The following is a 55,807-nucleotide window of genomic DNA, read 5'->3' as shown; positions in this document are numbered from 1 at the left end:
GCGGCTTCATCCAAGTACTGGTGACAGACGAACTAACGGCGGCAGCCATTTTAAAGGAAGCATCCGTGCAATAAAAGGCTTGCAGCGTTCGAATGGTATAACAAGAGCAACATCAAACGAGAAAGGAGCTGTGTATCTTGAAGAAAACCGAAATGGAAGCAAACCTACATTGTACTCGGTGCCAAGAAGAGACCCTCCACAGCATCGTTTATGTGAATGATCAGATGAAAAGCGTTGAGTGTACAGAGTGTCATCAAAAGATCAGTGTGCAAGTCGACATCATGAAGGAATTTTACAAAGAAGTATATGAGAAAATAGCGACAAAGCCAAAGCGGATCACGCAGGAATATAAGTCGAACCTGAATGGATTTATCTCAAGGCTCCCAATCCGCGTGCTTAGTAAGCCATACCGGCTCATGAGATATTTAAACGAATCATACAAAGTGATCAAGCAATATAAAAAATAAAGCAGAGCACTGCTTAGTGCTCTGCTTTATTTTGTGTTTTTTTCATATAATAATAAATAGGCAGTCCAGCCATGCCGATCAGCATGGAGATCAGACAGCTTTTCCAATCGGTGATCATGGTGCTGATTAAGACGAATAATGAACCGATAATCGCAATGATTGGTGTCAGCGGGTAAAGTGGTACACTGTACGCACGCTTCATTCCGCTGTTTTGTTTTCTCAGCTTAAAGACGGCGAAAAAGGCCATGACATAAAAGATGTAAATCATGAAAATCGATACTTCAGACAGCTTCTCGGGATTACTGACGATCATAAACACAATGGCGATCAAAATTTGCACAAATACAGCGATCCAAGGTGTTTTAAATGTTGGGTGAATACGGGAAATCGCGTTGGCGAAAGGAATCTGCTTTCGTTCTGCCATCGCAAAAATCACACGTGGGAATGAAAGAACCTTTCCGTTCAAACAGCCAAAGATACTGATGATGATCCCAATACTAATGATTTTCCCGCCAATTGGTCCAAAGAGCATGGTAGCAGCAGTGCTTGTCGCATTTTCACCTAGCTGGACGATTTGATCAGCTGGCAGCACGTGCAAAAGTGCGACATTAATAAAGAGATAACAAGCCGTCACAATTAAAATTCCGCCTGCCATCGCGCGAGGAAGCAGTTTCTCAGGGTTTTTCATTTCTCCACCAAGCGCAGCAAGTAAAATCCAGCCATCATAAGCAAATAACGTAGCCAAAATCGCTGCACCGAAGTTCATTTGAGCGATACTATCGTTGACAGCCATGAAGATGTTTTCGTTACCCTTCCATATGCCAAACACAATAATAGCGGCAATCGGGACAAGCTTTCCAATAGTGGTCAGCCCCTGAACAAATCCGCCGTATTTTGTTCCCATGATGTTGATGATACATAAAAATAAAACGGTGATAATGCCGATCGTTGTAGACCATAAAGTCGAAAGCGAAAATAAATTGGCTAATAATGAACCAAAATAAAGACCAAGTGCACCAATGATGGCGGGTCCGTAAATAATAATCTGTACCCAGCCGCATAAGTAGCCCCAAAATTCACCATACACTTCTTCAAGATAGGCGTATAAACCGCCGGTTCTCGGGATTTGTGTACCAATTTCAGCGACAGTCAGTCCGCCTGCAAGGGTTAAGATTCCACCTAACAGCCAAGCGAATAATGCGATGTCTGAGCTCCCTGAATAGGAAAGGACGTTGCCTGGCTTCATAAAGACGCCTGACCCGATAATGGTCCCGATGACAAGAGATAGGGCGAAAAATAAGCCGATGTCTTGTTTTAACGCTGGTTGTTCTTTGTTCATTACACACGACCTCCTGCATCACTTTCGTACGTTACTGTGACATGTATTTTGTTCATTGTAATACGATTTTAGGAAAACAAGAATTAAAAAAATTTTCTGATTTTCGTATTTGTGATTGAAAGTGTTCGTTTATTGGAGATATCAGGGTGAATGTTGTGTTAAAAACGAACAATGAAAGATTATTTTCGATTTAATGTTAATTTAATGTCCGGAAACCGAACAACCAGTAAACGTACAGTTAAATGGTTGACTTTTCTTGAAAAATGAACTATTTTATTCATAAGGAAATTATCTCGAATTCGAGATAATTAAAAATAGGAGTGAAAATAATGAAAATCAATGGGATTCACCACGTATCTGCGTTAACAGCCAATGCTCAGAAGAATGTTGATTTCTATCGCCAAATTCTTGGCTTGAAACTTGTAAAGAAAACAGTCAATCAAGATGACCCGTCTATGTATCACTTGTTTTATGGAGATGAGGTTGCTTCACCAGGAACAGAGCTTACATTCTTTGAGATTCCAATGCTTGCCCGCCGTTTGGAAGGGACAAATGCGATCACAAGCACAGGCCTTCTCGTTTCTTCTGAAGAGGCACTCACGTTTTGGGAAAAGCGGTTTGAAGATAAAGGCGTACAGCAAGAAACAGCTTCCTTGAGAGGCGGAAGACCTGCCTTGCGTTTTAAAGATCCAGAAGGGCAGCAGCTGTTTTTAACAGTAGAACCGAACGCACAAGAAGAAGGCTCACCGCCAGTGCATGACGATATCCCTGCAGAGTATGCGATTAGAGGTTTAGGTCCAGTTGAATTAACTGTTGCAGAAGCTGATAAGACGATCCGTGTTTTAACAGACATCCTTGGTTTCACCGAAAGAGCACGTGAACAATCAAATGATGGTGAGATCGTGACCATTTTTGAGTCAGGAAATGGCGGTGCTGGAACAGAAATTCATGTGATTGAAAAAACAGAAGGGCCTTCTGAACGTTCCGGCAGAGGAAGTGTGCATCATGTCGCATTCCGCGTGAAGGATGCAGAAGAGCTTGAAAAATGGTATGAAAAAATATCAAAAGCAGGCTTTACGAACTCTGGTGTTGTAGAACGCTTTTACTTTAAAGCTCTTTACTTTAGAGAGCCAAATGGTATTTTATTTGAAATTTCAACAGATGGTCCTGGGTTTACAGTTGATGAAGGGGTGGATGTACTTGGCGATCAATTAGCCCTTCCGCCATTCCTAGAGCATAAACGAGCAGAAATTGAACAAAGATTAACGCCAATTCAATCGTCATAAAAAAACAGCTCATAACTGAGCTGTTTTTTCATTAGGAACTGACTTGCTTAGATTCAGATTGTGTTAATGTGACCTGTTTCGTTTCTTGTTTTCCGTTTCGAATGAGGGTGATGCTCACGGTGTCTCCTACTTTTGTATTCGTGTATAGCTCGTGACGTAATTCGCTGCCAGTTTTGATTTGTTTTCCATTGATGGCGGTAATGACATCCTCTGACTTTAAGCCTGCTTTGGCGGCAGGTGAGCCAGCGGCGATTTCTTTGACATACACGCCTTGATCGAGCTGACTGCTTTTAAGTCCGAGTGTTTCTTTCTGATACACATCTGGAACTTGTTCGAGATCCAGCATGCTGATGCCGATATATGGACGTTCAATTTTTCCTTTTGCGAGAAGCTGATCAGCGATTGGTTTGACATCATTGATTGGCAGCGCGAATCCAATGCCTTCCACACCTGTTTCAGAGATTTTCATACTCGTGATCCCCACAACCTTTCCGTCTGTCGTTAGAAGCGGGCCGCCGCTGTTACCTGGATTAATGGCTGCATCTGTTTGAATGACATTAATGCTGCTTTCGCCTGCTGATGTGTTCATAGAGACTGTTCGATCGACACCGCTGACAATTCCTTGTGTTACCGTTCTTGAAAGGTCTTCACCAAGCGGGTTTCCGATTGCGATGACAGTTTCTCCAGCACGCAGTGAGGAGGAATTGCCTAATGCCGCCACCTTCGTCACATGACTGCTGCTAATTTCCACAACAGCTAGGTCAGTGAGCGGATCAGCTCCGACCAGTTTTCCTTCAATGGCTTTGCCATCGTGTAAGGATACGGTGAGTTTGTTTGCCCCTTCAATGACGTGGTTGTTTGTTAAGATATAGGCTTTATTGCCTGATTTTTTGAAAATGACTCCTGAGCCTGTACCGGTTTTTTCCTCTTGACTGCTTTTGTTTTGCTGTGATTCATCGAAAGGGGTACTGAAATCGCCAAAACTCGTGTCTGTTTGAGTTTGTGCTTGGTAGTTTGTAATGCCGACAATTGCTGGTGATACATTTTCGACCATGCTGGAAATGCTGTTTGATGAATTTGCTGTTTGGACGGCTGTTGTTTTTGACGAATTCGTGTGATTTGTCGATACTGCTTCTGTTTTCGCTGCCGAATCATTTGCAGTGCTGTCTGATGAATGCTGAGCATACGGTGTAAGAACGTAGACACCTAACGCTAATATACCGCCCACAACACCGCTGACGAATGGTTTAAACCAGCCATTTGGCTTCTTCTGTTTTTGAGGTTGTTCAATAGTTTGTTTGTCATCTTTGTGAGTCATCCGAATCACTCTCTTTCATTGATTTTTTCATGTATGTGTTCAAGGTGTTTTACCGTATGTGGTGGTGACTGATTTTATCGTAAGAAAAAAGTGTGGGATAAAAATGAAAACATTGTGGGAAATTGTTAAAATAAGTAGTGAATCTTAGCAAAATAGAGGAGATTAAACTGTGGAGACAATCGGAATTATTGGATATGGAAGTATGGCTGATATGATGGTGCAAAAGTGGCTGGAAAATGGGGTACTAGATGCTCATCAAATCATGATCCATACAAGAAGTGAAACGGAACGCCTGCATCAGCTTCAAGAAAAGCATCAAGAAATCAGCATTTGTTCATTAGACGAACTTTCTGCGTCATGTGATATATTGTTTGTCTGCGTGCCGCCGCTTGCTGTACTAGATGTTCTAGATCAGCTGCCATCTAAAGCGAAAGCGGTACATATTGTGTCAGTAGCAGCAGCTGTGACATTAGAAAAGTTACAAGCACATACAACACAGCCAGTGTCTAGATACATCCCAACACTCACGTCAGCTGTTGGCACAGGCGTATCCCTTGTTGCGCATGGTGCAGCCGCAGGGCATGAGAACAAGGAACGTTTACACCGTCTGCTTTCAGCTTTTAGCATCGTCAGGGAGGTAGAGGAAGATCGGTTTGATGCGGCAAGCAATTTGACAAGCTCATCTCCTGGTTTTATTGCTGCTCTGTTTGAAGAAATGGCGAAAGCGGCTGTGAGAAATAGTGATCTTTCCTTAGAGGAAGCGAATGAGTTTTTAACGTATGCCCTTTTAGGGACAGGCCAGATCCTTGTAGAACGAGGTCTCACCTTTGCTGAAACTGTCGATAGAGTGGCGACAAAAGGGGGAATTACAGGAGAAGGTGCTGAGGTCATTCAACAGCAGGCACCTCAGATGTTCGATGATTTATTTACACAAACCATGAAGAAATATGAGCAGCTGAAATCACAGATTAATGAAGCGGATAAACACCACTAAAGGCATAGTTAGTGGTGTTTTATTTGTTAAAAAAATCCTTTCTGAATTAGCCTTTTGACCTGTATTATCTGAGTCTAAATTCCTTATTTTCAGACATTGTATTGAAAAATCAATCAAGTTCTCATATAATTTTTTAGAAAATTTAGAAAAATATACACAAATTTTATGTTTAATTAAAGGGGGATGGGAATGAAGCTCTATCTATCTGTCGATATGGAGGGAATTACTGGTCTAGCTGATCATACATTTGTTGATTCACGCCAGCATAACTATGAGCGGGGCAGACGTATTATGACAGGTGAAGTGAATGCCTGTGTAGAGGCGCTTATTCAGCATGGTGCCACCGACATTTTGGTGAATGACAGTCATTCTAAAATGAATAATCTTTTGATCGAAGAACTGCATGAAGAGGCAGTTCTCATATCAGGTGATGTAAAGCCTTATTCAATGGTGCAAGGGTTGGATCAAACCTATGATGCAGCTGTTTTTTTAGGCTATCATGCAAGAGCATCAATGAAAGGTGTGATGTCGCACAGTATGATTTTTGGGGTCAGACATTTTTACATAAATGATCATCCAATTGGTGAAATGGGCTTTAATGCGTATGTTGCAGGCTACTATGGTGTTCCAGTGATTCTTGTTTGCGGGGATGATCAAGCAGCACTAGAGGCAGAAAAGCTGATGCCTGGTGTGAAAACAGTAGCGGTGAAAGAGACCATCTCAAGATCTGCTGTGAAATGCTTACCTCCAGCCAAAGTCAATAAACAAATCTCGCAGCAAGTGGAAGCCGCGATGAAACAGATTGATCAAATGAAGCCGCTGACGCCTCCTGAGCAGCCGCTGCTTAAGATTGAGTTTGCCAACTATGGACAAGCTGAATGGGCGAATTTAATGCCGGGTACTGCCATCATAGAAGGAACAACAATGGTAACGTACCAAGCAGAGAATATATTAGAAGCCTATCAAGCGATGCTTGTCATGACAGAGCTTGCCGCACGTACAACATTTTGTTAAGCGAGGGGGAGACAGCAGATGGCCAGCTTTTTGCTCAAGCGTTTTATTGCGATGATTGCCACGATCTTAACGATTACGACTTTAACGTTTATTTTAATGAAGGTCATCCCAGGATCGCCTTTCAATGAAGAACGAAATACAAACGAAACCGTCCAGCGAAACCTCGAAAGCTACTATCACTTAGACGAACCACTCTATGTTCAATATGTCATCTATTTAAAATCCATTGTTACCTTTGATTTTGGTCCTTCCATTAAAAAGCCTTCTGAAAGTGTCAATGATCTATTGGCGAGAGGCTTCCCAGTCTCATTAGAACTTGGTCTTATCTCAATATTGATTGCTGTCATCTCTGGCATCCTGCTAGGGGTCATGGCTGCCCTCCGGCATAATGGTTTGATTGATTACATCGCTATGACCATTGCTGTTTTCGGTATATCCATTCCAAACTTTATCTTTGCTACCTTATTAATTCAGCAGCTTGCTGTCAATTTGAAGCTCTTTCCTACAGCGATGTGGACAAGTCCAATGCATATGGTGCTGCCTACAATCGCCCTTGCTGTCGGGCCAATGGCCATTATCGCCAGGTTAACGAGATCGAGCATGATTGAAGTGCTGTCGCAAGACTATATCCGTACTGCCAAAGCAAAAGGACTTTCTCCCTTAAAAATTGTATTTAAGCATGCGCTTCGGAATGCACTTTTACCCGTTGTGACCATTCTTGGAACACTTGTCGCAAGTATTTTAACAGGAAGTTTTGTCATTGAAAAAATCTTTGCCATTCCTGGAATGGGAAAATACTTTGTCGAGAGCATTAACAACCGTGATTATCCTGTCATCATGGGAACCACTGTTTTTTACAGCATTATTTTAATCACACTTCTCTTCATTGTCGATGTGGCGTATCGTCTCCTTGATCCAAGGATTCAGCTGCATCAGAAAGGAGGAAAGGCATGAGTATACACCTTCAGCATGATCCACCGAACAGGCATCCTGAAGTCCCGGACGAATGGTTTTCTCCTCGAGAGCAAAAGAAAACGGAAGCCCATGCCATTAAAAGACCCTCTCTTTCCTATTGGGCTGATACATGGAGGCGGCTGAAGCAAAATAAGCTTGCGATGTTTAGTCTATCGGTCCTGATTTTTCTTTTTGTCATGGCAATCTTAGGCCCATTGCTTGCGCCAAATAGTGTGACAGAGCAGCGTCTTTCGATGCAAAATCTGCCGCCCTCGGCTGCTCACTGGTTCGGCACAGATGAGCTTGGGCGAGATGTGTTCACACGTACCTGGTACGGAGCACGCATTTCGTTATTTGTGGGTGTCATGGCAGCCCTGATTGATTTTGCCATCGGTGTGATTTATGGGGGCATAGCCGGCTATAAAGGCGGACGCTATGACCATATCATGATGCGGATTGTCGAGGTGCTCTACGGACTTCCTTATTTACTTGTCGTCATTTTATTGATGGTGCTCATGGGACCAGGGCTTGTCACCATTATTGTAGCGCTCACTGTCACCGGATGGATTGGAATGGCAAGAATTGTGAGAGGTCAGGTTCTTCAGTTGAAAAGCCAGGAATATGTCCTTGCCTCAAAAACCTTTGGTGCCAAAAGCCTGCGGATCATTCGCCGCAACCTTCTGCCGAATACGATGGGGCCGATTATTGTCCAGATGACCCTCACTGTGCCGACCGCGATATTTGCTGAAGCGTTCCTAAGCTTTCTCGGTTTAGGTATTCAAGCGCCGTTTGCAAGCTGGGGCGTGATGGCCAATGATGCTTTGCCGACTGTGCTGTCAGACAATGGACATTGGTGGCGTTTATTTTTCCCGGCATTTTTTATTTCACTCACGATGTTTTGCTTTAACAATTTAGGTGATGGCCTGCAAGATGCGCTTGATCCAAAGATGAAGAGGTGATGGTGCTGTGAAAAAAGTTCTGCAAATTATCGATCTGCACGTCAGCTTTCGGATATACGGCGGTTCAGTTCAAGCAGTACGCGGAGTGAATGTCGATGTTTATGAAAAAGAAACCTTAGCCATTGTAGGAGAATCAGGCTGCGGAAAAAGTGTGACATCACAAAGTATTATGAGGCTTCTGCCTGCATACAGCGCGCATGTTGATCAGGGAGAAATCTGGTTTCAAGACCGCAACTTGCTGTCATTATCTGAAAAAGAAATGCGCGCCATACGAGGTGTCGATATCTCGATGATCTTCCAAGATCCAATGACGGCACTCAACCCAACCTTGACAATAGGGGATCAGCTGATGGAAGCGGCGAAGGAACATCAAAAGCTGACAAAAAAAGAAGTGAAAGAAGCCGCCATACAGATGCTTGATTTGGTTGGTATTCCGCAGCCGAAGGAGAGGTTAAAGCAATACCCGCACCAATTCAGCGGAGGAATGAGGCAGCGGCTCATGATTGCAATGGCACTGATTTGTGAGCCAAAGGTGCTGATCGCAGATGAACCGACGACCGCGCTGGACGTGACCATACAGGCACAAATTTTAGAGTTGTTTAAAGAGATTCAGAGGAAAACAGGTGTCACCATTATTTTAATCACACACGACTTAGGGGTCGTAGCCCAAGTTGCCGACCGGGTAGCGGTCATGTACGGAGGGAAAATGGTTGAAGTCGGAACGAGGCGAGATATTTTTTACAGTCCGCAGCATCCTTATACTAAAGGGCTCCTGCAATCCGTTCCAAGACTTGATATGAAAGATGAACTGATTCCGATTGAAGGAAGCCCGCCTGATTTATTTGCGCCACCAAAGGGCTGTCCGTATACCGATCGCTGCCCGTCTGCCATGAAAGTGTGTGATCATATCATGCCGCACGAAACGCAGCGGTCACCTACTCATACAGTGCATTGCTGGCTCCAGGATGAGCGAGCGAACCAAGCGATGTTATCTTCAACACAAAGGGGGAGTTTTTGATGAGAAAAAAAGGGTGGATCATCAGTGTTTGTTTGTTCATCATCATGCTGCTCGCAGGATGTACAGCCAATGAGCAAGCAGGTAAAGGATCATCAAGTAATAAGGGTGAAAAGAAAATATTAACCTTAAATAACGAAAACGAACCGACGTCATTTGACCCGCCGATTGGTTTTAATAATGTATCGTGGCAAGGGCTGAATAACTTAATGGAAGGATTAACGAGACTGAATGAAAAGCACGAACCATCTCCTGCAATGGCTGAAAAATGGGAGATTTCAGAGGATGGAAAAACGTACACGTTTCATTTAAGAGATGGTATCAAGTGGTCGAATGGTGATCCAGTGAAAGCGAGTGACTTTGAATATGCGTGGAAGCGTCTGCTCGATCCGAAAACAGGCTCCTCTGCATCGTTCTTAGCTTATATGATTGAAGGCGGAGAGGCATTTAACAGCGGAAAGGGAAAGAAAGAGGACGTAAAAGTCAGTGCTGAAAATGATAAAACGCTAAAAGTCACACTGGCATACCCGCAGAAGTCATTCTTAAATATGACCGCAAACCCTGCCTTTTTCCCTGTCAATGAGAACGTAGCTGAGAAGGACCCAAATTGGGCAAAGGATGCCAAAACCTTTGTTGGGAATGGACCGTTTCAGCTGACAGAATGGAAGCATGATGAGAGCTTCACTATGGAAAAAAGTGAGACATATTGGGACAAAAAATCAGTTAAGCTGGACCAGATAAAGTGGCTGATGATCAGTGATCGCAACACGGATTATCAAATGTATCAATCGGGAGATTTAGATACTGCCTTCGTCCCAGCAGAACAAAGTGAAAATTTGTTGAAAAATAAAGATGTGCACATTGAAGATCAGGCAGGACTGTTTTTTTATCGTCTGAATGTGAACATGGAACCTTTTCAAAATACGAACATTCGCAAAGCCTTTCAAATGGCGATCAATCCGCAAGATATCGTGGATTATGTAACAAAGAATAAAGAGAAGCCTGCCCGTGCCTTCGTTTCACCGGGAATTCTAGATTCAAAGGGTGAAGATTTCAGAGAAGCTGGCGGCGATCTTGTCAAACATGATACGAGTGAAGCTGCGAAGCTATTAGAAAAAGGGCTGAAAGAAGAGAACTATTCGAAGCTGCCGCCCGTCACATTAACATATAGCACAAAGCCTGAGAACAAGAAAAAAGCTGAAGCCATCCAGCAGCAATTAAAAGAAGCGCTGGGTGTGGACGTGAAGCTTGCAAACATGGAAGCCAATGTATTTGCAGAAGATCAAAAGGCACTGAAATTCCAATTCTCGCAAAGTTCATTTTTAGCAGACTATGCAGATCCGATCAATTTCCTAGAGAGCTTTCAAACAGGGAATGCGATGAACCGGACGGGATGGTCAAACGACACCTATGATCAGCTGATTAAAAAGGCGAGCCAGGAAGCAGATGAACAAAAGAGAAACAGCATCCTTCATGAGGCAGAGGCACTTCTCATGGAAGAAGCACCGATCATTCCAATTCATTTTTATAACCAAGTCCATTTACAAAAAGAGGCCGTGAAGGGGATTGTTCGCCATCCTGTTGGGTATATCGATTTGAAATGGGCGCAAGTAGATGGAGAGTAATTGAAGGGAATGAGGAGCACGGACGCTTTGAACAAAAGCGTCTCAGCGCGCAGACAAACCCTCGCATTCGTTGTCAGTCCTGCGCTCCGGTGCTCACCAATTTCAAATTCGCTCCGCTCCGATGCTCGTCCTTCCTAGACTGCAAAGGTTTTCAGGTCACGCTGAATAGAAGACAAAGGGCTAAAATAAAGATCATTTTAGCCCTTTGTCAACAATATGGGACGCTTTTAACAAAAGCGTCTGTTCCTTTATTCGTTCATGTTATGGAGAAGATGCCCATAGATTGAAAGAAACAAAGAGAAAGAGGGGATTGGCATGAACCAGCTGCCAGCAGCGCTTCAAACAGGGGATACGGTGGGGATTATTGCACCAGCAAGCCCGCCTGATGAATTGAAATTAGCAAAAGGAATTGCCTTTTTAGAAAGCCTCGGGCTGAAGGTGAAAAAAGGGAAGTATCTCGATTCTCGGTACGGGTATTTAGCGGGGCGTGATCATGAAAGAGTGGAAGATCTTCATGGCATGTTTCAAGATACAGAAGTCAAAGCAGTTATTTGTGCCTGCGGAGGGTACGGAACTGGGAGACTTGCGGAAGCCATTGACTATGATCTCATTCGCCGGAATCCGAAAATCTTTTGGGGTTATAGTGACATTACGTTTTTACATACGGCCATCCAGCAGCAGACCGGCCTTGTGACCTTTCATGGACCAATGCTTTCCTCTGATGTAGGACTTGAAGAGGTTCATCCGTATACGAAGGATACCTTTTTGCAGCTGTTTGCCCCGAAGGCCTTTACGTATACGCATCACTTGTCACCTCTTCATACCTTCTACCCCGGCACTGCTTCAGGTGACATCATAGGAGGGAATCTTGCCCTCATCGTGACAACACTTGGTACACCTTTTGAAATCGATACGAAGGGAAAGCTGTTGTTCATTGAAGATATTGACGAAGAGCCGTATAAAATCGATCGCATGATGCAGCACCTCACCTCTGCTGGAAAACTGGATGATGCGGCAGGATTCATTATTGGAGATTTTCATCAATGTGAACCAAAAAAGAAAGACCAATCCTTAACCTTGGAACAGCTGTGGGAAACCTATATTGTGTCGCAAAAGAAACCTGCACTCGGCGGCTTTCGGATCGGTCATTCATCACCGAACTTTGCCATTCCAATGGGCGTGCAGGCTGCACTAGATGCGGCGGGGAAAAAACTGCACATTTCTCCAGGCGTTGCAGCGAAAGAGGCGATCAAATGAAAATCGTGGATGTTCATACATGCAGAACGAGTGTACCGCTAAAAAAGCCTTTCAAAACCGCTTTAAGAACGGTGTATGACGCAGCATCTCTGATCGTCATCATCACATATGATCAAGGTGACGTCAGCTACGGAGAGGCAGTTCCCACGGCGGTGATTACAGGAGAAACGCTGGAAAGCATCGACTATGCCATCTGTGAAGTGATCAGACCCATTTTGCTCGGGGCTTCCTTGGCAGAGTATGAACAAATCTTTTCTGCTATGAACCGTGTGCTCGCAAGCAACACAAGCGCAAAGGCTGCAATCGATATGGCCATTTATGATGGGTTAGCAAAGCAGGCAGGACTTCCGCTTTATCAATATCTTGGCGGATATCGTCATCAGCTCGAAACCGACTATACGGTCAGTGTAAACCGTCCGCTCGAGATGGCAGAAGATGCGAAACAATACGCAGCCGAAGGCTTTCAGACGTTAAAGGTGAAAGTGGGGAAAGATGACATACACACGGATATTCAGCGGATCAAGCGGATTCGAGAAAAAGTCGGACCGGACATTCAGATCAGGCTCGACGCAAACCAAGGATGGACGTGGAAGGAAGCGATCACAGCCATTCGAAAAATGGAAGCACTGAATATTGAATTAGTAGAACAGCCAGTGCCGAAAGAAGATATCGAAGGTCTGCGCCGTGTGACAGAAGCAACTGATACATTGATTATGGCAGACGAAAGCATTTTTAGTTTTCATGATGCAATCAAAGTGCTTGAAACGAGAAGCTGTGATCTGATCAATTTAAAACTAATGAAATCGGGCGGAATAAAAGAAGCACTAAAAATCAATGCCCTAGCTGAAGCATACGGTGTTCAGTGCATGGTTGGCAGTATGATTGAGTCAAAGCTTGGCATTACAGCAGCGGCACATTTCGCCGCAAGTCAGCCGAATATCACCCGCTGCGATTTTGATGCGCCGCTTATGCTGAAAGAAGACATGATAGACGGAGGAATCGTGTACAAAGGAAAAGACATATTTTTACCGCTCGATCATGGGTTAGGCATTCAAGGGGTGAAAGGAGTCTCGTGATGATATATGAATCAAAGGTTCCAGTCGCTAACGTATGGACAGCGCCGCAGTCTCCGAGAGAAATCGATCGAAATGTACTTCAGGACTCCATCAACATCAAAGAGTGGATTGACCAGCAAACATATGAAGAAAAGTTGGCTTTATGTGAAGAAAATTTGATTCAATCTCAAGTACTGCTCGGCGGGCGAGTGATTGGATTAGAAGAGGCAGATGGCTGGATAAAAGTCGTCATACCGCAGCAGGCCAGCCGGAAACATCCGCAAGGCTATCCAGGCTATATACCTGCTAAGCAATTAATCCAAGTAACAGAGGGAAGTGCGTCAGCAGCATTTCTGATCGTTTGTCAGAAAAAAGCCACGCTCTATCAAAACGGGGAACCCGATATGGAGATTAGTTTTTTAACAGAGCTGGCAGCAGTTAAAGAAACAGATGATCAATTTTATGTTGTCACACCAGTAGGAATAAGAGAAATCAACAAAGCGGATGTACGCCCAGTATCACATGCTTACTCTTTGACCGGCAAAGATGTCGTAGACGCAGGAAAACAATTTATTGGACTTTCATATTTATGGGGAGGCATGAGCAGCTTTGGCTATGATTGTTCAGGCTTTGCTTACAGCATGTACAAAGCGTGCGGATATCTTTTACCGAGAGACGCAAGTGACCAAGCAGTTCAAGGAACGCCGGTGACATCAAGCCATTTAGAACCAGGTGACTTGTTGTTTTTTGCAAATGAAAACGGAAAGGGAGCGGTCCGCCATGTAGGGATCTACGCTGGAGACGGGAAGATGCTTCATTCGCCTAAAACCGGCAGACAAATTGAACTGCTTTCCCTTTCTGGCACTTCATATGAAAAGGAATGGGCAGGTGCAAGGCGGTATTTACCAAGCGAGAGGAGGAGCGGTCATGACAGTTGAACCACTTTTACAAGTAAACAACCTCAAAAAACATTTTCACCTATCAAAAGGGAGAACGTTAAAAGCGCTGGATGGTGTCTCTTTTCAGCTGAAACAAGGTGAAACCTTTGGTCTCGTTGGTGAATCTGGCTGCGGCAAATCCACACTTGGGAAAGTGCTCATGCGTCTTTATGAACCAACAGATGGTGAAGCCTTATATGAAGGGAAAAGTCTTCACCGCCTTTCTAAAAAAGAATCATTTGATTTCAACCGGCAAATGCAAATGGTCTTTCAAGATCCGTATTCCTCCTTAAATCCGAGACTGTCAGTAAAAGATATTATGCTGGAGCCAATGGAGATTCATCAGCTTTATGGCAGTCAAAAGAAAAGGATTGCCCGCGTAAAAGAACTGCTCGAAGCGGTAGGGTTAAGCTATGATTTTGCCACCCGGTATCCGCACGAATTTAGCGGAGGACAGAGGCAGAGAATCGGCATTGCAAGAGCACTTGCCTTAGCGCCAAAGTTTATTGTGGCAGATGAGCCGATTTCTGCATTAGACGTCTCCGTTCAAGCGCAGGTCGTGAATCTGCTGAAGAAACTGCAAAAAGAGGAAGGATTAACTTTTCTTTTTATTGCACATGACTTGTCGATGGTGAAATATATTAGCGACCGAATCGGTGTCATGTATTTAGGCCATCTCGTTGAATTGACGACGAGTGATGCATTATATCAAACACCGCTTCACCCATATACACAAGCCTTGCTGTCTGCCATCCCCATTCCAGATCCTGACGTAGAGGACAAGCGCAAAAGGTTTATTTTAAAAGGAGAAATTCCAAGTCCAGTGAACCCGCCAAGCGGCTGTGTATTTCGAACAAGATGTCCTGCCGCGATGGATGTGTGTGCTGAAAAAAAGCCAGTATTACAAGCAGTGGAAGAAGGACATGAAGTCGCCTGTCATTTATATAATAGAAAATAGGACAAGCCAGATAAAAAGCCAGCAAGTAGACAAGCTGTTCTACACGCTGGCTTTTTTAATAGATGAACGCCGAATAGGTAATGTGCAGCATCTGAACGAGCCGCCAGATTTAATAATTTCAGAAAAGTCCACTTCAATAACGGTGTACCCGTGAGAGATTAATGCAGCATTTGTTTCTTGGTTGCTTGGCAAGCTGATCACTTTTTTCTGCCCAATGGATAAAACATTTGGTCCAAGTGTGAATTGCTCTTGTTCACTGATTTCAACAAAATGATAATACGTTTTGAGCAGCTGGAGATCCTTTTGCTTGAACGCTTCAGGATAAATGATTATCTCGTCATGAGACAGAATATTCATCACACAATCGAGATGCAAAATGTGAGGAGGAAGGTGAATTGGGATGATGTCGTGATCCGGCAGTTCCTTTTTGAGCTGGTAGATAGCGGCTTGACTAGTTCTTTTGCTCGTGCCAACAAACACACGGTTCTGATCCACAAGCACATCGCCGCCTTCAATCGTTCCGTCTGTCAAGGTGACAGCTGATAACCCGTTTGCCTGTGCCCACTCTTTTAGACATTGTTCTTCCCCTTGCCGAACCGGAGCGGCCATCTTTGAAACAAACAGTGTATGTCCAATCGTAAACCCAATATCCCGAGTGAAGACTTGCTCAGGGAAGCGGTCATTCGCTGGGAGCAGGATGGGCCGTACTTGATGATCTTTAAGCGTTTGGATCAATTCTTTATGCTGAGCGACTGCTTTCATTTGAGAAATATTTTCTTTCGCAAAATGTTTCTGTGTTTCGTTGATAATTTGTTTGATTTCCATATAAATAGGACTGCATAAAAGAACTTCTTCTAAATCGTCGTATTCACTCATGCATTGCGGCATTTTGTATAATTGCTCTGCTCTCATCGAATCCATCAAATGGCCTCCTTGTTCGTTCATAGTTCTATTATTCCTTCTTCTTGTCATGGTTGAAACATTTCCGAAAGAAAATCTCTCACATAAGACTAAAGCAAAAAGTTTAGACAAACCTAAAAGAATAGTGTTTAATAAAAGTCGTTCCGCATCTACGAAAACAGCAAGAAGGAGCTATGATGATGAGTGAAGAAAATTTCAAATACTGCAAGGAATCGAAAGTTGTAAAAACCAGCAGGGTATTCCCTCTCGATACGAATAACCACCAAACGTTATTTGGCGGGAAATTAATGAGCTATATAGATGACATTGCCTCTATCTCGGCAGCAAGACACAGCCGCAGTGAAACGGTCACAGCTTCAATGGATTCTGTTGACTTTTTAGAGCCGATTGGACAAAAGGAGTCCGTATGCTTGGAATCCTATGTCACATGGGTCGGCACGTCTTCTATGGAAGTGTTCGTCAAAGTCATTAAAGAAAATTTGATGTCGGGAGAACGCAGGCTCGCAGCGACTTCATTTCTGACATTTGTCTCATTAGATGAAAACGGAAAGCCTAAACGAGTCCCGCAGGTGATGCCGGAAACAGAAGAAGAGATCATGCTTCATCAAACAGCGAAGCAGCGGGCAGAGGAAAGAAAAAGCCGCCGAAAACATAGTAAGGCGCTTGCTGACGCACTTGGGACAGATAAACCTTGGGCGTAAAAATCACCCTTTAAGCGGTGATTTTTTTCTAGTACGGTATCTTGCATGGCAAGATAGTGTATGGTAAGATGAAGCTATCTTGTGATGCAAGATACTGAAACCGGAGGAACAATTATGACAACATCCACACAAATGCTAAAAGGGATTTTAGAAGGCTGTCTGCTGTCGATTATTTCTGAGGGCGAAATTTATGGGTATGAAATGACGAAGAAGCTCGCGCATTATGGATTTGATCAAATAAGTGAAGGCAGTATCTATCCGATTTTGCTGCGAATGCAAAAGGAACAGCTGGTGACCACTGTCACAAAAGCTTCAGCAAGCGGACCGAAAAGGAAATACTATACGCTCACACAAGCGGGTGAACTAGCGCTCACAGAGTTTATTGCCCGCTGGGATGAGCTTTCAAATAATGTAAACCGCTTATTACAAAAAGGGAAGTGAGATTATGGTATCAAAAGAAACACGACACATTTTACTAGAGCTGCAACTTTATCTCATATCAAAGGGAAAAAATCAGGATGAGATTGATGAGCTGATGGACGAACTGACCACACATGCGGTTGAGGCTGAAAAAGACGGCAAAACAGGAGAGGATGTGTTCGGCGGAGATCCGCGGAGCTATGCAGATGAACTCTCAAAAGAGCTGTCAGGAAATCATAAAGACTGGGTGCCGTTTGTCAGTGCTTTTTTGATTGGGTCACTTTTTTACATGATGTTAGCAGATGCAATCAGTCAAAACTTATCATATTCTTGGTTTGCTTTGATTGGATATCCAATCGTTTTAGTGGCCAATGTGATCATGATCATTGTGATGTTTAGAGCGACCGCCTTTCAAACAAGCAGCCGGGTATTTCTCTACTTTTGGATATTAGGAATTTTTCAGCTGACAGCAATGGTGACAATCAAACTTTTGGATCAAAAACTTGGCACGCCATTACTTGTACTTACTTCAGGACAAAGATGGGGCGTCATTCTGCTTATGTTGCTATGTATCGTTGTATTCAATGCAATCTTAAAGGCGAATGTCGTTTCATTGATTCCGCTCATCTTTTTCGGACCGCAGCTCATATTCGAATGGATTGGCTGGACGTCACCAAGTGTGATTTTACTGCAAAGCCTGCTGTCTATTGTGATTTTAATAGGACTTATGCTCATTGTCCTGCGCCGGGCAAATAAGAAAAATGAAAATACGAATGTAAACTGAGCACATCCGATCCGATGTGCTTTTCTTTTTCTAAAAAAATGTAGAAATGGAATTGTGTTTTTCATTACAATGGGGAGAGGACAAAAATGAAAAGGGGTTCTGTTTTTGGATATCGTATGGGGATATGTACTCGTTTTTGTATTGGCTGCTTTGCCTTTTTTTGAAGTGATTGGTGTCGTTCCATTCGCAATCTTAAGTGGACTGCATCCTGTGACAACAGCTGTGATTGGATTCATCGGCAACTTTCTCACAGTCTTGTTTCTCATTGTGTTTGTGGACCGGTTTAAAGCATGGTGGTTAAAGAGAAAAGAAGAGAAAGGTGATGAAAAAGGAGAGAAAAAGCAGCTGCGGGCGAGAAAAATTTGGGAACGATACGGTCTGCCTGGATTAGCGCTCATTGGTCCTTTTATCATCGGAAGTCATTTAGCCGCCTTGATGTGCATGAGCTTTGGAACGAAAAGAAAGCAAGTCGCGGTGTGGATGACCGTGAGCTTAATGATGTGGACAGCGCTGGCTGCTAGTTTAACCGGTGCGGGCTTCCATTACTTTGCCCCAGATTCAAATGGTTTGTTCGGAGATATTTTTAGCAAGTAAAAAAAGGGAGGGTCATCAATGACAGTTCAAACAAGAACAGTATTTGAAACAGAGCGCCTGAAACTGAGAACGATGAATGAACATGATGCGTCATTTTTATATGACGAGCTGTTTCAAGACGAAGAAGTGATGAAGTATTATCCTTCTTTGAAGGATGAACAGCAGACAAAAGAGTGGATTGCATGGAATCAAAAAAATGACCGCACGTACCACACCTCGCTATGGATCATTGAAGATAAAGAAACAAATGAACGACTTGGACAAAGCGGAATTGTCCTGCAAAACATTGAAGGGCAAACCGAGCTTGAGATCGGGTATATGCTAAAGAAAGCGGCGTGGGGGAATGGCTATGCTGCTGAGGCTGCAAAAGGCTGTCTCACCTATGGATTTGAAGAAATGAAGGTCAGACGGATGATCAGCTTAATACGTCCTGAGAATGAAGCGTCGGTGAAGGTTGCTTTAAAAATGGGCATGAAAAAAGAAAAAACCATTTCAAAATGGGACCAAATCATTGATGTATACAGCATCACCCGTAACGGAGAAAACGGCTCGCTCACCGAATAAGCAGAGCCGTTTTCTCTTTTATTCACGCTGTTCTAAATGAAGCAAATATTTCTTCCGTTCAATCCCCCCGCCGTAGCCTCCAAGTTCACCATTTGTTTGAATCACGCGGTGGCAAGGAATGATAATCGCCAATTGATTCGCACCATTTGCATTACCAACGGCACGAACCAAATGTGGATCGCCCAGTATTGTGGCTAGATCACGATAGGATCTCGTTTGCCCTGATGGAATGAGTGAGAGCTGCTCCCACACCTTCATTTGAAAAGGGGTGCCATGTAAGGAAAGGGGTACAGTAAACTTTGTCAGCTTTTTCTCAAAATATAAGGCCAATTCCTTTGCTAATTGCTGATGGACGTTTGTTTCTCCAACTAAAATGCGGGCATGATGCTTCTTTCTTAATGTTTCAATTTCTTTTTCGAGTCCCCGCCTGTCCATAAACTCCAGTAAATACACATGTGTGGCATCTGTCACGCTGATCATCCGCCCGATCGGTGTGGAAATAAAATTAGCATAGAGAATGTGAATCTGCGCTTTTTTAGGGGGATTTCCCATGATTTTCGTAAATGCATCATTGAAGGCGCTTGAAGATTCATAGCCGAAGGTGACCTGCTGATCAATTACTTTTTTTCCGTTCAAAATTTCTTTAAAGGCAAGTCCCATTCGGCGTGATCTTGCATATTGAACAAAGGTCATGCCGTAAATGTCTTTAAACTTTCTTCGAGCTGTGGCAGAGTGAATCCCTAATTGACGGAAGTCCTCTTCCTTCCAGCGTTTCTCAGGATTTTTTTCTACTGCTGAAACGAGTGTTTTGACTTCTTCAGGAATGCTGTTAGGGTATGTTAATGGTGTGCAGCGTTTGCATGGGCGATACCCTGCCAGCAGTGCCTCCTCCGCTGTAAAGAAAAACTCACAGTTTTCATATTTTGGCTTTCTGGCCGTACATGTGGCATGACAGAAGATGCCGGTTGTCTTAATACAGGCAAAGAATGTGCCGTCATATTGCGGATTCTTGTCAACAAGTGCTTGATAAAATTCATGTTTTTGTTCATCGGTCATCATCATATGAATCCACCTCTTGATTTTCTATAAAATGTTTTTCAGCATTCTAAAGTTGATCGTTCATCACATCAATCTTATTTCATTATATCAGCGATGTGATCGTTGCCGTACCCGCGCTTTAAGGAAACTTCTTTCTCGTATGCAAGCATGATAAATATGTCGATCTCCTCCTGTTTTAGTTCATATACTTTAGCTGCTTCTGTTTCATTTCTTCATAAAATGCTTCAACTTCTTGTTCGTAAAGTACGGTCTCCATGTCCTTGTATTTACGCTTGATCGTCAATGTCATAAAAAATAAATTGATTGTCATATACGCTCATTTCCCTTCAGTCCGCAGCGAAACAGCCTGTAAATCTTCTTGATCAGTTAACCTGTTTCTAACACTTAGTATACGGCGGTCCCATAAAAATTCTTTCGAAAAATGAACAAGTATATTTGCCTGAGGAAAGCAAAGTGATAGACCAGTATTTAGGGGTGTGATACAATTTTGACACAGAATCTGCTCTAAGTCAGATCTGCTTATCATGAATTGGTTTTCTAGGGTTCCGTGCGGGTGGCGCAGTCTGGACCGAGAGAAAACACATAGGGTCTAGACAATAGACCATATGACACGGAGGGATAAAAGCCCGGGAGATTTGATCAAACGATCGATTTCCAGGCTTTTTTTTGTTGGTTGGAATCGTTCAGAAAGGAAGGGATCTAATGAAATGGGGAAATGTCTTGATTGCGGCGATCTTTGAAGTCGGCTGGGTGATGGGATTGAAATATGCTGACTCTTTATTGGAATGGGTCGCAACCATCGTTTGTATTGTCGTCAGCTTTTATTTACTACTGAAAGCTACGACTGTACTGCCAGTTGGCACACTTTATGCCGTTTTTACCGGACTTGGGACAGCAGGTACTGTCATAGTAGGTATGGTCATGGGGGAGCCGGTACAGCTAGTGAAATTACTTTTAATCATGGTGCTTTTAAGCGGTGTATTAGGGCTCAAGCTGACCACAGGAGAAAAGAAAGGAGAGACTGAATCATGAGCTGGCTTTTACTCATTGGGGCAGGCATTTTAGAAATGCTTTGTGTCACCATGATGAATCAATTCCAGAAAGACCGGCATGTCAAATGGATTTTATTTATTGCAGCTGGATTTTCGCTGTCCTTTCTCATGCTCTCTCTTGCGATGAATACAATTCCGATGGGAACGGCGTACGCCATTTGGACAGGTATTGGAGCTGCTGGAGGAGCCATTGTCGGCATGCTCTTTTATGGTGAGTCGAAAGACGCAAAACGTATTTTCTTTATCGCACTGATTTTATCTGCGGCGGTCGGGTTAAAGATTATTGAATAAGAAAAGGGCTGGCATCTGTCTGCCAGCCTTTTTTATTACATCGAATGATGATTGGAATCGTTTTCATTTTTGCGGTAAAGCTGACTCACTAGCAGAAAACAGACACCAAATGTGAGCAAAGGAATGAGTCTTTCACCGGTCATAAATAGATAAATACCTGTGATCAGACATATGATGCCGACCCAAAAGCTCACTTTACCAAACAAAGTCATGCTTTTCATCTCCATCACTCCTTTTGTGATAAAAGGTCTCCTCACATTATATCACGCTACGTGCAGAATTGAATGAATATTCAATAAAAAAGGGGCTCTTCATTGCTTTTTCTCTTTCCAGTCCAGTATAATATTTCATTAGAATGAAAACGTAAATGAGGTCATGATACATGAGAACATTGATTACAGAGAAACTTGAATTACACAGACAAAAGCACGAGCAAAAAGGCAGACTGCTTGTCAGCTGCCCGGATCAGCCTGGTATTGTATCAGCTGTTTCTTCCTTTTTATTTGAGCACGGAGCGAACATCATTGAATCCAGCCAATATACAACAGATCATGAAAGCGGCCGGTTCTTTTTAAGAATTGAATTTGATTGGAAAGACATTTCGGCCAACTTAGATCAGTTGAAAAATAGCTTTGAGCCAATTGCCGCATCATTTCAAATGACATGGAGCATGTCACGTGCAAGTGATCTGAAAAAGCTGGCGATCTTTGTATCGAAAGAGCTTCATTGTTTAAATGAACTTCTATGGGAATGGCAAAGCGGAAATTTAATGGCTGAAATCGCAGTTGTGATCAGCAATCATGAAACGGCAAAGGATACGGTCGAAGCACTCGGCATCCCATTCCATTTTGTGAAGGCGAATAAAGACATTCGTCAAGAGGCAGAAAAACAGCAGCTTGCTCTATTAGAAAAGTACGACATTGATGCCGTTGTGCTTGCTCGATACATGCAAATTTTAACGCCTAAATTTATTGAAGAGCATCCGAATAAAATCATTAATATTCATCATTCCTTCCTGCCAGCGTTTATTGGTGCAAACCCATACAAGCGGGCATATGAGCGGGGAGTCAAATTAATTGGTGCGACTTCTCATTATGTGACCAATGATTTAGACGAAGGACCGATCATTGAACAAGATATTGAGCGTGTAGATCACCGGGATGATGCGGAAGCTCTAAAAAATATTGGCCGGACAATTGAGCGCAGTGTGCTTGCACGTGCTGTCAAATGGCACTTGGAAGATCGAATTATTGTTCATGAGAATAAAACGATTGTCTTTAATTGACCGCTTGACTTTTCTTTAGCAATTGGTGATAATATAAAAAAATTAATGAGCGTTGAAAAGGAATAGTAAGCAGGAACTGATGCGTAAAGAGAGCAAATGATATGCTGAAACATTTGCCGCAGACAGCTGCTGAACCTGCCCTTTGAGCCTTAGAGGAAAAATCTAAGCGCGTGCCTGGCGTTACAGGAGTTGAGTGGAATAAGCATGTCGCATGCTTATTCAATGAAGGTGGTACCACGGAAAATCCCTTTTCGTCCTTTACATAAGGAGAAAAAGGGATTTTTTTGTGCCTAAAGGTATAGCGGAGGGAATCAAGGATGAAAAAGCAAAGGATCGTCATAAAAATTGGCAGCAGTTCATTAACAGAGCAAAAAGGAGCGATTGATGAACAAAAGATGCAGGATCATGTAAGAGCCATAGCAAAGCTCAAAGAAGCAGGGCATGAAATCATTTTAATTTCATCAGGAGCCGTTGCGGCAGGATTTGGAAGCCTAGGCTATCCATCAAGACCTGTGACCTTAAAGGGGAAACAGGCAGCCGCTGCCGTTGGTCAGGGCTTGTTAATGCAAAAATATACAGAGCTTTTTTCACAGTTTCAGATGACACCTGCTCAAATGCTTTTAACACGTAATGACTTTTCAGATCGAACAAGATATCGAAATGCTTACGCAACGATGATGGAGCTGCTGGAAAGAAAGATTTTGCCGATCATAAACGAAAATGATTCAGTTTCCATCGAGGAGCTTACCTTTGGGGATAATGACATGCTGTCAGCTCTTGTCAGTGGATTAATCCATGCAGACCAATTGATCATATTAACAGACATCAATGGCATTTATGATGCAAATCCAAATGAGCATCCTGAGGCGAAGCGGTTTGATGTCCTGACTCACATTTCAGAAGAATTGTTTTCATATGCAAAGAGCACTGGTTCAAAGGTTGGAACAGGCGGAATGAAATCGAAGCTGTCTGCTGCACAAACGGCACTTTCACTTGGTGTGAAAGTCTTCATTGGTACAGGCACTGGGGAAAACAAACTGCTTCGCATTCTTGCGGGTCAAGGTGACGGAACGTATATCGGTGAACAGGATTTATCAGCCGTGAACAACCGCCGTCAATGGATTCAATTCCACTCACCGGTCTCTGGAAAGATCATGATTGATGCAGGAGCGGAAGCGGCGATTTTGCATAATGGCAGAAGTCTTCTTCCGGCAGGAGTCATTGATGTCGCTGGTGACTTTTCTAAAGGAGAGGTTGTAGAAGTCGTCGGGCCAAACGGATTAGTTGGTAAGGGACAAACCTTGTACGCATCCGATGAGCTTCTTGGCATTAAAGGAATGCGAAGTGACGAGCTTTCAAAAGAGAAGCCTGAGGTCATACACCGAGATCACTGGGTACAGCATGTACAAAACTGAGGAGGGAATACGATGAATGAAGTTCTTGAAAAAGCAAAAAAAGCAAGTGTAGCTAAAGATCAGCTGCTTCTAAAAACGACGGAACAAAAAAATGCTGCCCTGCACGCCATTGCGAGTGCACTAAAAGCATCTTCAGCTTATTTAATAGAGGAGAACCAAAAGGATGTCCAAGCGGCTGAGGAAAAGCAGTTCACGTCATCTGTCATTGACCGGATCACACTCACGGAAGAGAGAATTGAAGCCATTGCAGACGCGACCTTTCAACTCATTAAGCTAAAAGATCCAATTGGTGAAACGTTAGAAACCATTCAAAAAGAAAACGGTCTATTCATCGAAAAGGTCCGTGTACCGCTTGGAACGGTTGGCATGATTTATGAAGCAAGACCAAATGTGACAGTCGATGCTGCGACCCTTTGCTTGAAAACTGGCAATGCTGTGATTCTGCGCGGAAGCTCATCTGCTATTCATAGTAATAAAGCGATTGTAAAGGTGATTCATGAAGCGCTTCATACGACGGATATTCCAGTAGACAGTGTGCAATTGATTGAAGATACTGGCCGTGAAACGGCGAAAACGCTGTTCACCTTAAATGAATACCTCGATGTCCTCATTCCGCGCGGCGGGAAGAATTTAATTGATCTTGTAGTGAGAGAGTCTACTGTGCCGGTGCTTGAGACAGGTGCAGGAAATTGTCATATCTACATTGATGAAACAGCGAAAAACGAAATGGCTGAGCGGATTGTGCTGAATGCCAAAACCCAAAGACCATCTGTTTGTAATGCGATTGAGAGCATTGTCATTCATGAAACATGGGCAAAAACATACGGTGCTTCGTTATTTAAAGCCCTTCAATCAAATGGGGTAGAAATACGCGGTGATGAAGCCGTTTGCGCGCTTGCTCCTAGTGCTGCATTAGCGACAACTGAGGACTATGCAACGGAGTTTTTAGCACCGATTGTCAGCATTAAAATAGTAAAAAACATAGAAGAAGCGATTCAGCATATTCAAACATATAGCTCTAAGCACTCTGAAGCGATCATTACAGAAAATGATGAACATGCAGCCCTTTTCTTAACAGCTGTCGATGCTGCCGCTGTTTATCATAATGCCTCTACTCGTTTCACAGATGGCTTTGAATTTGGCTATGGAGCGGAAATAGGTATTAGTACACAAAAACTTCATGCAAGAGGGCCAATGGGTCTGCCAGCCTTAACGTCTGAAAAATTTGTCATTCGTGGTCAAGGACAAATAAGAGAATAACGAATTCAAAAGAGAGTCTTGTGACAACAGGCTCTCTTTTTCCTTTCATTTTTGTATTTCTTCGGTCAAGTATGATAAAATATGGTAATGTTTTATATTTTGAGAAGATTGGAGAAGGCAACGTATGGCGAAAATCATTCCCTCTTCGGATATTGGAGTGAAAATCAACAAGTGGTATGAATTAATCCGCAGATTTGATTCAGAACAAGCAGAACAGTTAAAACAGGAAATTCGCACCTCTCTTGATTCAATGGAAGAAGATCAGAATTTGCTTCTCTATTTTTCTTTAATGGAATTTCGGCATGAGGTCATGCTCGATTATTTAAAGCCATTAAAGGAAGGAAAGCTTCGCGCCAACTTTTCCGAGCTTTCGAAAGAAATAGATGAGCATCAAACGCATGTCACAGGCATGCTTGAATACTACTATCATTTTTTCAGAGGCATGTATGAATTCGGACGGAGGGAGTATATTGCTGCCATATCGTCTTATCAAAAGGCAGAGCATAAGCTTTCTTTTGTATCAGATGATATTGAACGTGCGGAATTTCATTTTAAAATGTCAGAAATATATTACCACATGAAACAAACACATATCTCGATGCACCATGCTAAACTAGCGCTGGATGTTTATGTTCAGCATGAACTGTATGCGCTTCGCACCATTCAGTGTCAATTTATTGTGGCCGGTAACTACGATGATATGAGAAGGCATGAAAAAGCATTACCACATCTCGAAAGAGCACTTGCGAGATCAAGAGAGTTTCAGAATGTGCGTTTTATTGCCTCCTCTTTATTTAATATGGGCAACAGTTATTACCGAATGGGAGACTTGGACCGCGCACTCGAATTAATGAAAGAATCCATCTCGTTATTTGATCAAAATCAATCCGATCATCTTCGTCGATCTATAGACCCTCTTTATACAGCCGCTCAGATATTATACAAACAAGGAAAACACGAAGAAGCATTACACTACAGAGAAGAATGTATGAAGCGAGCAGAAGCTCTTCAAGATGACATTCATATTCAGAAAACCATATTTCTAGAAGCTTTGTATTTAAGACAAGATGCGGAGCATATGAAACGAATTTTCCATTTTTTAGAGTCTGCCTATGCATATCCTGATATAGAGGAGCTGGCATTAGATACCGCAAAGTATTATAATGAAATGGGGGATTATGAAAAATCTTCCATGTTCTATGGGGAAGCGGAACATGCTCGAATCTATATTCAGAGAGGGGATTGTTTATATGAATTTTAAAAAATGGGCAGTCGTCTGTACAAGCATCACCATCATGGCATTGTGGCTGGCAGCAGCAAATGCCGATCCAGATAACAGAAACCATACGCTAGAACAACCGAATCCACAGCATGACACGATCTAAAAGCCCTTGTTAAAGGGCTTTTTTTATGTCTAACAATTTTGGGACATGCTCATAAAAAGGGTTAAGCGAGGAAAACTTAAAAAAGAGTATTTATTGATTGACTCCGCAATTTAAATTGTGTACAATTTAATTGTAGAAAATATTATTGGAGAGAAAGAGGGTTATATTCATGTCAGACGTTTTATTTACAGCAACGGTATCAGCTGTCGGAGGAAGAGAAGGAAAGGTTGTTTCAACAGATGGTGTACTAGAGCATGATGTAGCAATGCCTGGAACACCAAGAGCAAAAAAACTTGAAAAAGCAACAAATCCAGAGCAATTATTCGCAGCAGGCTACTCTGCATGTTTTGATTCTGCCCTTCAAATGGTAGCAAGACAAGAGCGTATCCGTTTTGAAAGTGAAGTAACAGCACATGTCAGCTTATTAAAAGACAGTTCAGATGGCGGCTTCAAACTAGGCGTTCAATTAGAAGTAAAGGGAACTGGAATTGAGCAGTCAGCATTAGAAGAACTTGTTCATAAAGCACACGGTGTATGTCCATATTCAAAAGCAACTCAAGGAAATATCGAAGTAGAACTAGTAGCTGTCGCACAATAATTAGACATCAATAAAAGGCTGAGGGGATCGTTCCCTCAGCCTTTTGGTTGTGTTAAATTTTGCAAAAGCTCATGTAAAGAGGCGCGCAGTATTTTTAGCTCTTCTTCTGATCTGCCTGTCCCAGTCAGCATGTGAGACGGAATTGCAGTAGCCTTTTCTTTTAGCTGTTCTCCATATTCCGTTAAACGAATTTGCACAGACCGCTCATCCTCTTTCGAGCGTTCTCGGATAATGAGTCCGTTTTGCTCCATTCGTTTCAGCATGGGTGTGAGTGTACCGGAGTCTAAATAGAGAAGTTCTCCCATCGTTTTCACATTTAATGTTCCATGCTCCCACAATAAAAGCAGTGCCAAATATTGCGGATACGTAATGTTTAATTCTTCTAATAACGGTTTATACTGCTTCGTCATCTCTCGTGAACTTGCATATAACAAGAAACAAAGCTGATTTTCCAGCTTCATATGTTCAAATTCATTTGTCATGTCAGTCACCAACTATTTTTTGTCATACTTATCATTGTATAAGATTTTCTTCCTTTTTAAAATAAATACAGACGAAAAATGAAAAATTGTTCAATGTGCGATAAATGTTTGAGAAATGAATAGAACGTGAAAAGGATCAATAGATAAAGGAGGAGATGAAGATGAAACCATTATTCACAGCAAAAGTAAAGGCGCAGCATGGAAGAGCTGGACATGTTCGTTCAGAAGATGGTGTGCTCGATCATAACATTGTCATGCCTAACGCAAAGAAAGATGGAGAGACTGGTACAAACCCAGAGCAATTATTTGCAGCAGGCTATGCAGCTTGTTTCGGAGGAGCACTTGAACAGGTAGCCAAGAAGCAAGGGATAGAAATTGAATCAGAAGTAGAAGGACATGTCAGTCTTTTAAAAGATGAAAGCGACGGCGGCTTTAAGCTTGGCGTAAAGCTGATTGTCTCTGCGAAAGGTCATGATCATGACAAAGTGAAAGAGCTTGTCCATGCTGCACATGAATTCTGTCCATATTCAAAAGCAACAAGAGGGAACATTGAAGTAGAGCTTGAAGTGGCGGAGTAATAGTAGAAGACACCTGCTTACGAGCAGGTATCTCAGCGTGTAGACAAACCCTCGCATTCTTTGTCAGGTCTGCGCTCCGGTGCTCATGAATGTCGAATTCGCTCCGCTCCGGTGCTCGCCCTTCCTAGACTGCAAAGGTTTTCTATCACGCTGAATAGAAGACAAAGGGCTAAAATAAAAACCATTTTAGCCCTTTGTCAACAATTCGCAACACCTGCTTACGAGCAGGTGTCTTTTTTTAATATTCTTTCTTTTTATCGTATGCTTCCCATGCTTCAAATGGCGCAAGGGTTTTTTGAGGTGTCAGCTTGTAAAATGGTATATTTCTTGATTCGTATTCTTTGTTGATTTCTTCATAAATAAACGAGTCATCAAAACCAGCATCCGCTGCATCCTGATGTCCAGCAGCAAAATACACCGCTTTTGGTCTAGCCCAGTAAATAGCGCCAAGGCACATCGGACAAGGCTCGCAGCTTGTGTATAGAGTGCAATCTTCTAATTGGTATGTATGTAGAGTTTGGCATGCATTTCGAATGGCTGTGACTTCTGCATGTGCGGTAGGGTCATTACTCGTTGTCACATTGTTGCTTCCCTCTGCAATAATCTGACCATCCTTGACAATGACTGCTCCAAAAGGGCCGCCCGTACCACTATTGACTCCTTCTACTGCAAGATCAATTGCGCGTTGTAAAAAATCTTCGTGATTCATTGTCTTCCTCCCTTTGTTCGACTGACTTCTCTAGTATAAACGAATCATGCTAGAAAAGAAATCTTCATAGTAGAAGATCGAACAGGCCAATTTGCACATAAAAAAACCCCTGCCACATCAGCAGGGGAGAGGCATTCAATTATGCGTGCTGCGCCAGCTTTTTACGAGCGACTTCAGCAGCTGTGACCATGTTTTTCAAAGCAGCAATGGTTTCAGGCTCTTGTCTAGTTTTTAGCCCACAATCCGGATTCACCCAGAAACGATCTGTTGGACAAACGTTTAGCGCATCATCAATGATTTCGCTCATTTCTTCAACAGATGGAACGCGCGGGCTATGGATGTCATAAACGCCTAGTCCAAGTCCTTTCAAATACGGGTGCTTTTCTAAGTAATCGAGGAATCCGCCATGACTGCGTGAATGTTCAATTGTAATCACGTCAGCATCCAAGTCTTCGATCGTATCGACAATATCTTCGAAGTTACTGTAGCACATATGTGTATGAATTTGTGTGTCATTTTGAACGGATGATGTGGATAAACGGAATGACTCTGCTGCCCAGTTTAAATATTCTGCCCAATCACTTTCTTTGAGCGGAAGTCCTTCTCTTAGCGCAGGCTCATCCACTTGGATCACTTGAATACCAGCTGCCTCTAAAGCTTCTACCTCTTTACGCAAAGCGAAAGCGATTTGGAAAGCAATGTCTTTTCGAGAGATATCCGTTCTTGGGAAAGACCAGTTTAAGATGGTAACAGGTCCTGTCAGCATTCCTTTGACTTTTTTCTCTGTTAAACTTTGTGCGTAAACTGTCTCTTTCACTGTCATTGGCTCTGTAAACTCTACATCTCCATAAATGATTGGCGGTTTCACGCAGCGTGATCCATAGGATTGTACCCAAGCAAATTTTGTAAAGGCAAATCCTGCTAGCTTTTCACCGAAGTATTCAACCATGTCTGTCCGTTCAAATTCTCCATGTACGAGCACATCCAGGCCAATTTCTTCTTGAATATCAATCCATCGTTTTGTTTCTTTCTTAATAAATTCATCATACTCTGCATCTGTCCACTCATTTTTGCGCCACTTTTGACGAGCACTGCGCACTTCAGCAGACTGCGGGAAGCTTCCAATCGTTGTGGTTGGAAGAAGCGGGAGCTCAAGAGATTCGTTTTGGATACGAAGGCGTTCTTCAAAGGCAACTGGACGTTTAAAATCTTTCGATGAAAGATTGTTACGTTCCGCTGTTAGATCCGCATTTGTTCCTTTTGCGAACTCTTTTAAGGTAAGAAGTGCTTGTGCTGCTTCGTTAATGTCGGCATCAATGGCAGCTGCTCCTTTTGTTAAACCTTCTTTTAATAATGTCAATTCAGCCAGCTTTTCAGTGGCATAAGACAGTCCGTTTAATAGTTTTTCTTCAAGCTGTTCACTTGGGTGCTTGGCAACTGGTACATGCAGTAAGCTGCTTGATGGCTGCAGCCACACTTCTTTCGGCTGTGCTTCAGCAATGACTTCAGAAATAAAGGATAATCTTTCCCCAAGATCTGATCTCCAAATATTTCTTCCATCAATGATGCCAGCTGCTAAAATTTTATCTTTCGGGAAGCCGTGCTTTTTCACTTGATCCAGGTTGCGCCCTTGATCATGGACAAAATCAAGACCGATTGCTTCAACAGGATATGTGACAAGCTCTTCATACGCATCTACTGAATCAAAGTAGGTTTGAAGAAGAATGTTCAAGCCAGGTACGGCTTCTTTGATCGTTTGATAAATTTCTTTTACGGATTTTACGTCTTCACTTGAAGCTGTGACAAGTGCAGGTTCATCAATTTGAACCCATTTGACGCCGGCTTCTTCAAGTTCTTTTAAAAGCTGCGTATAAAGCGGCACTAGACGCTGCTGGATTTCTTTCACTTCATTTGCTTCATAACCTTTAGAAAGTGAGACAAATGTATAAAGACCGAGTACAACCGGTTTTGTTTCAACACCAAATGCCTTTTTCACCTTTTCGTAAGCTTCAAGCGGTTTGTTGTGTGTGAGTTTAAATTCTGTGCTTTTTTCGTATTCTGGAACGATGTAGTGATAGTTTGTATTAAACCATTTTGTCATTTCACTTGAGACGGCATCTTTTGTTCCTCTTGCCATCGCGAAGTATGTATCTAGCGGGTCTTTTAAGCTGCGGAAGCGCTCTGGAATCCAATTGAACATAACAGCAGTATCCAGTACGTGATCATAGAAGGTAAAGTCTCCAGAAGGTACAACATCAATTTGTTGATCGATTTGTGTTTTAATGGCAGTTAAAAATTGTTCATCCAGTGTGCCTAAGAGGGTTTCGCGGTCTGTTTGACCTTTCCAGTAAGACTCAAGTGCTTTTTTCCATTCTCTGTTTAAACCAATTCGCGGAAAGCCTAGATTACTTGTTTTAACAATTGTCAATTCCAATTCCTCCTCTAAATATAAAAAGACATTTACGCTCATGATCAAGATTGATGAGGTAAATGTCTGGTTTAAAAGACAAAATGTGTGTGCGAAATAAGGCGTGAGTATCACTGACGCTTTTCCGACATCTCCTATCAACCGTAGGGGGTTTGATGTGATAGAGCGGCTGGTATCCTGGCTGGTGAATCTGCAAGCTTTTCATCCTTCCCATCTTAATGACAGTGGATTACTGAGAAAAGCTCTCCTCACTCACAGTGGCGGGACCGCGCCGGATTTACACCGGTCTTCCCAATTAAAATTCGACGTGTAATCGAATTACCGACTCTCAAACTATGAATTTATTGTGTTCGATTATATAACGTTCACTTCATTTCGTCAAAGTAAATTTTGAATAATTTTAATTAAAAAAATCCTGAGAAAATTCTTACTTTTCTCAGGACCTCTATTTAAGCTATAGAGATAAAAGATCTGCTTCCAATGTTTTTTCTAAAAGGACATCAGGCGCAGTTAAATATAAAAATCCATTCCCTACAAGGGCTTTCGACTGTTTTAATGGAAGGGTTCTTCTGACAAGCTGAGCATAGATCTCAGGCTCTGTCAGCTTGCGCTGGAACGCTTCTTCTTCGGCATTTTTGATAATGGCTAGTGCACCGCTTACGTGAGGGGCAGCCATTGAAGTCCCTGTGAGCCTGCCATATTTATGATTAGGGAGAGTGGATAAAATGTCTTCTCCTGGAGCGACGAGGTCGATTTCTTTATTGGCATTAGAAAATTCAGAGGATTCTCTAGCAAGGGAAACAGAACCGACGGCAATGACCTCATTGTATGCTGCTGGGTAGGAGAACTCTTCCGTACGCTCGTCCCCGTCCCCTTCATTTCCTGCTGCGCATACAACAAGCACACCGCTTTCTACCGCATTTTGAATGGCTTCCTGCAGGGCTGGCTCATTGCTTGGACCACCGAGAGACATGGAGATAATATCAACTTTCTGCTCTGCAGCATAGTTGATGCCATCAATGATCCATTCATATTTTCCGCTGCCATTTTCACCGCCAAGAACTTTCACGATGAGCAGCTTGGCTTCAGGGGCAACCCCTAAAATTCCGCCATTTTGATTTGTTGCGGCAATCGTTCCTGCTACATGGGTACCATGCCCATTGTAGTCTTTGACATTTTCAGCATCTCCATTGTCATCGTCGGTAAAGTTCTTTCCTCCGATAATCTGATCTTTTAAGTCGGGATGCTCTGTGTCACAGCCTGTATCAAGGACAGCAATGGTTATGCCTTTTCCTTTGAAGCCACTTGACCAAAGTTCGGGTGCTTTAATCTCCTGAATACTTTCCGGCGTCTCTTTCGCTTCCATCACATTGGCTTTTACTTCATACGGAATTAAGCGAATTTCACCTTTCATAAGAAAGCCCTCCTTATTTTGTTTTCAAAGTAGATTCAGGCTGCGTAATGTTATTGTATAAAAGAAACTTTTGATCGGAAAGGGTCAATTGTAATAATTTTTCAAATAATCAATCTATTATCAAAAGTGCAGTTCTCCTCACTTATTGACGAAAGAGCTCACCTTTTGAAGAAAACTCTTGATATCATATGAAAAAGAAGGAAATGCTGCATAGTGAGGTTGCACCTGTACAGATGAAAATGGGTGAATAGAACTAAAATAGGGAGATTGAAAAAGAATCAATAGATGAAAGAAGAGAAGAAAATAGATAAACCATGAGAGCAGATTATTGCTTTTCAATGATAACTTTATAAAGAATAAGAAATGTAAAAAGTATTTGACATTTAAGGGACTAATGCTATGATTATAAATGTAAAGAGTATTTGACATTTTATTTGAAAGGGGACTAAAGATTGGATTACGTAAAGGTTGTCTATTCAGTTATAATATTATTGATCGGATTGTTCATTTTGATCACTTCGATGATTCAAAAGGGTGATGAACGAAAGAGATTTATTTACTCGAAAGCTCAATCTTATGCGTTTATTGTGGTTTTTGGTATGCTTTTATTAGAAGTCGCACAAAATATCTTTCTAACGATTCAAGGGAACTCAAATCAGGGGATTGGGATTTCACCTATCGCGTTCCTGTCTGTGGTTTCAATCATATATGTATTCACATTCCTCATTTACAGAAAAAAATATGGTGATTAAATGCAGAATCATATTAGAGAGCTAAGAAAATCTAATAAATTGTCTCAAGAAGAATTAGCTAAACTTTGTAAGGTGTCGAGACAAACCATTAATGCGATCGAAAATGATAAATATGACCCCACTTTGCAATTAGCTTTTGACATAGCTTTTGTTTTAGGAACTTCAGTAGATCAGCTCTTTGTCAGCAGACCTATAAAAAAGTAATCAACAGGCCTCAAGATGAGGTCTTTTTTTGAGTGGTTAGCCGTTTTATTTTCCTTTCAATTGATGTGCGGTTACTGTGTTAAAAAACAACTTCATTCAATATATTTCTTCTTTTATGAAAAAATAGATGTGAAGATTGTGACTGTTCCAAATGAGAAAGGCAACATATAATAATGGAAAGACAAGCTTGCCTTTCAGATAGGAGAGATAGAGATGAACAAAGGGAAGATACTCGTAGTCGAAGATGAAAAGAAAATCGCAAGGGTGCTGTCACTTGAACTTGAATATGAAGGATATGAGGTGACAGTCAAAGAGACAGGAATGGCCGGCCTTCAGGCTCTTGAAGAAGACAGCTTTGATTTGGTGCTGCTTGACGTTATGCTTCCAGAGTTAAGCGGTCTTGAAGTGCTGAGAAGGGTTCGAAAGACAAATACAGCGACACCCATTATTTTGATTACAGCAAGGGGAAGTGTCCCTGATAAAGTAAGCGGGCTCGATCTTGGGGCGAATGATTATATAACAAAACCTTTTGACATAGAAGAATTATTAGCACGAATTCGCGCGCAGCTAAGACTGAATATACATGCACAAGAAGAAAAGGAGACAGAGCTGAGCATAGCAGATTTAACGGTCAACGAGAAAACAAGAGAAATACAAAGGGCTGGGCAAATGCTTGAACTCACGCCGAGAGAATATGACCTGCTTGTCCACTTACTGAACCATCAGCAGCAAGTGCTCACAAGAGATCAGCTTTTAACAGCGGTTTGGGGTTTTGATTATTTTGGTGATACAAACGTGGTAGATGTCTATATCCGTTATTTAAGGAAAAAAATCGATTACCCATTCGAAAAACAGCTGATTCACACAGTGAGAGGTGTGGGTTATGTGATGAAAGGATAAAGAATGAGATTAAAAAATAAGATTCAGCTTTATACGTCGTTGTCTTTGTTTTTAATGGTGCTCTTGTTTCATACAGCCATTTATTTTATTTTTTCGATGACCTTGACGCAAAAAGATATGTCCCGTTTGTCTGAGGTGGCTGAAAATATTGCCATTGCTTTAAAAAAATCAGAGGAAGAGGGTCTTCCGTCCTCGGAGCTGCTGAAGGCGTACCTGCCTCAAAATGGCATGATCCGTGTCGTGACAGAATCGGGAGAGTCAAAACTGACTGTCACAAAGGAATCAACGTTTAGCTCACTGCCTTTTACATACGAATCTGGCCAGACGGCTGAAATCAAAGAATACAATAAGCATATGGTTGCGTTCGCTGCTATTCCGGTCATTTGGACAAATGGTGAGATTATGTCGCTTCAAGTATATGAAGAAATCGAAAATACGGAAGAGAACTTAGCGTTATTAAAAATGATTTTAATCACAACCGGCGTTTTGTTTATTGTGCTTTCCTATTTTGCAGGCCACGTGTTAACAAAGCAAATTGTCCGGCCGATTAGCAGAATAACGAGTACCATGAAGGCAAGTATGAAAGAGAAGGCGTTTAAACGAATTGAATTAACAGGCGATTCAAAGGATGAACTATATCAAATGGGACAAACCTTTAATGAAATGTCCGAGATTCTCGAGAAGCATTATGAAAAAGAACAGCAATTTTTGCATGATGCCTCTCATGAATTAAAGACTCCGATTACCGTCATTATGAGCTACAGCAATTTACTAAAACGCTGGGGGCAAACACGTCCAGAGGTTGTAGAAGAATCTTCCCAAGCGATTCATGATGAAGCGAAAAAAATGAAAAGACTGACAGATCAATTACTGACATTGGCGAAAAACGGTCAGCCGTTATACTTGGATATGAAGCCGGTTGATCTTGGTCATTTGTGCAAGCAGCTATGTCATACACTTGAGGTGGCCACCAATCGAACGATTCAATTTCATGTGCAGACAGATCAGCCGCTGATCGCAGAAGGAGACGAAGAGAAAATCAAACAGCTTTTGACCATCTTAATTGATAATGCGGTCAAATATAGTAGAGAGCCAGTTGATGTGACCTGCGGATGGGCAGGAGACAAGCCGTTTATTTCAGTGATTGATCAAGGAATCGGTATAAAAGAAGATGATCTGCCGAAAATCTTTGACCGCTTTTTCCGTGTGGATGAAGCGAGAAACAGCGAGACGGGCGGAACCGGTCTTGGTCTTTCAATTGCGAAGCAAATTGCAGAAGAACATGGGGCCGAGCTGAAGGTAGACAGCCGTATCGGCGAAGGGACAGCCATGACCATTCTTTTTCAGAAATAAATGGGTCTTTTCTCATCAATTTCTCATTTCCTCCTTATAAAATAGGAAATAGGAAGGAGGCGCTGCATGTCTAGAAAAACGAAAATGGTGCTTGCGCTCGCAGGATGTCTTGCAATTCTTGCGGCCTTTGCAATGCTCATGATCCAAACCATTGATCATAAAATATTAAGTGAAGCAGAAATGAAAAAAATGATCGCAAAAGACTACAATGGAAACATTACTCATATTGATTTAATCAACCATAAACAGGACTATACATTGACGCTGGAAAATGCAAATGGCATCTACCAAATCATTGCATCTTCTTCAAGCGGTCAAATGAAAGAAATTAGACAGTTAAAAAGCTATCAGAAGCCGAATGAAAAAAATGCTGAGCTCCAGGCAGAAGAGGCGGCTGTAAAAAAGGTGAGCGGAACCGTCATTCAAAAAAAAGAGACGACAGATCGTTTTATTTTTACCATCCAATCAAAAAAAGAATTGTATCAAGTCGAGGTCGACAAACAGTCATTCAAGGTGCTTGAAGCAGAAAAGAAAAAACCAACCTCTAAAGAAAAGAAGCTCACAAAAATCACTGTCGAGGAAGCGATCCAAATTGCCGTCAAAGAAGTTGGCGGAACAGTGGATGATGCCGATCTTGAAACATTCAGCGGTATGCTCGTTTTTGAGGTGGAGCTGGATTTGCCTGACGGCAGAGAGGCAGAGGTACTTGTGAACGCCTATACAGGAGACATTGAGGGCATTACGTACGAAAACTAATCCTTTTCTCATGATATTCTCATGTTTCTTTCCTTCCTTTATCATCTTGTTTTCTTAAGATATAGAAGAAATCAAAAAGAGGAGGAAATGAACATGATGAAAAAAGTACTAGTAGCTACAGCATTAACGGGAACTCTTGTCGCAGGTGGTTTCACACTTCAAGCGCAAAATACAAATCAAACAGCAAACGCCGAGCAAGTCGTGCAAAAGAAATCGTCTTTTGTTTCAAAGAAACAAGCTGAAAAAGCAGCCTTAAAAGTGGTGAAAGGCTATGTAGACGATGTGGATCTTGAGCGTAAAAAAGGAAAATGGGTGTATGAGGTCGAGATTAAAAAAGGCGGCTTTGAATATAAAGTATATGTCGATGCAAAAACTGGAAAAGCGCTGAATGATCCAGTCAAAGAAAAGAAACAGAATGTGAAGATCACGAAAAAACAAGCTGAAAAAATTGCTCTTGCAAAAGTAAAAGGCACAGTCACCGATTCTGATCTAGATAAAGAAAATGGTGTGTACATCTATGAAGTTGAAATCACAACACCAAGCGGCGAGGAAGTTGATTTTGAGATTTCCGCTAAAACGGGCAAAATCCTGAAGCAAGAATGGGATGATTAAGCCATCATCAAACCTTACACTTTCATGTGTAAGGTTTTTTCATTGGGACAAACTACGGGAAAGGAGGCGAGAGAATATGAAGAAAAAAGAAGAAGAGCAGACAATGGATTATGCGGAATACGTTCCGCATCCTGATGGAGAAGGATATGCTTTGTTTTTGCATGATTCCTTTCATCTCCTCTCCCAAGAGGATATGAATCAGCCGGAAGAGGAATAAAAAGACAGGAAAGGGCGATGGCAAGAGCTGTCCATCGCTCTTTTTTTGAAAAGTAAGCGAATACATAAGAATACTTGGCATCTTGCTTATTGACATCATTCCGCTTTTTCTGTAATCTCAGTGTGTTAACAATATGAGACTTCGTTAGGTGAGGCTCCTGTATGGAGATACGCTGCTGCCCAAAAATGTCCAAAGACGCCAATGGGTCAACAGAAATCATCGACATAAGGTGATTTTTAATGCAGCTGGATTTTATCCTATGCCATACAGTGCTAAAGCTCTACGATTGAAGGAGCAAGTGTTTATTTTGTCATGCTTACAAAGCGCCTTCATTCGGTTGAAGGTGCTTTTTTATGAGAAAAGGAGGTGTGGGGATGGATCATCCCGATTCGAGACACATAGAGAGTATGTCAAAAGATCAGATTGACGCATCAGACAGAGGAGATCCTGACCCCCGCACATTCTAAGGGATTCGGGTATCTCCTGACTTTGGGGAGGTAACAGCGATGATACAGAACATTACGTACGATGAACTCATTTTAAGAATCATTATTTTGTTAAGAGATGGCAAACGCAAAGAATTCAAAAACATTATGGAAGAACTTCAGCCATATGATATGGCCTATTTATTTAAAGAACTTCCAGAAAAACACCGCGGCCGCTTCCTTAGCTTTTTAACAGTCGATGATGTGACGGAAATGATGGGTGAGCTTGAGCGCGAGTACCAAGAAATTGTGCTTGAAAAAGTAGGGAAAGACAAAGCCACCTTCGTCACAAACAAAATGGATAACGATGACCTAGCCAACTTGTTTGATGAAATGGATGATGAGCTGAAAGATCAGCTTTTATCAAACATGGAGGCAGAGGAATCAAAGGCCGTCCAGCTTCTCATGAATTATCCTGCTGAGACAGCAGGCCGGATTATGACCAACCGGTACGTATGGATTCCTCAGCACTATACGGTTCAGGACGCAGTTGTGAAGTTGAAAAGCTTTGCTGAAATTGCAGAATCGATCAACTATTTATATGTCATTAACGATCAAAAGCAGCTTGTAGGGGTTCTGTCCTACCGCGATCTCATTTTAGGTGAACCAGATGAAAAAGTGCAGGATCTTATGTTTACAAGAGTCATTGCCGTTGGAGCCTTTCAGGATCAGGAAGAAATCGCCAAGCTGATTGAACGGTATGATTTTCTTGCCATTCCTGTCGTGGAAGAGAACAATGTCCTCGTCGGAATCGTCACAGTCGATGATATCATTGATGTCGTCATCCAAGAGGCAGGAGAAGACTATGAGAAGTTCGCAGCCTCTGGTAAAGATATAACATTCGACACGCCCGCTTTTGTTGCAGCATACCGACGTCTCCCGTGGCTCATTTTGCTCTTATTCATTGGGCTGATTTCAGGCAGTATTTTAAATTACTTTGAAGATACCCTTCAGCAAGTCGTCGCTTTAGCCTTCTTCATGCCAATGATTGCTGGGATGACAGGGAATACAGGGACACAGTCGCTAGCGGTCGTCATTAGAGGACTTTCAAAAGAGGAATTAACTAAAAAAACCATTGTACGCCTGATTTTTAGAGAGCTCCGAACCAGTATTTACATTGGGATTGTCTGTTCCATCATTATTACAGTCGTCGCAATGGTGTGGCAGGGCAATATGATTTTAGGTTTTGTTGTCGGGTCCTCACTACTTGCCACACTGATTATTGGAACGATGGCAGGTACGATCGTGCCTATTATTTTACACAGATTAAACGTCGACCCTGCTATTGCATCTGGGCCGCTTATTACAACATTGAATGATATTTTATCACTGCTCATCTATTTTGGAATTGCGACAGCATTCCTCCATACACTTATGTAGCAAGAAGACTGTAAAACATGATGTTTTACAGTCTCAGCGCGTTGACAAACCCTTGCATTCGGTGTCGGTCCTTGCGTGCCGGTGCTCACGAATGTTCAATTCGCTCCGCTCCGGTACTCGTCCTTCCTAGACTTCAAAGGTTTTCAGATCGTGCTGAAAGGTAGACAAAGGACCATCCTTTGTCCACAATCTAAGCCTGTAAAACATGATGTTTTACAGGCTTTTTTTGTATAAAGATTGCATATAGCGCTTCCATCCTTTACATTTTAAGGAGAAGGTGGGAGAGAAACATGAAGAAGTTTTTATTCATTTTGATGTGTTTGCTTTTGCTGAATGCATGTCAAAGGGAAGACGAGGGGAAAGATCGGAGGCTAGTGGCTGCAGAGCATATGCTTGAAGCCATCACTGAAGGAAATAAAAGAAAAATGGAAGACGTCTACGTCGAAGGTGCGGTCCCGAGCCCAAATGACATTCTGAAATTGAAAAAAGAATGGGGCATAGACACACTTTCTTATGAGGACTTTCAATTGGAAGAAGCCAGCATTCATGTGTTCCATGCGAATTATGAAGATGCAAAAACCGGGAAGAAAAAGGCACTTGCCCTCCGGGTGAAAGAAGATCCAGAAAGAGGCGGTGTGCGAATTGACTTTGTAGGGGTTGTTGAAGGGTCTGAGGCATCCTCTAAATAAAAGTCAAGGTATATTTAAAAGGATAGAAGAGCTGACAAAAATTAGCTCTCCTATCCTCTTTTTTATCACAAATCAGTTATACCCATTAACTCCATAAAGTGTGAGAGGGCACTGGTCATGTAAGAATCGCGGCGCCTTATAAACACAGTGGGTACTATTCTATGTGGCTCCGGTAATGGATGACAGGTAAAGCCGCCTTGCACCCGGGATTCAACCATAGATTTTGGTAATACGGTAACTCCCAGTCCGTTTTCAACGCATTTAAGCACGCCCTCTAAAGTACCATATTCCATTACCTTCATAGGAGGATAACCGCTGCTCTCTAGCCATTGCTGCCAACGGCCTAAATAGATGCAATGAGCGAATGACGAGAGCAATGGTTCGTGTAAAATTGATTCTACCTGGAATTGCTCCGAGGAGTAGCTTGTAATCAGGACCAGGGATTCGTCCAATACAGGATACTCCATAATTTCCGGATGAAGAATGGGCCCATCTACCAATGCGCCGTCTACCTTGTAGTTGAGAATAGCGTTAACTTGATCTACTGTAGGTGCCATATACATACTCAATTCTACTTGTGGAAAATTCTTATGATATTCGGCAAAAATTTTTGGCAATCTTGTAGAAGCGGTTGACTCTATAGATCCAATGTGTAAAGTTCCCCGCGGAGTAGAGGAAAGCTTTACTGCCTCTATCGCTTCTTCGAAATCGTAGAGTAATTTGTTTACATAGGGCAATAGTTCGCGTCCTGCAGGTGTTAAAGATATCTTCTTATGATATCGATAGAGAAGAGGAACTCCTAATTCTTGTTCAAGACGTTGGATTCGTGCAGTAACATTGGACTGCACATAATTCAATTTCTGTGCCGCTTTTGTGATGCTTTGTTCAATTGCAACGGCTTTAAACACTTCCAAAGATTTAATATCCAAAATAACTCTCCTTTTGCATCACAAATTGTGATCAACTATACATTATTTTTTGATTTTACGTGATCCAACGGAATAAGTAAACTTAAAGATATAAGAGGTTGATGCTATTTGTGTCCCTTGGTATCTGATCATGAGGAGGATGGTGAGGTAGGGAATTTTATCTGGGAAAAGAAAAACAGACGTTTCCAATGAATGAGGAGGAAATCTATTGATTTCAAAGACGAATGTCCAAGAGAAATTTTTACAAATAAATGATTATTGGAATCCTAGAATAAGCGGAGAATTGAACGATTCATACATTAAGATGGTAAAAGTTAAAGGTGAATTCATTTGGCATCACCATGATGAAGAGGATGAAATGTTTTTTGTATGTAAAGGGAAGCTGGTCATCCGTTTCAGGGATAAAGAAATAGCTCTTAATGAAGGGGAGTTTATTGTGATTCCTAAAGGAATTGAACATCAGCCAATTGCTGAAGAAGAAGTTCATTTGTTATTAATTGAACCCAAAACGACTCTAAACACGGGGAATGTGGTCAATGAACGAACCGTTTCGATTCCTGAGCGAATCGATGAACACTAACTCGTTGCACTTAACAGGTGCGTTAGTTAAAAAAGAGGCAGCAATCGCTGTCTCTTTTTCATTCAGCAATTGCAACAATCAATACGAACAAAACTTTGATTTTAAAGAATAAGCGATTCTTTTTTTGTTTAACGATTTTTATACCGAAAGTGTGCATTAATCTGGCCTTCAAGCATTTTTTTCTTAAATTGTCCGCTTTTTAGCGCTTGTTCTTTTTTCTTCATGTCTTTTAAAATTTCAGCTGTCTGCACACCGTCTTCCCGTTTATTGGCGATGTCCATTAAACGTTCAACATCTGCAAAAGAATATTTCCGTGTGCCTCTTGTTGAGCGCTGGGGGTAAATGAGTTTACGTTCCTCATAATATCGGATTTGCCTGACGGAAAGCCCTGTTAACTCACTGACAATCCCGATTGAAATGACTTTTTTATCTTTATAAGATACATCTTCCTGCGTCATATACTCACCCCTGCAAGTCTTTTCTTCATATTATATAGAACGAGAAGTAAAAAAACCTATCGTTTGTTAGAAAATATAACACAAAAACGAAAAAAATGAAAAAACTATGGAAGGAAAGATAACAGATAATGTGCAATACATCTTACGCCGGCATATAATCATGGTGAGTTGACATAGGAGGAGGAGCATATAATGGAGCAAGCACAGATCATTCGTATGGCAAAAGAAATCATCGCATTAGATGTGAAGAGGGATGAATTGCTCGAGCAATTCATGCAGGCTGCGGGTCAGAATGCACATGCGCTTCTAAGGGCCATACAAAATGATTTGTATAAGAGGTCTTCATAAGCACCCGATCCAAATCACTTGATAGGAGGGGATAATCGGTGCGGCGTATATTAAAAGAAGCTTTAGCAAAAGAAAGACATTATTATACGAAGCAGCTATGTTCATTAGGGGTTTACAGCCCTGATGCGGCCAAGAACATGACAATTAGTGACTTAAAAAAAGAGTATCATTTCTTTTTCAACAAAACAGAGCGCTGTTTGTAAAAATCCCTTGAAATGTGCGTATGTCACATAAAGGGTTCTTTTTTTGTGTTTAATATTATAGCAATATTGAATTTTGTAGAAATTTGGCGAATGAAGTGCAAGAAACCATAGATTCTTTACAGATTATGTTAAAGTGTGTCGCATCTTGATGGTTTGCTGAAAAAGCTTTTTTTCGAGATGATTGTGAAAAATAAGAAGGATTTTAAAAGTTTATATCGAAAACTTATACATAACACGAATGGAGTCACTTATGTGGTTGAAAGGGTTTTCAAAAACGTACTTCTATTTTTTACGAAAGGCTCCAACTGCACCGCAAGACAGCCTTGAAGTTAAAAAAATATTATAAGAGGTAGATATGTGATGAGACTATCGTTTAATGAAGAAGAAGTAGAACGCTCAATGACGCTTTACAAGGTTTTTGCAAGAGCATTTAAAAGCGTTTCAGAACACAGTATTAGAGACAGCAAAGAGCATGGGTTTAATCCAACTGAATTTGCCGTACTTGAATTACTGTACACGAGAGGTGCTCAAAAGCTTCAGCAAATCGGCTCAAGACTCCTGCTTGTCAGCGGGAATGTGACGTACGTAATTGACAAATTAGAACGAAATGGTTTCATTGAAAGAGAACAGGACCCCAAGGATAAACGTTCGGTTTATGCCCATTTAACGGATAAAGGGCGAAGTTATCTTGACAAGATTTATCCGATCCACTCTCTTCGGATTGCGCGTGCATTCTCTGGTCTGACGCGTGAAGAACAAGAGCAATTGATTAGTCTATTGAAAAAAGCAGGTATTCACAGTCAGCATTTATTATTTAGATAAAACGAAAAGGTGCCATGATTGGCACCTTTTCAATTGTGGACAAAGGGCTAAAGTGATCTTTATTTTAGCCCTTTGTCTTCTTCTCAGCTCAGCGTGACAGAAAACCTTTGAAGTCTAGGAAGGACGAGTACCGGAGCGGAGCGAATTGAGCATTCGTGAGCACCGGCACGCAGGACTGGCACCTTTTTTATGTATCAAGATGAGCCGGATAGGCGATGAATTTTTCGATATCGCTTGCTGGCAGCGGCTTGGCATAATAAAATCCTTGCAGGTCGTCACAGCCCTGGGCAGATAATAGCTGGGCCTGTGCAAATGTTTCAACACCTTCTGCTATCACTTCGAGAGATAATTGGTGTCCCATCGCTATAATAGCCCCAGTAATCTGTTCTGACTTTGAATCACTTAAAATATCCTCAATAAAGGATTTATCAATTTTCAGTCGATGAATAGGTAAATCCTTTAAATAGCTTAATGAGCTGTGACCTGTACCGAAATCATCAATACTAATGCGGACGCCAAGCTGTTTTAGCGACGTTAGCACTTGTTTTGATTGCTTGATATTGTCCATTGTCATACTTTCTGTGACTTCAAGCTCCAAGAGGGACGGTTTTAGGTCGTATTTTTTCAGTGTCAGCTTGATCAAATCAATTAAGTCTTCAGAATTGAATTGTTTCGCAGATAAATTGACAGCCACAGGGATCTTTAGCCCATCATCATACCACCTTTTTGCCTGCTTGCCAGCCGTATCAATGACCCATCTGCCAATATCGATGATCAGCCCTGATTCCTCTGCCAGCTCAATAAAAGCCTCAGGTGACTTTAAGGAACCATCTGGTGCCTTCATTCTTAAAAGGGCTTCAACCCCAGTCATCTTTCTTGTTTTGGCACTGACTTGCGGCTGGTAGTGAAGGACAAATTGTTCTCTTTGAATGGCATCCCTCAGTTCCAGCTCCCGGTTTAACCTGTCCTCACTCAATCTTTCCATGGATTCGGTAAAGAACTCATAACGGCTTTGCTTATGTTTTTTGGATAAATACATGGCCATATCGGCTTTTCTCATCAGCTCCATTCCGTCTTTGCCATTTTGCGGAGAGATAGCGATCCCAATGCTAATGGATGTAATGAGCTGATGGTTCTGGATGAAAAAAGGACGTTCAAATTGATGAATGATATTTTTAGAAAATTGTTCGACTTTATGTGTATCATGATCCATGTGAGGAAAGATCATTAAAAATTCATCGCCGCCAAGTCTTGCGATAAAGCCATTGTCCGGTAAACATTGTGTCAGTCTATTTGCGGCAGCTTTCAGCAGTAAATCTCCGATGTTATGCCCAAGTGCATCATTAATAATTTTAAAGCGATTTAAGTCAAGAAACAGAACCGCTGTTGATGTTTTTGACTTTTCTTGAGCGGAGAGAACATCATTTAAATGATTAATGCCGTGGCGGCGGTTAGGAAGCTCTGTTAATGCATCATAATGTGCCATCACATGAATTTCTTTTTCTGCTATTCGCTGCTGCGTTAAATCTTTTAAAATAAGATAAATGCTGTCGAGTGAATTGTTTACATGGACAGGTATGTAAGTGACATGATAATAATAAAAACGATCTGCTGCTTTCAGTTCTGCTTCGCGTGTAATGGCTTTCTTTGACTGATAAATAAATTCTTCCCACATCTCAGTCGGCATCACATATTGGCTGACATCATCACCGATCCAAGAATTGCACAATTTTAAGATTTGTTTACCAGAGTCATTCGCAGAAAGCACCTTTCGATCGACAGATAACACGATAATACCGTCTATATTATGTTTGATCAGCGATTGAAACCGCTGTTCATTTTCTTTCAGCTGATCTGACTGCGTCATGATCCGGTGATCAATATAAGCACCAAAGATCATCAGCGTTTGGACAATCAGTGTCATCAATCCGATGAAAAGCGACAGGCTGAATGGCGACATTTCAAAAAAACCACCTTCAGCGGCCTGTCCATTTGTATGATAAAACATGGTAGAGGCAGCCATACCAGTATAATGCATACCTGCTATAGCACCGCCCATCAACATTGAACCAAGACCTTTTAAAAGATAATTCTCCCGTTTACTTTTAGTGCGGTCAACACGAAAGAAGAGCTTCAATGAGAAGTAGGAGGTAATGGCAGCAATGAAAAACGAAAGAAAAAAGAGGACTGGATCATAGCTGATTGAGACATTGGCCATTGATTCCATTCCAAGATAATGCATGCTGCAAATAGCTGAACCCATGGTGATTGAACTAATGAGCAGCCGTCTTCTAGAGAGCTGCTTTTGAATGCATATTGAAAAAGCGATCAAGGATCCGATAAATGAGGCCAAAATCGATAAAATCAGTAAGTATGTATCATATGTGATGCCAACACGCATTTGAAATGCCATCATGCCAATAAAATGCATCGACCATATCCCCATTCCCATGATCATTGCACCAATGAGCAGCCATACCTTTTTCTTTGCACCGCTTGATTGTGCTACCCTGCTGGCTATATGAAGAGCTGAGTAGGAGGCAACAGCGGCGACAGCGATTGACAGAAAGACAAGCCATCCATTGTAGCTTCCTGTTAAATGGGTCATGTAAGAAAACCTCCAGTACTTTAAAACAGACATATACTTAATATATCGGATCGAATGGCTTCTGTGTTCACCTTTCCTTCACTTAAATACAATAATCAACGTTTTTTTCACCCTTCTTTTATAGTAAAATCAAATTTAATGTAAAAAAACGACGAAAAGCGAATCGTTTCTTCGGTTTTATTCGTTTAATATATGGTGTGATTCTAAAAGAGATAGAATCAGTCAAATGATTATGTTTGAAAGGGATTGATAAACATCGAAGATTTTATTATTTCTTTAGCTGATGCCTTTAAGAACTTGTCATACTTTGGCATCTTCCTCGCATTATGCATTGAATTTGTACCTGCTGAAGTGGTTTTGCCTCTTGCGGGTTACTGGGTCTCAGAAGGGGACATGGCTTTTATCGGTGTTGTGGCGGCCGGCTCCATTGGCGGCGTGGCTGGTCCTTTGACCTTGTACTGGTTAGGACGTTATGGCGGCAGACCCTTTTTAAATAAATATGGAAAGTACTTTTTTATAAAGCCTGAGTCGCTTGATAAATCTGATGCTTTTTTTGAAAAGCATGGCGGATTCGTCGCATTCAGCGGCCGGTTCATACCAGGAGTCAGAACACTTATCTCCATCCCGTGCGGTATTGCCAAGATGAATGTGTGGGTCTTTTGCCTGTATACGTTTTTGGCCATTACACCAATTACGTTTGTGTATGTGTATCTTGGATTTATGCTCGGAGAGAACTGGAAAGAGGTTGGCGCCATCTTAGATCCATATCTTTTACCAATTGGGATCGGTGTGGTGTTATTGTTTGTTCTCTACTTATTGCTAAAACGAAGAAAAAGAAAAACAGAAACGCCAACTGCCTAATCAATGGATCGAAGTGAAAGTCACCTGTTGACAATACAGTGTCTATTGATTATGATATAAGTAATCTAAATATTCTAAATCCCGCCAAAGGGGAGTAGCGTCCGGTTTTACCGGAAACAAAGTCGTCATTACATGGACTGATGTTCATCGGCTTTGTTGGCATGATTCTACATATCACATGTCTAGCAAGACCTTTGCCATTACAGGCAAAGGTCTTTTTTGCATTCATAAGCCTTTGTCTGTTGTGGGACAATAGATAAAAAACAAGGAGGAATGATGATGGATGCAGCCATTATTTTAGAGTACGGGTGGGTTCTGCTCGTACTGATTGGATTAGAAGGGATTTTAGCAGCTGATAACGCGCTGGTCATGGCCGTGATGGTCAAACACCTTCCTGAAAAACAAAGAAAAAAGGCACTGTTTTACGGACTTGCAGGTGCGTTTGTCATGCGGTTTGGTTCTCTGTTTCTTATTTCGTTTTTAGTGGATGTGTGGCAAGTTCAAGCCATTGGTGCAATTTATCTTCTTTATATTTCCATTCACCATATTTTAAAATCGCACGTATTTAAGAAAAAGGAAACTGAAACAAATATGAAACAAAGCGGCTTCTGGGCAACAGTCGTGAAAGTAGAGCTTGCCGACATTGCTTTTGCTGTTGATTCTATTTTAGCAGCCGTCGCTTTAGCTGTGACACTGCCGAAAACAAGTCTTCCGCAAATCGGTGGACTCGATGGCGGTCAATTTATTGTCATTCTTTTAGGCGGTATTATTGGTCTTGTCATTATGCGATTTGCAGCAACGGTCTTTGTGAAACTGCTCAAAACAAGACCGAGCCTAGAAACAGCAGCATTTGTCATTGTCGGATGGGTGGGTGTGAAGCTCACGCTTTATACACTGTCACATCCAGCCATTGGAGTCGTATCGTCTCATTTTATCCATTCAGCATTATGGAAAATCATTTTCTGGACCGTGCTTCTCGCAATTGCAGCATTTGGCTGGTTTTTATCAAGTCCATCAAGAAAAGGCGGGCAGGAAAACGAGGAGAAACAAGAGGCGCGACTGGGAGAGTAGATTTTTTGAAAGAAATATCATTTCATTTTCATAACACGTATATTACAAATAAGGGGGAGATACCCCCTTATTTCTTTGCTTTTAGACGAAACATTGTAAAGTAGATGATGACATACATGTCATAATTGAGTAACAGGAAATGAATTCCTCATTTCTTCCTTTGCGCTTCCCTCATAAATTAGCTATCATAAATGAGTAATATAGGGAGAACTGAGGTGAAACCATTGCTTAGCCTTTTGTTTAAAAAAGGAAAGAAAAAGCAAACATTAGAGCAGTCGGCTATCAGTATTCAACAAGGTGATAGCGAACTGCAAAATGCATTAATAGAGCAATACAAACCATTTGTCGCTAAGACGGTTTCATCCGTTTGTAAACGATATATAGATGAAAAAGATGATGAATTCAGCATAGGCTTAATTGCCTTTAATGAAGCGATAGAAAAATACTCTGCCGAAAAAGGAAACTCACTGCTTGCTTTCGCAGAATTAATTATTAAAAGAAAAGTGATTGACTATATTCGTAAAGAAGCAAGAAATGCGCCAACGGTTCAAATGGACCTGCAAGAAAGTGAGAATGGCGAATACTCTCAAAGCATGATTGAAGCAGAGCTCTCTGCAAATGAATATAGGCGTTTAATTGAACAAGAACATAGAAGAGAAGAGATTGAACATTTTAAAGAACGACTGAAAGTATACGGTCTCACGTTTCAAGAGCTGCTTGAGCATTCACCAAAGCATGCAGATGCCAGGCAAAATGCCATTAAAGTAGCCCATACACTCGTTGAACACGATGAGCTGAGAACGATTTTATTTCAGAAAAAACAATTGCCGGTCAAACAGCTGGAAAAGCTAGTGGAAGTCAGCCGCAAAACGATTGAGAGAAATAGAAAATATATCATTGCGATGGCGATCATTATGACAGGTGATTATGTGTATTTGAAAGATTACCTTAAAGGGGTGCTTAATTCATGAGAAGAGGCATTATAGTAGAGAAAAACAAAAAATATGTCACGCTGCTGACCCCTGATGGACAATTTCTGCGGACAAAATATGAAGAGCAAAACTATGAAATCGGCCAAGAAGTGACATTTCCAAATGAATCACGTCTTGAAAGAAAAAGAGCCGGTTTTTTTGACCTGCTTCGTTTACGTCCTTTAAATGCAGGAATCCTATCAATAGCAGCGATTATTGTCGTAATTTTTACTATGATGCCATCTTTCTCAAGTCAAAAAGCATATGCGTATATGACAATTGACATTAACCCAAGCTTTGAGCTGAAGCTTGATCACAATTATCAAGTGATCGGTGTCACACCGCTGAATAAAGATGCGAAGCAAGTACTGGCGAGTATGAAGGATTTAGAAAAAAACGACATGACCAAAGTCGTGCAGGAAATTATAGATGACTGTGACAAAAAAGGATATGTGAACGACTCTAAAAGTATTTATATTTCAACCGTTTATGAAAACAAGCAGGACAATACATATAAAACAAACGTAAAAAGCAAAATTAATACCATTTCTGGTGAATATCAAAAACGCAATTATAAGCTGGAAGCTGTGGAAAGTGACCTGGAAACAAGGGAAAAAGCTCAAAAGGCAGGCATTTCAACAGGAACATATATTAGAAATCAAGAAATGCAAGACAAAGAACATGAAAATATCAAAAAGGATGAAGACGCAGCAGAGAACGATGCTGTGAAGGAAGAAGATCCTAAGAAACATGATGAAGAACAAGCAGATAAAGACAAACAAGAAGACGTAAAAATAGACGATAGCAAAGAGATGCAGCCAGATCAAGAGGCTCCAGAAGCTGAGGACAAAGAGCAGAAGGAAGCAGAGAGGGAAGAGCAAGGATCTGTTCAAAAGCCTCAAAAACCTGAGGATGAAAGCAAAGACAACAAAATAAAGGAAGAAAAGGTTCCTTCTTTCGATAAAGAGCAAAAAAAAAATCACTCAACTGATCGTGATGAAAGAAGACACTGGAACGGACCATCACGTGGTGATGCGGAAAAACACGCAAAAAAAAACGGCAGGGATCAGAACAATCCTTCCGCTGAACAAAAAAGAGAACATGCAAAGCAAAAAGGGAAAGGTGCACCGTTTCCTTATCGCGAGAACCGGCATGAGCACACATATGAACAATAAAAAAACGCCAGAATAGCTCCGGCGTATTTCACCATGTCATGATTTAGATTGATTGCCCATTTGTGATTGAGCTTGTTGAACGAGTCTTTTTGTGATTTCACCACCAACAGAACCGTTAGCACGTGAGACTGTATCTGAACCGAGAGTGACGCCAAATTCTTGAGCGATCTCGTATTTAAATTGATCTAAAGCTTGTTCTACTCCAGGAACAAGAAGTTGATTTCGATTTGCCATGTCATATTCCTCCTTTCACCTCATGTTTGTTGCGCCTTCTTATTTTGAAAAAAACGGCGTGCAATTATGCTGGCAATTGCTGTACAAAAAAGCCGAGGTGATGGAAGTCACCTCGGTTCTTATTTATCCCTTATTCAGCTGCAGCGTATTATACATCATTTCTTGAGCTGTGCTTTGCAAATGAGAAGTAAAGACAGAGAAGACGGTAGAACTGATAATCCCTTTAATCAAATGCCATTGGCTCTTCGTCAATTCTGTAAACTCGTCATGGAGCTTGTCTGTCTGCTCCTCGGTTATTTCTCGTAAATTTGTTTCCTTTAATGGAAATTGTGTATGGTGATAAATAAAATCAAGGACGTGCGCATATGCTTCATAAAAACGGATTGGACTAATAATATCATCTGTTCGATCTGTGATGGTGTTAAATAAGGCAGATAAGATCATACGAATGGTATCGAAGTCAAAAACTGATTTTAAATCCCTGACAATTAATAAAATAACGACCTGATCAATAGAGTATTTTTTGCCAAGCTCTGGATGGCCAATCATATCTTTAATATCACGTTTGATCCAATTTTGAATCGCCGTCGATTTAAGAGAAGTCAGCTCACACAAGTTGCCAAGCTCAACAATTTCATTTGTAGAAAGACCATGCTCTGATTTTTGCTTCCGCCGTTCAAGCTTCTCAAAAAAAGACGGGATCTTTAATTCATCATAGTCATGATCCTTGCCATTTTTTACAGATAGTTTTAAAAGCTGAAGCGGAGTCAGATCTCCCTCTCCTTTTAGAGAATACAGAAGTCTTGTCATGTCAATTCTCGTTAATTTAAAAGTAACCATGTTCCACCTCATTTGTACGTCAAAACGTGATTATTGATCTAATTCAACATCATAGTCTCTTTTTGATGAAAATGCAAAATAAACTCAAAATCAAAGCCGGCGCGTCACAATTTGTTCACTTTTATGCTGGGGCAAATGTCGTAAATATTGATGTGACGGGGCTTTAGCCGTTATGATAAACAGAGAAAGTGATTCCTTTTTCCTTGCAATTTGAGACGTTTATTTTTATAATTTTATTAATAAGTTCATTTGAACTTAATATGACAGCGGAGGTTATGTATGGGTAAGAGAATATTTCTGTTTATATTAACGAACATTCTTGTTATCACTACGATTGGTATTGTACTGTCGGTTATTAGTGCAGCAACTGGTGTTGGTTCTTATATAGGAGCAGACGGTGGAATTAATTTTGTTGCACTGCTTGTATTCAGTGCAGTTGTTGGTTTTGTTGGCTCGTTTATGTCACTTGCAATGTCTCGTTGGATGGCAAAAATGATGATGGGTGTACGTGTGTTAAATCCAGAAAAGGATTCATTAACATATGATGAGCAGCAGCTTGTTGACCGCGTGCACAGACTTTCAAGAGCAGCAGGCCTTTCTAAAATGCCTGAGGTTGGTATTTATCAATCATCTGAAGTCAATGCATTTGCAACAGGTCCTTCTAAGAGAAGATCACTTGTTGCGGTATCAACTGGATTGCTTCATGAAATGGATGATGCAGCAGTTGAAGGTGTAATCGCCCACGAAGTCGCTCACGTTGCAAATGGTGACATGGTGACGATGACGCTGCTTCAAGGAATCGTCAACACGTTCGTTGTCTTCCTTTCAAGAATTGCGGCATGGATCGCAAGCCGTTTTGTTTCACGTGAAGAACTTGTGCCGATTGTTCACTTTATCGCTGTGATTGTTTTCCAAATCATTTTCTCTATCCTAGGAAGCCTTGTCGTGTTTGCATATTCTAGACACCGTGAATTCCATGCAGACCGCGGCGGAGCCGACCTTGCAGGTAAAGATAAAATGATTCATGCGCTTCGTTCACTTGAGGCGTACACGTCAAGAATCAAAGATGATGATCAAACAGCAGTCGCTACGCTAAAAATCAGCGGTAAACGAAAAGCTTCTCTTTTCTCAACACACCCTGATTTAAATGAAAGAATCAGAAGACTTGAAGCAAAATAAGAAGGACGAAAAGACATTCTTTTACAGGATGTCTTTTTCTTTTTGATGAAAAAGAAAATAAAGCATAAAATAGCTTTAAAATCATGTCTCTTTTCATTAAAATGATAAAGGTATTCGAAAAGATAGATAAAAGAAGGAATGACAATGAATCCTATAAAAAAGCTAATTGACCGGCTGTCAGCGTTTCAGTTGATTGCCCTTTATTATTTTCTTGCTGTAACCGTGTCGCTTATTCTTCTCAGCCTTCCAGTGGCTCATCAAGAGGGAGTCAAATGGACATTCATTGATGCCTTGTTTACAGCGGTGAGTGCTGTAAGTGTCACAGGACTGACTGTTGTCGACACCTCACAAACATTTAGTGTCACAGGGATGTGGATCCTTGCGTTTGTTCTGCAAATCGGAGGCATTGGCATTATGACGCTCGGTACCTTCGTATGGCTTGTCATGCGAAAAAGAATTGGGATTAAAGAAAGAAAACTTATCATGGCAGATCAAAACCAGAGCAATTTATCTGGAATTGTAAAACTAATGAAGCAGGTCTTATATTTAATTTTACTGATTGAGTTTGTCGGCGGGCTGATATTAAGCATGTATTTTCTCAAATATTATGATGTGCAAGGAGCTTTCTTACATGGCTTCTTCTCGAGTATTAGTGCGACAACCAATGGGGGCTTCGATATTACGGGGAGCTCGCTTATCCCTTACAAAGATGATTATTTCGTCCAGTTTATTACAATGCTGCTGATCATCTTTGGAGCGATTGGTTTTCCTGTGCTCGTGGAAGTGAAGGATTATTTGTTCAATCAGGACCGAAAGCACGCATCGTTCTCATTGTTTACAAAAATCACAACGCTCACGTTTGGCGGTCTTGTCGTTGTTGGAGCGCTTGGAATCTATGCACTTGAAGCCGGGTTTAGCTTCGTAGGGAAAAGCTGGCACGAAATCTTGTTTTACTCTTTGTTTCAATCGACTGCAACAAGAAGCGGGGGGCTGACAACGTTAGATATTACGCAGCTGACCGAACCGACGCTTTTATTTTTATGTATGCTCATGTTTATCGGGGCTTCCCCAAGCTCTGTGGGGGGCGGAATTCGGACAACTACGTTTGCCCTTAATTTACTCGCATTGTTTCATTATGCTAGGGGAAATAAGTCCATAAAAATCTTCAAGAGGGAGCTTCATCAAGCGGATATTAATAAATCCCTTATGGTGACCATGATGGCCTTTATTTTGGTTTTTGGCGCTACGTTCCTGTTATCCTTAACAGAGCATAATACACTTCTTGAAAATTTATTTGAAGTTTGCTCTGCTTTCGGAACAACGGGACTGTCGCTTGGGATTACCTCAGATCTCACTGTGTTTGGTAAATGTATCATCATGATTGTCATGTTTATTGGACGGATCGGTATTCCAAGCTTTTTATATTTAATCGGCCGAAGAGAAAGCGAAGCGAATTATCATTATCCGAAAGAGCGCGTCATCATTGGCTAAACAGCATTCAATTTGAATGCTGTTTTTTTATTTCCATTATCTAACTGGCTAAATCACATGGGATGTTCGCAATCTATAGGTAAGAGGTGAACGAGACGTGCTGGATGTGTTATGGAAAGCAATTGTCATGCTGCTAGTTGGTACCTTGCTGCTGAGAATAGCAGGGCCTAAATCCATTAGTCAATTAACTGTACAACAAACAGTGATTATGATTTCAATCGGATCGATTATTATCCAACCCTTTATTGAGCATAATTTACTTGAAACCATTTATGCAGCTACCATCTTTATTGTGGCACTTGTCATTATGGAAAAACTGTCGATTCAATCTGATTTCTTTGAAAAGTTGCTTTCAGGCAAATCGGTCGTGATTTTACAGGATGGCGAAATGCTTGATCATAAGCTGAAGAAAACAAGGCTCACAAGGGACGAATTTAGAATGCGTTTAAAGCAGCAAGGCATCACTGACATCAGCAGTCTCAAAAAAGCCACGCTAGAAGCCAATGGACAAATTGGCTATGAGTTAAAACCTGAGGAAAAGCCAGTGACGGTCAAGCAGATGAAGGAATTCCTTGACCAATTAAGAGAAGAACTAAACCTGCCAAAAAAGGACTGAATTCAGATGAAAAGAAAAGCAGCGAAAAATGAAGCATTAACAAATAATATGACGCCGACAGAAAGCATGGCACATGATCAAGGACAAACCCAATTTGATGAACAATCAAGAGATCGTCAGGCAAACCGAAATTCTCATAAAGGGAAACAAGGGGGGGCATCTCGTGACTAAGAAGCATGTGAAGAGCAAAGAGATGAAGGACCATAAAAAGCCGATGGACCCAGATATTTTAGAAGAGGAATTTGGCAGTGAGCTTGGAGATATCAACAGCAGTAAATGGTTTGATACGTTGATGAAGCCAAAAAAAGATGCTGCATGTAAGCAGAATAAGAAATAGAAAAACGATCCAATAAGGATCGTTTTCAGCATGTAGACAAACCCTCGCATTCTTTGTCAGGTCTGCGCTCCGGTACTCGCCCTTCCTAGGGCTGCAAAGGTTTTCTATCACGCTGAAAGGAAGACAAGGGGCTAAAATCAAGATCATTTTAGCCCTTTGTCAACAATCTGAAACGATCCAATAAGGATCGTTTTTTATTTGATATAACTCCCCTGCCTGCCGGTGATCGTTCGTATGAAGTTGTTCATTTTGAGCTCAATCACTGGCTGTGCAACGGTTTTAACAAAAGTGCTAGACAGGGTAAAGGTTAACAGAATGGTGAGCAGCAATAAAATGAGAACACTTGCTGCATTTAGCGCCCAGTCATCAAACCAAGTGGTTCTTAGCAGCTTGATCACAAAGCCATGTAATAAATAAACATATAACGTTCTTGTTCCCCATTTTGTAAAGAAGAAACGGCGTGTTGGAACTAATGCAAAGAAGCTGAATGTAGCACCAAATGCAAGCAAATACCATGCCATTCGTTTCATCGCCGCAATCATTCCTTCATCTCCTAGAGAAGCATACGACTTTGAGCCAAATAAGAAGGAATAATCAAATTCATAGAAGTAGCAAAA

General features: G+C 41.6%; 65 protein-coding genes, 4 riboswitches and 1 other annotated feature (2 of these 70 running past the window's edge). Of the genes, 49 read left to right on the top strand and 16 right to left on the bottom strand.

The genetic code is table 11. The features are described 5' to 3' along the window. Both AC3WTB_RS03245 and AC3WTB_RS03240 read left to right on the top strand, forming a co-directional pair. Positions 1-74: the end of a sugar-binding transcriptional regulator gene (locus AC3WTB_RS03245; protein ID WP_024424944.1), read on the top strand. 883 nt of this gene lie to the left of the window's left edge; the window shows 74 of its 957 coding nt (coding positions 884-957); its start codon lies off the left edge, out of view; its stop codon occupies positions 72-74. A 63-nt stretch (positions 75-137) separates the two neighbouring features. Next, entirely contained in the window at positions 138-467 is a 330-nt protein-coding gene (locus AC3WTB_RS03240) for a hypothetical protein (protein WP_024426788.1), read from the top strand. A 13-nt stretch (positions 468-480) separates the two neighbouring features. Here the strand turns inward: AC3WTB_RS03240 and AC3WTB_RS03235 are convergent, their stop codons facing one another. Then, positions 481-1,806, bottom strand: coding sequence for an APC family permease (locus tag AC3WTB_RS03235; protein ID WP_039177966.1), 1,326 nt, complete (start codon positions 1,804-1,806; stop codon positions 481-483). A 329-nt stretch (positions 1,807-2,135) separates the two neighbouring features. Here AC3WTB_RS03235 and AC3WTB_RS03230 point away from each other — a divergent pair, with 329 nt between their 5' ends. Beyond that, positions 2,136-3,092, top strand: a complete 957-nt coding sequence (locus AC3WTB_RS03230) for a ring-cleaving dioxygenase (protein WP_047203045.1) — start codon at positions 2,136-2,138, stop codon at positions 3,090-3,092. Positions 3,093-3,123: 31 nt separating this feature from the next. Here AC3WTB_RS03230 and AC3WTB_RS03225 read toward each other — a convergent pair whose 3' ends face one another. Next, positions 3,124-4,410, bottom strand: coding sequence for a S1C family serine protease (locus tag AC3WTB_RS03225; protein ID WP_492333293.1), 1,287 nt, complete (start codon positions 4,408-4,410; stop codon positions 3,124-3,126). Between the two features lie 169 nt (positions 4,411-4,579). Here AC3WTB_RS03225 and proG point away from each other — a divergent pair, with 169 nt between their 5' ends. The 10 genes from proG to AC3WTB_RS03175 all read left to right on the top strand — a co-directional run bounded on the left by proG (position 4,580) and on the right by AC3WTB_RS03175 (position 15,179). Beyond that, the gene (gene proG / locus AC3WTB_RS03220; RefSeq protein WP_410560064.1) at positions 4,580-5,404 is read left to right on the top strand and encodes a pyrroline-5-carboxylate reductase ProG; all 825 of its coding nucleotides are present in this window, start codon (positions 4,580-4,582) and stop codon (positions 5,402-5,404) included. 189 nt (positions 5,405-5,593) lie between these two features. Further along, positions 5,594-6,418, top strand: coding sequence for a D-aminopeptidase DppA (gene dppA / locus AC3WTB_RS03215; RefSeq protein ID WP_492333292.1), 825 nt, complete (start codon positions 5,594-5,596; stop codon positions 6,416-6,418). Between the two features lie 18 nt (positions 6,419-6,436). Further along, positions 6,437-7,372: an ABC transporter permease gene (locus AC3WTB_RS03210; protein WP_039177974.1), complete on the top strand. Its 936-nt coding sequence runs from the start codon at positions 6,437-6,439 to the stop codon at positions 7,370-7,372. Then, positions 7,369-8,331, top strand: coding sequence for an ABC transporter permease (locus AC3WTB_RS03205; RefSeq protein ID WP_144464805.1), 963 nt, complete (start codon positions 7,369-7,371; stop codon positions 8,329-8,331). The genes AC3WTB_RS03210 and AC3WTB_RS03205 overlap by 4 nt, the downstream gene beginning before the upstream one ends. A gap of 7 nt (positions 8,332-8,338) precedes the next feature. Next, positions 8,339-9,349: an ABC transporter ATP-binding protein gene (locus tag AC3WTB_RS03200; protein WP_492333291.1), complete on the top strand. Its 1,011-nt coding sequence runs from the start codon at positions 8,339-8,341 to the stop codon at positions 9,347-9,349. Continuing rightward, on the top strand, positions 9,349-10,971 hold the full coding sequence (locus AC3WTB_RS03195; RefSeq protein ID WP_492333290.1) for a peptide ABC transporter substrate-binding protein: 1,623 nt from the start codon (positions 9,349-9,351) through the stop codon (positions 10,969-10,971). The genes AC3WTB_RS03200 and AC3WTB_RS03195 overlap by 1 nt, the downstream gene beginning before the upstream one ends. Positions 10,972-11,286: 315 nt before the next feature. After that, positions 11,287-12,228: a S66 peptidase family protein gene (locus AC3WTB_RS03190; RefSeq protein WP_492333289.1), complete on the top strand. Its 942-nt coding sequence runs from the start codon at positions 11,287-11,289 to the stop codon at positions 12,226-12,228. Continuing rightward, the gene (locus tag AC3WTB_RS03185; RefSeq protein WP_058838946.1) at positions 12,225-13,304 is read left to right on the top strand and encodes a dipeptide epimerase; all 1,080 of its coding nucleotides are present in this window, start codon (positions 12,225-12,227) and stop codon (positions 13,302-13,304) included. The genes AC3WTB_RS03190 and AC3WTB_RS03185 overlap by 4 nt, the downstream gene beginning before the upstream one ends. After that, positions 13,304-14,221, top strand: a complete 918-nt coding sequence (locus AC3WTB_RS03180) for a C40 family peptidase (protein WP_492333288.1) — start codon at positions 13,304-13,306, stop codon at positions 14,219-14,221. Before AC3WTB_RS03185 ends, AC3WTB_RS03180 begins: the two co-directional genes overlap by 1 nt. Next, on the top strand, positions 14,211-15,179 hold the full coding sequence (locus AC3WTB_RS03175; RefSeq protein ID WP_064498353.1) for an ABC transporter ATP-binding protein: 969 nt from the start codon (positions 14,211-14,213) through the stop codon (positions 15,177-15,179). Before AC3WTB_RS03180 ends, AC3WTB_RS03175 begins: the two co-directional genes overlap by 11 nt. A 39-nt stretch (positions 15,180-15,218) precedes the next feature. Here AC3WTB_RS03175 and AC3WTB_RS03170 read toward each other — a convergent pair whose 3' ends face one another. Then, the gene (locus AC3WTB_RS03170; protein ID WP_106025247.1) at positions 15,219-16,100 is read right to left on the bottom strand and encodes a dimethylarginine dimethylaminohydrolase family protein; all 882 of its coding nucleotides are present in this window, start codon (positions 16,098-16,100) and stop codon (positions 15,219-15,221) included. Positions 16,101-16,279: 179 nt separating this feature from the next. Here AC3WTB_RS03170 and AC3WTB_RS03165 point away from each other — a divergent pair, with 179 nt between their 5' ends. The 5 genes from AC3WTB_RS03165 (at position 16,280) to AC3WTB_RS03145 (ending at position 19,163) form a co-directional block, all read left to right on the top strand. Then, positions 16,280-16,801 carry an acyl-CoA thioesterase gene (locus AC3WTB_RS03165; protein WP_008346212.1) on the top strand — a complete coding sequence of 174 codons (522 nt, stop codon included), beginning with the start codon at positions 16,280-16,282 and terminating at the stop codon, positions 16,799-16,801. 114 nt (positions 16,802-16,915) lie between these two features. Beyond that, positions 16,916-17,242 (top strand): PadR family transcriptional regulator, encoded by a 327-nt coding sequence (locus tag AC3WTB_RS03160; RefSeq protein WP_058838949.1) that lies wholly within the window; start codon positions 16,916-16,918, stop codon positions 17,240-17,242. A 4-nt stretch (positions 17,243-17,246) separates the two neighbouring features. Further along, positions 17,247-18,005, top strand: a complete 759-nt coding sequence (locus AC3WTB_RS03155; protein WP_492333287.1) for an HAAS domain-containing protein — start codon at positions 17,247-17,249, stop codon at positions 18,003-18,005. A 105-nt stretch (positions 18,006-18,110) separates the two neighbouring features. Further along, complete coding sequence (locus AC3WTB_RS03150) at positions 18,111-18,599, top strand: small multi-drug export protein (protein ID WP_039177994.1); 489 nt, start codon at positions 18,111-18,113, stop codon at positions 18,597-18,599. Positions 18,600-18,617: 18 nt separating this feature from the next. After that, positions 18,618-19,163 (top strand): GNAT family N-acetyltransferase, encoded by a 546-nt coding sequence (locus tag AC3WTB_RS03145; RefSeq protein ID WP_492333286.1) that lies wholly within the window; start codon positions 18,618-18,620, stop codon positions 19,161-19,163. Positions 19,164-19,181: 18 nt separating this feature from the next. Here the strand turns inward: AC3WTB_RS03145 and AC3WTB_RS03140 are convergent, their stop codons facing one another. Together AC3WTB_RS03140 and AC3WTB_RS03135 are read right to left on the bottom strand one after the other, a co-directional pair. Beyond that, complete coding sequence (locus AC3WTB_RS03140; RefSeq protein WP_492333285.1) at positions 19,182-20,225, bottom strand: bifunctional transcriptional activator/DNA repair enzyme AdaA; 1,044 nt, start codon at positions 20,223-20,225, stop codon at positions 19,182-19,184. Positions 20,226-20,397: 172 nt separating this feature from the next. Further along, the gene (locus AC3WTB_RS03135; protein ID WP_341083603.1) at positions 20,398-20,532 is read right to left on the bottom strand and encodes a YrzI family small protein; all 135 of its coding nucleotides are present in this window, start codon (positions 20,530-20,532) and stop codon (positions 20,398-20,400) included. Positions 20,533-20,748: 216 nt separating this feature from the next. Then, positions 20,749-20,857, top strand: a riboswitch (guanidine-I (ykkC/yxkD leader). A 67-nt stretch (positions 20,858-20,924) separates the two neighbouring features. Between AC3WTB_RS03135 and AC3WTB_RS03130 the strand changes: the two genes are divergently transcribed. Further along, the gene (locus AC3WTB_RS03130) at positions 20,925-21,254 is read left to right on the top strand and encodes a DMT family transporter (protein WP_492333284.1); all 330 of its coding nucleotides are present in this window, start codon (positions 20,925-20,927) and stop codon (positions 21,252-21,254) included. Then, complete coding sequence (locus tag AC3WTB_RS03125; RefSeq protein WP_024424636.1) at positions 21,251-21,565, top strand: DMT family transporter; 315 nt, start codon at positions 21,251-21,253, stop codon at positions 21,563-21,565. Before AC3WTB_RS03130 ends, AC3WTB_RS03125 begins: the two co-directional genes overlap by 4 nt. Before the next feature lie 35 nt (positions 21,566-21,600). Here the strand turns inward: AC3WTB_RS03125 and AC3WTB_RS03120 are convergent, their stop codons facing one another. Further along, positions 21,601-21,786 carry a hypothetical protein gene (locus tag AC3WTB_RS03120; RefSeq protein WP_126681736.1) on the bottom strand — a complete coding sequence of 62 codons (186 nt, stop codon included), beginning with the start codon at positions 21,784-21,786 and terminating at the stop codon, positions 21,601-21,603. Between the two features lie 161 nt (positions 21,787-21,947). Here AC3WTB_RS03120 and purU point away from each other — a divergent pair, with 161 nt between their 5' ends. From purU to AC3WTB_RS03090, 6 genes are all read left to right on the top strand, one after another. Continuing rightward, positions 21,948-22,850 carry a formyltetrahydrofolate deformylase gene (gene purU / locus AC3WTB_RS03115; RefSeq protein WP_039178002.1) on the top strand — a complete coding sequence of 301 codons (903 nt, stop codon included), beginning with the start codon at positions 21,948-21,950 and terminating at the stop codon, positions 22,848-22,850. Positions 22,851-22,893: 43 nt separating this feature from the next. After that, positions 22,894-23,112: a binding site (T-box leader), on the top strand. 55 nt (positions 23,113-23,167) lie between these two features. Beyond that, positions 23,168-24,265, top strand: a complete 1,098-nt coding sequence (proB, locus tag AC3WTB_RS03110) for a glutamate 5-kinase (protein ID WP_366206591.1) — start codon at positions 23,168-23,170, stop codon at positions 24,263-24,265. 12 nt (positions 24,266-24,277) lie between these two features. Next, a complete protein-coding gene (locus tag AC3WTB_RS03105) occupies positions 24,278-25,525 on the top strand; it encodes a glutamate-5-semialdehyde dehydrogenase (protein WP_492333283.1) in 1,248 nt (415 codons plus the stop codon). 124 nt (positions 25,526-25,649) lie between these two features. Next, positions 25,650-26,786 (top strand): Rap family tetratricopeptide repeat protein, encoded by a 1,137-nt coding sequence (locus tag AC3WTB_RS03100; RefSeq protein WP_039178008.1) that lies wholly within the window; start codon positions 25,650-25,652, stop codon positions 26,784-26,786. Further along, positions 26,776-26,910, top strand: a complete 135-nt coding sequence (locus AC3WTB_RS03095; protein WP_024424642.1) for a hypothetical protein — start codon at positions 26,776-26,778, stop codon at positions 26,908-26,910. The genes AC3WTB_RS03100 and AC3WTB_RS03095 overlap by 11 nt, the downstream gene beginning before the upstream one ends. 169 nt (positions 26,911-27,079) lie before the next feature. Beyond that, complete coding sequence (locus AC3WTB_RS03090) at positions 27,080-27,508, top strand: organic hydroperoxide resistance protein (RefSeq protein WP_024424643.1); 429 nt, start codon at positions 27,080-27,082, stop codon at positions 27,506-27,508. Positions 27,509-27,543: 35 nt separating this feature from the next. On the opposite strand, the gene AC3WTB_RS03085 is transcribed toward AC3WTB_RS03090, so the two are convergent. Further along, a complete protein-coding gene (locus AC3WTB_RS03085) occupies positions 27,544-27,990 on the bottom strand; it encodes a MarR family winged helix-turn-helix transcriptional regulator (RefSeq protein WP_039178012.1) in 447 nt (148 codons plus the stop codon). 161 nt (positions 27,991-28,151) lie between these two features. On the opposite strand from AC3WTB_RS03085, the gene ohrB reads away from it, so the two are divergent. Further along, positions 28,152-28,568, top strand: coding sequence for an organic hydroperoxide resistance protein OhrB (gene ohrB, locus AC3WTB_RS03080; RefSeq protein ID WP_034281509.1), 417 nt, complete (start codon positions 28,152-28,154; stop codon positions 28,566-28,568). Between the two features lie 238 nt (positions 28,569-28,806). On the opposite strand, the gene guaD is transcribed toward ohrB, so the two are convergent. From guaD to AC3WTB_RS03065, 3 genes are all read right to left on the bottom strand, one after another. Then, positions 28,807-29,277: a guanine deaminase gene (gene guaD / locus AC3WTB_RS03075; RefSeq protein ID WP_039178016.1), complete on the bottom strand. Its 471-nt coding sequence runs from the start codon at positions 29,275-29,277 to the stop codon at positions 28,807-28,809. A 139-nt stretch (positions 29,278-29,416) separates the two neighbouring features. Next, positions 29,417-31,705 (bottom strand): 5-methyltetrahydropteroyltriglutamate--homocysteine S-methyltransferase, encoded by a 2,289-nt coding sequence (gene metE / locus AC3WTB_RS03070; protein ID WP_144490636.1) that lies wholly within the window; start codon positions 31,703-31,705, stop codon positions 29,417-29,419. 150 nt (positions 31,706-31,855) lie between these two features. Continuing rightward, a riboswitch (cobalamin riboswitch) is annotated at positions 31,856-32,047 on the bottom strand. A gap of 112 nt (positions 32,048-32,159) precedes the next feature. Next, the gene (locus tag AC3WTB_RS03065; protein WP_492333282.1) at positions 32,160-33,119 is read right to left on the bottom strand and encodes a S8 family peptidase; all 960 of its coding nucleotides are present in this window, start codon (positions 33,117-33,119) and stop codon (positions 32,160-32,162) included. 452 nt (positions 33,120-33,571) lie between these two features. Here AC3WTB_RS03065 and AC3WTB_RS03060 point away from each other — a divergent pair, with 452 nt between their 5' ends. The 9 genes from AC3WTB_RS03060 to AC3WTB_RS03020 all read left to right on the top strand — a co-directional run bounded on the left by AC3WTB_RS03060 (position 33,572) and on the right by AC3WTB_RS03020 (position 40,467). Further along, positions 33,572-33,871: a hypothetical protein gene (locus tag AC3WTB_RS03060; protein WP_039178021.1), complete on the top strand. Its 300-nt coding sequence runs from the start codon at positions 33,572-33,574 to the stop codon at positions 33,869-33,871. Then, positions 33,872-34,075 (top strand): helix-turn-helix transcriptional regulator, encoded by a 204-nt coding sequence (locus AC3WTB_RS03055; RefSeq protein WP_039178022.1) that lies wholly within the window; start codon positions 33,872-33,874, stop codon positions 34,073-34,075. Positions 34,076-34,288: 213 nt separating this feature from the next. Beyond that, complete coding sequence (locus AC3WTB_RS03050; protein ID WP_039178024.1) at positions 34,289-34,975, top strand: response regulator transcription factor; 687 nt, start codon at positions 34,289-34,291, stop codon at positions 34,973-34,975. Between the two features lie 3 nt (positions 34,976-34,978). Continuing rightward, entirely contained in the window at positions 34,979-36,328 is a 1,350-nt protein-coding gene (locus AC3WTB_RS03045; protein ID WP_492333281.1) for an ATP-binding protein, read from the top strand. Positions 36,329-36,394: 66 nt separating this feature from the next. Continuing rightward, entirely contained in the window at positions 36,395-37,084 is a 690-nt protein-coding gene (locus tag AC3WTB_RS03040) for a PepSY domain-containing protein (protein ID WP_492333280.1), read from the top strand. A 93-nt stretch (positions 37,085-37,177) separates the two neighbouring features. Next, positions 37,178-37,696 (top strand): PepSY domain-containing protein, encoded by a 519-nt coding sequence (locus AC3WTB_RS03035; RefSeq protein ID WP_039178030.1) that lies wholly within the window; start codon positions 37,178-37,180, stop codon positions 37,694-37,696. Positions 37,697-37,772: 76 nt separating this feature from the next. Then, entirely contained in the window at positions 37,773-37,913 is a 141-nt protein-coding gene (locus AC3WTB_RS03030; protein WP_180272400.1) for a hypothetical protein, read from the top strand. A gap of 133 nt (positions 37,914-38,046) precedes the next feature. Beyond that, positions 38,047-38,211, top strand: a riboswitch (M-box (ykoK) riboswitch). A 208-nt stretch (positions 38,212-38,419) separates the two neighbouring features. Continuing rightward, positions 38,420-39,778, top strand: coding sequence for a magnesium transporter (mgtE, locus tag AC3WTB_RS03025; RefSeq protein WP_048238682.1), 1,359 nt, complete (start codon positions 38,420-38,422; stop codon positions 39,776-39,778). Between the two features lie 290 nt (positions 39,779-40,068). Continuing rightward, positions 40,069-40,467 (top strand): hypothetical protein, encoded by a 399-nt coding sequence (locus AC3WTB_RS03020; protein WP_059376903.1) that lies wholly within the window; start codon positions 40,069-40,071, stop codon positions 40,465-40,467. 65 nt (positions 40,468-40,532) lie between these two features. On the opposite strand, the gene AC3WTB_RS03015 is transcribed toward AC3WTB_RS03020, so the two are convergent. Beyond that, positions 40,533-41,396: a LysR family transcriptional regulator gene (locus AC3WTB_RS03015; protein WP_047202741.1), complete on the bottom strand. Its 864-nt coding sequence runs from the start codon at positions 41,394-41,396 to the stop codon at positions 40,533-40,535. Positions 41,397-41,604: 208 nt separating this feature from the next. Between AC3WTB_RS03015 and AC3WTB_RS03010 the strand changes: the two genes are divergently transcribed. Then, positions 41,605-41,976 carry a cupin domain-containing protein gene (locus AC3WTB_RS03010; protein ID WP_081258444.1) on the top strand — a complete coding sequence of 124 codons (372 nt, stop codon included), beginning with the start codon at positions 41,605-41,607 and terminating at the stop codon, positions 41,974-41,976. 128 nt (positions 41,977-42,104) lie between these two features. Here the strand turns inward: AC3WTB_RS03010 and AC3WTB_RS03005 are convergent, their stop codons facing one another. Then, positions 42,105-42,434, bottom strand: coding sequence for a MerR family transcriptional regulator (locus AC3WTB_RS03005; protein ID WP_024424656.1), 330 nt, complete (start codon positions 42,432-42,434; stop codon positions 42,105-42,107). Positions 42,435-42,626: 192 nt separating this feature from the next. Between AC3WTB_RS03005 and AC3WTB_RS03000 the strand changes: the two genes are divergently transcribed. From AC3WTB_RS03000 to AC3WTB_RS02990, 3 genes are all read left to right on the top strand, one after another. Continuing rightward, positions 42,627-42,782, top strand: coding sequence for a hypothetical protein (locus tag AC3WTB_RS03000; protein ID WP_185847124.1), 156 nt, complete (start codon positions 42,627-42,629; stop codon positions 42,780-42,782). A 38-nt stretch (positions 42,783-42,820) separates the two neighbouring features. Continuing rightward, positions 42,821-42,985 (top strand): hypothetical protein, encoded by a 165-nt coding sequence (locus AC3WTB_RS02995; protein WP_024426818.1) that lies wholly within the window; start codon positions 42,821-42,823, stop codon positions 42,983-42,985. A gap of 357 nt (positions 42,986-43,342) precedes the next feature. Beyond that, the gene (locus AC3WTB_RS02990; RefSeq protein ID WP_095408317.1) at positions 43,343-43,807 is read left to right on the top strand and encodes a MarR family winged helix-turn-helix transcriptional regulator; all 465 of its coding nucleotides are present in this window, start codon (positions 43,343-43,345) and stop codon (positions 43,805-43,807) included. Positions 43,808-43,994: 187 nt separating this feature from the next. Here the strand turns inward: AC3WTB_RS02990 and AC3WTB_RS02985 are convergent, their stop codons facing one another. Then, entirely contained in the window at positions 43,995-46,415 is a 2,421-nt protein-coding gene (locus tag AC3WTB_RS02985; protein WP_338594713.1) for a bifunctional diguanylate cyclase/phosphodiesterase, read from the bottom strand. A gap of 246 nt (positions 46,416-46,661) precedes the next feature. Between AC3WTB_RS02985 and AC3WTB_RS02980 the strand changes: the two genes are divergently transcribed. The 4 genes from AC3WTB_RS02980 to AC3WTB_RS02965 all read left to right on the top strand — a co-directional run bounded on the left by AC3WTB_RS02980 (position 46,662) and on the right by AC3WTB_RS02965 (position 50,493). Beyond that, on the top strand, positions 46,662-47,276 hold the full coding sequence (locus tag AC3WTB_RS02980; RefSeq protein WP_039178042.1) for a DedA family protein: 615 nt from the start codon (positions 46,662-46,664) through the stop codon (positions 47,274-47,276). 77 nt (positions 47,277-47,353) lie between these two features. Continuing rightward, positions 47,354-47,523, top strand: a riboswitch (yybP-ykoY riboswitch). A 32-nt stretch (positions 47,524-47,555) separates the two neighbouring features. Then, positions 47,556-48,347, top strand: a complete 792-nt coding sequence (locus tag AC3WTB_RS02975; protein WP_064498365.1) for a TerC family protein — start codon at positions 47,556-47,558, stop codon at positions 48,345-48,347. 215 nt (positions 48,348-48,562) lie between these two features. Beyond that, positions 48,563-49,318, top strand: coding sequence for an RNA polymerase sigma factor SigI (gene sigI, locus AC3WTB_RS02970; protein ID WP_039178045.1), 756 nt, complete (start codon positions 48,563-48,565; stop codon positions 49,316-49,318). Further along, positions 49,315-50,493, top strand: a complete 1,179-nt coding sequence (locus AC3WTB_RS02965) for an anti-sigma factor domain-containing protein (protein WP_461199539.1) — start codon at positions 49,315-49,317, stop codon at positions 50,491-50,493. The genes sigI and AC3WTB_RS02965 overlap by 4 nt, the downstream gene beginning before the upstream one ends. A gap of 36 nt (positions 50,494-50,529) precedes the next feature. Here AC3WTB_RS02965 and AC3WTB_RS02960 read toward each other — a convergent pair whose 3' ends face one another. Further along, the gene (locus tag AC3WTB_RS02960; protein WP_034281522.1) at positions 50,530-50,727 is read right to left on the bottom strand and encodes an alpha/beta-type small acid-soluble spore protein; all 198 of its coding nucleotides are present in this window, start codon (positions 50,725-50,727) and stop codon (positions 50,530-50,532) included. Between the two features lie 123 nt (positions 50,728-50,850). Beyond that, the gene (locus AC3WTB_RS02955) at positions 50,851-51,567 is read right to left on the bottom strand and encodes a DUF1836 domain-containing protein (RefSeq protein WP_144495079.1); all 717 of its coding nucleotides are present in this window, start codon (positions 51,565-51,567) and stop codon (positions 50,851-50,853) included. Positions 51,568-51,846: 279 nt separating this feature from the next. On the opposite strand from AC3WTB_RS02955, the gene htpX reads away from it, so the two are divergent. From htpX to AC3WTB_RS02930, 5 genes are all read left to right on the top strand, one after another. Next, positions 51,847-52,746, top strand: a complete 900-nt coding sequence (htpX, locus tag AC3WTB_RS02950) for a protease HtpX (protein WP_059376910.1) — start codon at positions 51,847-51,849, stop codon at positions 52,744-52,746. A 144-nt stretch (positions 52,747-52,890) separates the two neighbouring features. Then, complete coding sequence (locus AC3WTB_RS02945; protein WP_151284234.1) at positions 52,891-54,237, top strand: TrkH family potassium uptake protein; 1,347 nt, start codon at positions 52,891-52,893, stop codon at positions 54,235-54,237. Positions 54,238-54,334: 97 nt separating this feature from the next. Beyond that, on the top strand, positions 54,335-54,853 hold the full coding sequence (locus AC3WTB_RS02940; RefSeq protein WP_039178055.1) for a DUF421 domain-containing protein: 519 nt from the start codon (positions 54,335-54,337) through the stop codon (positions 54,851-54,853). A gap of 6 nt (positions 54,854-54,859) precedes the next feature. Next, positions 54,860-55,024 (top strand): protein YkzP, encoded by a 165-nt coding sequence (ykzP, locus tag AC3WTB_RS02935; RefSeq protein ID WP_087975542.1) that lies wholly within the window; start codon positions 54,860-54,862, stop codon positions 55,022-55,024. Further along, a complete protein-coding gene (locus AC3WTB_RS02930) occupies positions 55,017-55,190 on the top strand; it encodes a hypothetical protein (protein ID WP_492333279.1) in 174 nt (57 codons plus the stop codon). Before ykzP ends, AC3WTB_RS02930 begins: the two co-directional genes overlap by 8 nt. A gap of 194 nt (positions 55,191-55,384) precedes the next feature. On the opposite strand, the gene AC3WTB_RS02925 is transcribed toward AC3WTB_RS02930, so the two are convergent. After that, positions 55,385-55,807, bottom strand: partial view of an acyltransferase family protein gene (locus AC3WTB_RS02925; protein WP_492333278.1) — the final stretch only. The gene runs 597 nt beyond the window's last position; only the last 423 of its 1,020 coding nucleotides appear in the window; its start codon lies off the right edge, out of view — the gene reads right to left on this strand; it ends in the stop codon at positions 55,385-55,387.

It is taken from the genome of Bacillus sp. EB106-04-04-XG123, assembly GCF_058791855.1.
This window is presented reverse-complemented; position numbering and strand designations above follow the sequence as displayed.

Excerpts from the sequence above, each read along its gene's own strand:
- AC3WTB_RS03230 (WP_047203045.1), top strand. The coding sequence starts at position 2,136 with ATGAAAATCAATGGGATTCACCACGTATCTGCGTTAACAGCCAATGCT.
- AC3WTB_RS03105 (WP_492333283.1), top strand. The coding sequence starts at position 24,278 with ATGAATGAAGTTCTTGAAAAAGCAAAAAAAGCAAGTGTAGCTAAAGAT.
- AC3WTB_RS03000 (WP_185847124.1), top strand. The coding sequence starts at position 42,627 with ATGGAGCAAGCACAGATCATTCGTATGGCAAAAGAAATCATCGCATTA.
- htpX (WP_059376910.1), top strand. The coding sequence starts at position 51,847 with ATGGGTAAGAGAATATTTCTGTTTATATTAACGAACATTCTTGTTATC.
- AC3WTB_RS03155 (WP_492333287.1), top strand. The coding sequence starts at position 17,247 with ATGGTATCAAAAGAAACACGACACATTTTACTAGAGCTGCAACTTTAT.
- AC3WTB_RS03190 (WP_492333289.1), top strand. The coding sequence starts at position 11,287 with ATGAACCAGCTGCCAGCAGCGCTTCAAACAGGGGATACGGTGGGGATT.
- proB (WP_366206591.1), top strand. The coding sequence starts at position 23,168 with ATGAAAAAGCAAAGGATCGTCATAAAAATTGGCAGCAGTTCATTAACA.
- AC3WTB_RS03135 (WP_341083603.1), bottom strand. The coding sequence starts at position 20,532 with ATGACAATCAATTTATTTTTTATGACATTGACGATCAAGCGTAAATAC.
- AC3WTB_RS03030 (WP_180272400.1), top strand. The coding sequence starts at position 37,773 with ATGAAGAAAAAAGAAGAAGAGCAGACAATGGATTATGCGGAATACGTT.
- guaD (WP_039178016.1), bottom strand. The coding sequence starts at position 29,277 with ATGAATCACGAAGATTTTTTACAACGCGCAATTGATCTTGCAGTAGAA.
- AC3WTB_RS03210 (WP_039177974.1), top strand. The coding sequence starts at position 6,437 with ATGGCCAGCTTTTTGCTCAAGCGTTTTATTGCGATGATTGCCACGATC.
- dppA (WP_492333292.1), top strand. The coding sequence starts at position 5,594 with ATGAAGCTCTATCTATCTGTCGATATGGAGGGAATTACTGGTCTAGCT.
- AC3WTB_RS03195 (WP_492333290.1), top strand. The coding sequence starts at position 9,349 with ATGAGAAAAAAAGGGTGGATCATCAGTGTTTGTTTGTTCATCATCATG.
- AC3WTB_RS02965 (WP_461199539.1), top strand. The coding sequence starts at position 49,315 with ATGAGAAGAGGCATTATAGTAGAGAAAAACAAAAAATATGTCACGCTG.
- AC3WTB_RS03180 (WP_492333288.1), top strand. The coding sequence starts at position 13,304 with ATGATATATGAATCAAAGGTTCCAGTCGCTAACGTATGGACAGCGCCG.
- AC3WTB_RS03205 (WP_144464805.1), top strand. The coding sequence starts at position 7,369 with ATGAGTATACACCTTCAGCATGATCCACCGAACAGGCATCCTGAAGTC.
- AC3WTB_RS03040 (WP_492333280.1), top strand. The coding sequence starts at position 36,395 with ATGTCTAGAAAAACGAAAATGGTGCTTGCGCTCGCAGGATGTCTTGCA.
- purU (WP_039178002.1), top strand. The coding sequence starts at position 21,948 with ATGAGAACATTGATTACAGAGAAACTTGAATTACACAGACAAAAGCAC.
- ykzP (WP_087975542.1), top strand. The coding sequence starts at position 54,860 with ATGAAAAGAAAAGCAGCGAAAAATGAAGCATTAACAAATAATATGACG.
- AC3WTB_RS02960 (WP_034281522.1), bottom strand. The coding sequence starts at position 50,727 with ATGGCAAATCGAAATCAACTTCTTGTTCCTGGAGTAGAACAAGCTTTA.
- AC3WTB_RS03055 (WP_039178022.1), top strand. The coding sequence starts at position 33,872 with ATGCAGAATCATATTAGAGAGCTAAGAAAATCTAATAAATTGTCTCAA.
- AC3WTB_RS03005 (WP_024424656.1), bottom strand. The coding sequence starts at position 42,434 with ATGACGCAGGAAGATGTATCTTATAAAGATAAAAAAGTCATTTCAATC.
- AC3WTB_RS03160 (WP_058838949.1), top strand. The coding sequence starts at position 16,916 with ATGACAACATCCACACAAATGCTAAAAGGGATTTTAGAAGGCTGTCTG.
- AC3WTB_RS03035 (WP_039178030.1), top strand. The coding sequence starts at position 37,178 with ATGATGAAAAAAGTACTAGTAGCTACAGCATTAACGGGAACTCTTGTC.
- AC3WTB_RS02975 (WP_064498365.1), top strand. The coding sequence starts at position 47,556 with ATGGATGCAGCCATTATTTTAGAGTACGGGTGGGTTCTGCTCGTACTG.
- mgtE (WP_048238682.1), top strand. The coding sequence starts at position 38,420 with ATGATACAGAACATTACGTACGATGAACTCATTTTAAGAATCATTATT.
- AC3WTB_RS03145 (WP_492333286.1), top strand. The coding sequence starts at position 18,618 with ATGACAGTTCAAACAAGAACAGTATTTGAAACAGAGCGCCTGAAACTG.
- AC3WTB_RS02945 (WP_151284234.1), top strand. The coding sequence starts at position 52,891 with ATGAATCCTATAAAAAAGCTAATTGACCGGCTGTCAGCGTTTCAGTTG.
- ohrB (WP_034281509.1), top strand. The coding sequence starts at position 28,152 with ATGAAACCATTATTCACAGCAAAAGTAAAGGCGCAGCATGGAAGAGCT.
- AC3WTB_RS03085 (WP_039178012.1), bottom strand. The coding sequence starts at position 27,990 with ATGACAAATGAATTTGAACATATGAAGCTGGAAAATCAGCTTTGTTTC.
- AC3WTB_RS03225 (WP_492333293.1), bottom strand. The coding sequence starts at position 4,410 with ATGACTCACAAAGATGACAAACAAACTATTGAACAACCTCAAAAACAG.
- AC3WTB_RS03175 (WP_064498353.1), top strand. The coding sequence starts at position 14,211 with ATGACAGTTGAACCACTTTTACAAGTAAACAACCTCAAAAAACATTTT.
- AC3WTB_RS03185 (WP_058838946.1), top strand. The coding sequence starts at position 12,225 with ATGAAAATCGTGGATGTTCATACATGCAGAACGAGTGTACCGCTAAAA.
- AC3WTB_RS03050 (WP_039178024.1), top strand. The coding sequence starts at position 34,289 with ATGAACAAAGGGAAGATACTCGTAGTCGAAGATGAAAAGAAAATCGCA.
- AC3WTB_RS03165 (WP_008346212.1), top strand. The coding sequence starts at position 16,280 with ATGAGTGAAGAAAATTTCAAATACTGCAAGGAATCGAAAGTTGTAAAA.
- AC3WTB_RS03235 (WP_039177966.1), bottom strand. The coding sequence starts at position 1,806 with ATGAACAAAGAACAACCAGCGTTAAAACAAGACATCGGCTTATTTTTC.
- AC3WTB_RS03065 (WP_492333282.1), bottom strand. The coding sequence starts at position 33,119 with ATGAAAGGTGAAATTCGCTTAATTCCGTATGAAGTAAAAGCCAATGTG.
- AC3WTB_RS03020 (WP_059376903.1), top strand. The coding sequence starts at position 40,069 with ATGAAGAAGTTTTTATTCATTTTGATGTGTTTGCTTTTGCTGAATGCA.
- AC3WTB_RS03090 (WP_024424643.1), top strand. The coding sequence starts at position 27,080 with ATGTCAGACGTTTTATTTACAGCAACGGTATCAGCTGTCGGAGGAAGA.
- AC3WTB_RS03045 (WP_492333281.1), top strand. The coding sequence starts at position 34,979 with ATGAGATTAAAAAATAAGATTCAGCTTTATACGTCGTTGTCTTTGTTT.
- AC3WTB_RS03120 (WP_126681736.1), bottom strand. The coding sequence starts at position 21,786 with ATGAAAAGCATGACTTTGTTTGGTAAAGTGAGCTTTTGGGTCGGCATC.
- AC3WTB_RS02985 (WP_338594713.1), bottom strand. The coding sequence starts at position 46,415 with ATGACCCATTTAACAGGAAGCTACAATGGATGGCTTGTCTTTCTGTCA.
- AC3WTB_RS03170 (WP_106025247.1), bottom strand. The coding sequence starts at position 16,100 with ATGGATTCGATGAGAGCAGAGCAATTATACAAAATGCCGCAATGCATG.
- AC3WTB_RS03140 (WP_492333285.1), bottom strand. The coding sequence starts at position 20,225 with ATGATGATGACCGATGAACAAAAACATGAATTTTATCAAGCACTTGTT.
- AC3WTB_RS02955 (WP_144495079.1), bottom strand. The coding sequence starts at position 51,567 with ATGGTTACTTTTAAATTAACGAGAATTGACATGACAAGACTTCTGTAT.
- AC3WTB_RS03125 (WP_024424636.1), top strand. The coding sequence starts at position 21,251 with ATGAGCTGGCTTTTACTCATTGGGGCAGGCATTTTAGAAATGCTTTGT.
- AC3WTB_RS03130 (WP_492333284.1), top strand. The coding sequence starts at position 20,925 with ATGAAATGGGGAAATGTCTTGATTGCGGCGATCTTTGAAGTCGGCTGG.
- AC3WTB_RS03100 (WP_039178008.1), top strand. The coding sequence starts at position 25,650 with ATGGCGAAAATCATTCCCTCTTCGGATATTGGAGTGAAAATCAACAAG.
- AC3WTB_RS03095 (WP_024424642.1), top strand. The coding sequence starts at position 26,776 with ATGAATTTTAAAAAATGGGCAGTCGTCTGTACAAGCATCACCATCATG.